Origin of the sequence: Burkholderia sp. Bp9143, from assembly GCF_003853645.1 — a bacterium.
Taxonomy (GTDB): domain Bacteria; phylum Pseudomonadota; class Gammaproteobacteria; order Burkholderiales; family Burkholderiaceae; genus Burkholderia.
In genome coordinates, this window is the sequence record NZ_QTPO01000035.1 from 1 (window position 1) to 56970 (window position 56970).

A 56970-nucleotide genomic window follows, 5' to 3' on the forward strand; every position below is an offset into this window, starting at 1 on the left:
AACCAGCCGGGCAAGGAAGCATGGCCGGTCGTCGGCGCGACGTTCGTGCTGCTGCACGCGAAGCAGGACAAGCCGGAACAAGGTGCGGAAACGCTGAAGTTCTTCGACTGGGCATTCCACAACGGCAACCAGGCCGCGACAGATCTGGACTACATCTCGCTTCCAGATTCAGTGGTGTCCGAGATCCACAAGCAATGGAAAGCAAAAATCAAGGATGCCTCCGGTAAGGCAATTGCAAACTGAGCGCACCGGGTGCGACGTGAGTCCGACCGCACTCGCCCCGTGACGAAGTAGAACGTCCCTTCGATTTGAGCCATGGGCGAAGAAATGCTTCACCGAGCCGATGTGTTCTTGAGAGGCTAGCGCAAATGCCTTGCCAAGCTTGCACGAGAATGTGCACGATCCCAGATCAGGTCGCACATGACGAACTGGTGGAGTTGCACAAGCCAAGAAAATTGCGACCACTAGGACGGCCAGCAATAGTGGTGCGACAGTATCGCTGCCGTCTGTGCGGTACGAACTGGCTGTCAGAGCGTGATCCCCAGCGACCCGGCGCCACTGACTGGCTCTGTCTCAATAAGGCGTCGAACATTCTCACCCCCGCCTCGACATCGCAGCCAGGTATAGGTGCGGTTGCATCCGGGCCATCCGGAGACGCTGTCGTCGGGAACACTGCATTGCCGTTGACTCCCGCTCACTGCGGTGGAGGCAATGCCATTTTTTATCGCGCTACAGCAAGTAACGCTTGATGTTCGCCAGCGCTCGAGAAACATACGCTTCCTTCTCCCCGACTGGCGCAACGTAGTGCAGCGCGCTCCGCGCGGCGTCCTCGCCTTCGATGCGCGCAATGATCCATGCGGCCAAATACTGCGAAGCAAAGCAGCCGCCCGCAGTCGCGACGTTACCTTGAGCGAAGAATGGCTGATCTACAACGTCGACGCCTGCCTCGATCACCCAAGGTTTGGTTGTGAGATCCGTGCAGGCCGGGATTTTGCCGAGGAAGCCGAGCTTCGCCAGAACCAACGTGCCCGAACATTGCGCACCGATAAGCTGCCGTGCAGGATCGAGCTTGAGCTGCTCCATCAGTGCCGCGTTGTTGACGACCTCCCGGGTTTGAATACCGCTCCCAATGATGACGGCATCTGCCTTGCAAGCGTCCGCCAAGGTTGACTGCGCCTGTACTGTCACACCATTCATCGAGGTAACGGAATGCTCCGGGCATGAAAGTGTGACCCGCCAGTTGGGCTTCTTGATTCGATTGAGCACGCCAAGTGCAATGAGGGAGTCGAGTTCGTTGAAGCCTTGGAAGGTCACGATCGCGATGTGCATGGGACACCCTATCTCAGGTCAGTCGAAGCATATTGCCAGAATGCCGTGACGATCGGCTCTGCTCTCCAGACAACTCACTGTTACTGCCAGCGCCCTCGTCCTAACGGCGAACTTCGGCTTCCAAACCACTGGCAAACTCCAACTGGCAAAGCAACTTTCCCCAGGTCACATGAGCACGAAACCCGCCGCAGCCCATAAAACTACGCCAAGATCCACGCCCGCCCTTCTGGGGTTCGGCCGTTAAACGTCGGCGTCGAAATCAATGACGATATCCCCGGTGTTCATTAGGATTGCACCGTCGACAAAGTCCAAGGCCTTACCCGCAAAAGTAGATATTGCATGCCAATAGCTGTACTCCCAGATCGATTTGGTGACCCCGTGACATGAACCATGCGCGCAAACAATGTAATGCAAATCCTGCACACAACCGTTCACGGCATCACCGCCTAGGTAGGCAGCGGCGCTCCAGAAGACGAAGAAATTGAAAATTGCGAGCACACCTGTGACATACAGTATCAACCAGGCGCGCTTCGACATTTCCTTGAATTTCACAGTCGTGAAGCGTCTTCCGACCGAGCACGGAAACTACGCCTGAGACAGTGCCCTCAGACAATCACACGCCAGATTGTCTGGCCGCAACGGTCGCTTCGGGGTTAGCACTACGTTATGGATTGTTCCCGTATCGCCATGCGCCGGGTCGGGGCACTGAAGCCGAGGCGGGGACATTGATCGCAGCCGATCCCGGTATCTGCAACCGGCCAAACGGCCAACTTCGCGCTTGCACATCGAAGCCACTGGTAAACTCGGGCAACTCAAGCAACAACTTCATGCCGGATCTATGACCACGCTGTCGCCCGAGGCCTTTGCTGGCCACACCCCGATGATGCAGCAGTACCTTCGCATCAAGGCCGATCACCCCGACACGCTCGTCTTCTACCGGATGGGCGACTTCTACGAGTTGTTCTTCGAGGATGCGGAGAAAGCGGCACGCCTGCTCGACCTGACCCTCACGCAGCGCGGCGCATCGGCCGGCACGCCGATCAAGATGGCCGGCGTCCCGCATCACGCGGTCGAACAGTATCTGGCGAAGCTCGTGAAGATGGGCGAATCGGTCGCGATCTGCGAGCAGATCGGCGACCCCGCGACGTCGAAGGGGCCGGTCGAGCGCAAGGTCGTGCGTGTCGTCACGCCCGGCACGCTGACCGATGCGGCACTGCTGTCCGACAAGAACGACGTCTACCTGCTCGCGATGTGCACGGGCCACAACAAGCGTGGCGTCGCGGTCAATATCGGCCTCGCGTGGCTGAACCTCGCGAGCGGCGCGCTGCGGCTCGCCGAAATCGAACCCGACCAGCTCGGCGCCGCACTCGAACGCATCCGCCCGGCCGAAATCCTGACGGCGGATGGCGCGACCGACGCCGTGCCCGCGGGCGCCGGCGCGATCAAGCGCGTGCCGGCTTGGCACTTCGACATCGCATCGGGCACGCAGCGCCTGTGCGACCAGCTCGACGTCGCGGGGCTCGACGGCTTCGGCGCGCATTCGCTGACGAGCGCATGCGGCGCGGCAGGCGCGCTGCTGCTGTACGCGGCGGCCACGCAGGGCCAGCAACTGCGTCACGTGCGCAGCCTGAAGGTCGAGAACGAAACCGAGTACATCGGGCTCGATCCGGCAACGCGCCGCAATCTCGAGCTGACCGAAACGCTGCGCGGCACCGAATCGCCGACGCTGTATTCGCTGCTCGACACCTGCTGCACGACGATGGGCAGCCGCCTGCTGCGTCACTGGCTGCATCACCCGCCGCGCGCGTCGGTCGCCGCGCAGTCGCGCCAGCAGGCGATCGGCGCACTGCTCGAGGCGCCCGCGAACGCGAGCCTCGACGCACTGCGCAGCGCGCTGCGCCAGATCGCCGACGTCGAACGGATCACCGGGCGTCTCGCGCTGCTGTCCGCGCGACCGCGCGACCTGTCGAGCCTGCGCGACACGTTCGCCGCGCTGCCGGCGCTGCGCGAGCGGATCAGCGCGATCGTCGCGAACGCGGATGCGCTCACGCGCGTCGACGCGGCGCTCGCGCCGCCCGCCGAATGCCTCGACCTGCTGACGAGCGCGATCGCCCCCGAGCCTGCCGCGATGGTGCGCGACGGCGGCGTGATCGCGCGCGGCTACGATGCGGAGCTCGACGAACTGCGTGACATCTCCGAGAACTGCGGGCAGTTCCTGATCGATCTCGAGGCGCGCGAGCGCACCCGCACGGGCATCGCGAACCTGCGCGTCGAATACAACAAGGTGCACGGCTTCTACATCGAGGTCACGCGCGGCCAGACCGACAAGGTGCCCGACGACTACCGCCGCCGCCAGACGCTGAAGAACGCCGAGCGCTACATCACGCCCGAACTGAAGACCTTCGAGGACAAGGCGCTGTCCGCGCAGGAACGCGCGCTGGCCCGCGAGCGCGCGCTGTACGACGGCGTGCTGCAGGCGCTGCTGCCGTTCATTCCCGAGTGTCAGCGTGTCGCGTCCGCGCTCGCGGAGCTCGACGTGCTCGCCGCGTTCGCCGAGCGCGCCCGCACGCTCGACTGGGTCGCCCCCGCCTTCACCGACGAGATCGGCATCGAGATCGAACAAGGTCGCCACCCGGTCGTCGAAGCGCAGGTCGAGCAGTTCATCGCGAACGACTGCCGGTTCGGCGCCGAGCGCAAGCTGCTGCTGATCACCGGTCCGAACATGGGCGGTAAGTCGACGTTCATGCGGCAGACGGCGCTGATCGCGCTGATGGCCTACGTCGGCAGCTACGTGCCCGCGAAGTCGGCCTGCTTCGGCCCGATCGACCGGATCTTCACGCGGATCGGCGCGGCCGACGACCTCGCCGGCGGCCGCTCGACCTTCATGGTCGAGATGACCGAAGCGGCAGCGATCCTCAACGACGCGACGCCGCAAAGCCTCGTGCTGATGGACGAAATCGGCCGCGGCACGTCGACGTTCGACGGCCTCGCGCTCGCGTGGGCCATCGCGCGTCATCTGCTCGCGCAAAACGGCTGCTACACGCTGTTCGCGACGCACTACTTCGAACTGACGCAGCTGCCGGCCGAATTCCCGCAAGCGGCGAACGTCCACCTGTCGGCCGTCGAGCACGGCCACGGCATCGTGTTCCTGCACGCGGTCAACGAAGGCCCGGCGAACCAGAGCTACGGGCTGCAGGTTGCGCAGCTCGCGGGCGTGCCGGCGCCGGTGATCCGCGCCGCGCGCAAGCATCTCGCGTATCTCGAACAGCAGTCGGCCACGCAGCACACGCCGCAGCTTGACCTGTTCAGCGCGCCGCCCGCCGCGGCCGACGAACTCGAATGCGCGGATGCGCCGGCGCCGGCCGACGTCCCGCATCCGGCACTCGAGAAGCTGCGCGAGATCGATCCCGACGATCTCAAGCCTCGCGACGCGCTCGACCTGCTGTACGAACTGCGCACGCTCGTCCGCTCGCACGATGCCGACGGGCACGCATAAACGCCTCCCGTCGGGCCGGCCGGCCCGTGCCGCCGCCGCTGCGCTGATCGCGGCGGTGCTCGCGCTGGCCCAGGCCGGCGCGCTCGCGGCGCCGCCCAAGCGTGCCGCGGCCCCCTACTCGTTCGCGATCGTGTCGGGCGTCATCGACGCGCCGGCCGACGAGCCGGCCGCGCAGCGGCTGTTCGAATCGATCGCACTCGAGCGCAATCTGGCCTTTGTCGTCTATGCAGGCGACATCAAGGGTGCGAAGGAAGCGTGCCGCGACTCGCTGTACACGCAGCGCGGCGCGATCCTGGACGCATCGCGCGTGCCGCTCGTGTTCATTCCCGGCCACGACGATTGGGTGACGTGCAACACGGCGGCCGGCGGCAGCTACGACCCGGTCGAACGTCTGGACTTCCTGCGGCAGACGCTATTGGCCGACGCGGCACTGCCCGACCCCGGCGCGCTGCAGATCACGCGCGAAAGTGAAGTCGCCCGGTTCCGGCCCTATCGTGAAAACGCGCGCTGGATGCATGACGACGTCGTCTACGTCGCGCTGAACGCACCGGCGCCGAACAACCACTATCTGACGGCCGGTGGCCGGAACGGCGAATTCGAGGATCGCATCATCGCGAACGGCTTCTGGATCGACCACGCGGCCGAATATGCGAAGCGGCGCGAAGCGCGCGCCATGGTGGTGATTTTCGAAGGCGATCCGCAGTTCGATCGCTATGAGCGTGCCGAACGCTTTGCGTGGTTGCGTTTCAACCGGCCGCGCGTCCGCGACGGCTTCCGTGAACTGAAACGAACGCTGGTGAAGGCGGCGGCGACATTCCGTGGCCCGATCCTGGTGATGCACACGAGCAGCGAGCCGCTTGCGAACGGCTTCCTGATCGATCGCCCGCTGCATGCGGACGACGGTGCGCTGGTCGGAAACGTGACCCGCGTCGCGATCGGACCGCGTCATCCGGCGAATCAGTGGGTGAAGGTCAACGTGTCGCCGGCACGGCGGACGATCTTCAACGTGAGCGTGCAGGACGTCCCGAAGAACCTTCCGATCCCGCCCGCCCTGCCGGTCGTGCCGCGCGACGCTGTCCCGCTGCCGCAGATGCCGGAGATTCCGGCCTTGCCGGCACTGCCCGACTCGTCGTCGGTCGCGCCGCCGCTACAGGGCGACGGCACGACGCCGGGCGGCGCCTCGTGGCCCGCGCCGCCCCCTGCCTCAGGGCCGGCGCCCGGCCTGCCTGCCAGTTCAGTGCAGGGTACGCCCTGACGGTGCGTCGCCGTCCTCGTCTTCGTCCTCGTCGACGATTTCGAGGCCTTCCGCGCCGTGCGCGTGCTCATGCTCGATCTCGTCCTCGGTCGCTTCGCGAACGTCCTTGACCGTGAGCGCGAAACGCAGCGCCATGCCCGCGAGCGGGTGGTTGCCGTCGAGCACGACCTTGTCTTCGGCGATGTCCGTGACCGTATAGATCAGCGAATCCACTTCCTCGTCGCCGTCCTCCGGCGTGCCTTCGAACTGCATGCCCACTTCGATCGGCTCCGGAAAACGATCGCGCGGCTCGATCTTCACGAGTTCGGGATCGTAGTCGCCGAACGCGTCCTGCGGCTCGAGCTGAATCTGCGCCTGGTAACCGGGCTCCTGACCGTCGAGCTGTTCCTCGATCTTGGGGAACGTGCCATCATAGCCGCCGTGCAGATAAACCATCGGCTCGTCGCTTTCCTCGATCAGATTGCCTTGCGCATCCGACAGTTTGTAAGTGACCGACACGACGGTGTTTTTTGCGATTTTCATCCAATTCTCCCAAATACAACTCTCATTATACGATGCGCAACCGGTCTCAAGCCGAACCGCGGGATGCCGCTGCCGCCCCGCTCGGCGCGCCGCCTTCCGATCTTCCCACGCCGCTGCTCGGCGGCCTCTCGCCGGCGCAATTCATGCGCCGCTACTGGCAGAAGAAGCCGCTGCTGATCCGCCAGGCGATTCCCGGCGTGAAGCCGCCGGTCACGCGCGACGCACTGTTCGAGCTGGCAGCCGACTATGACGCCGAAGCGCGACTGATCACTCATTTTCGTAACAAGTGGCAACTGGCGCACGGTCCGTTCGAGCCGGGTGCGCTGCCTGCCGTTTCGCGCAAGTCCTGGTCCTTGCTCGTGCAGGGGCTCGACCTGCACGTCGACGCGGCGCGCGCGTTGCTCGACCGTTTCCGCTTCATCCCGGACGCGCGCCTCGACGACCTGATGATTTCGTACGCGACGGACGGCGGCGGCGTCGGCCCGCACTTCGACTCGTACGACGTATTCCTGCTGCAGGTCGAAGGCCGGCGCCGCTGGCGCATCGGCGCGCAGAAGGACCTGTCGCTGCAACCGGACGTGCCGCTGAAGATCCTCGAGCATTTCGAGCCGAGCGACGAGTGGGTGCTGGAGCCGGGCGACATGCTGTACCTGCCGCCGCACATCGCGCACGACGGCGTGGCCGAAGGCGAATGCATGACCTGCTCGATCGGCTTCCGGGCACCGTCCGCCGGGGAGCTGGGCGCGCAATTCCTGTACTACCTCGCGGAACGCGGCGGCCTGCGCGACGAGCGCGGGGACGCGCTGTACCGCGACCCGAAGCAGCCGGCGGTCGACACCCCTGCGCAGCTGCCGCCGGCGATGGTCGAGCGCGTCGCCGAGATCGTCGATGCGATCCGCTGGCGCAAGCGCGACGTCGCCGAATTCCTCGGCTGCTACCTGAGCGAGCCCAAATCGAACGTGGTATTCGAGCCGCCGGCACGCCCGCTGTCCGAGGCCGCGTTCGTCACGCAGGCGTCGCGCCGGGGCGTGCATCTCGACAGACGCGCCGCATTGATGTATAACGCGCGCTCGTACTTCATTAATGGCGAGGAAGAACCGCTCGAGCAAGCCGGCGAATGGCTGCCCGAACTGGCCAATCTGCGTCACATGGAGGCGAAACGGTTTGTAACACTATCTCGGGTTCCCTCAATGACAGCCTTGCTGCACGAGTGGTATTGTGCGGGCTGGCTACGGGTCGGAAACCGGATTTAGTGGACCGCCCCGTATGCCCGTACAGATCAAATTCTGTATGGGAAAGACAACGTATTGACCCCGCATTTGTCGACGGTCGATAGGAAAGTGCATATAATTTCCGCCCAAGCCGTAGGGAAGATTCACGCTCTAGAAGTGCGTCTCCACCAGCGGCCCAGGTCGGTGTTGGAGCACATTACCGGTATTGTTTCGCGCTGTTGCTTACCTTTAACCATAAAAGGACGTGATCATGAAGAAATCCCTCCTCGTAGCTTCCCTGTTGGCTGCTGTTGCACTGGCTGCTTGCAACAAGAGCGCTGATCAAGCTGCTTCGTCGGCTGCTAGCGACGCATCGGCTGCTGCTTCGTCGGCTGCTTCGGCAGTTGCTGGTGCTGCGAGCGACGCTTCGGCTGCTGCTTCGTCGGCGACGGCTGCTGCGAGCGACGCAGCTGCTGCTGTGGCGTCGGCTGCTTCGGCAGCGACGGCTGCTCCGGCTTCGGGCGCAAGCCAGTAAGCCTCAGCATCAGCTGAAAAAAAACCGGCCCTTCGGGCCGGTTTTTTTACGTCTGTTGGTTTCGTGCATCGCGCCCGGCAGGCAAGCAGGCCAAGATGCCGTCCCGCCCCTTCCTGCGCCCCCTCTACACCCGCTCAACCGAGCGTCAGCCAGTCGAAGCCCCCGTCCTGCGTGGCCACGACCACTTCCTCCCCGTCCGTTCCCAGCACGCCGGCCAACGCCTGGCGGGCCAGCTCGGGCCGGTTGTTCTGCTGGCTCAGGTGCGCGGCGACCAGGTGCTGGAGGCGGCTGCGTTCGAGCGATGCGAGGATGCCGGCGGCGGCATCGTTGCTCAGGTGGCCGTGATTGCCGCCGATCCGCGCCTTCAGCGACTGCGGATAGCGGCTCCCGGCGAGCATCGCGGTATCGTGGTTGGATTCGAGCACCAGCGCGTCACAGCCGCTCAAGACGGTCGTGATGTGCGGCGTGGTCATCCCGACGTCGGTCAGCACGCCAAGCCGGCGGCAACCGTCCATGAAGACGAACTGGAGCGGTTCCCGCGCGTCGTGGGGCACCGTATAGGGCATCACGGCCAGATCGCGTATCGCGGCCGTCTCGTCGCCCCACAACACGTGGAGATCGACATCGGCCTCGTCCGCGCCCACCGCGCGCGCCGTGCCCCAGCTCATGTAGAGCGGCAGCGACCCGCGCCGCGCGAGCGTCAGCGCGCTGCCAACGTGGTCGCTGTGTTCGTGGGTGATGAGGATCGCATCGAGATCGTCGATGCCGAGATTCAGGCGGCCGAGACGGCGCTCGACCTCCTTCGCTGAAAAACCGCAGTCAAGCAGCACGCGGGTGGTCGTCGTCCCGCTCGAGACCTCGACGACCAGCGCGTTGCCTTCGCTGCCGCTACCGAGGCTGGCGAAGCGCACGCGCTCAGTTCAGCTGGGCGTGCAACAGCGAAATGATCCGCTGCGCGTCCGACGAGTTGTCGACCTGGCCGTTCGCGTCGACCACCGCGACCTGCGTGCCGCCATTGCCCTGCGCCCGCACGTTGACCAGGTACTCCTTGCCCGGCTTGGCCGCCGACGGGCCGCCGTAGAACAGCTTGCCGAACAGCCCGTCACGCTTGAGCTCTTCCATCGTGTTCGCGTAGCGGACCGTGTACAGGCCCTTCTCGCGGTCGCGATTGTCGACCGCGAAGTTGGTGCGGTCAAGCGCGAGACCGACGCGCAGCCAGGCGCGGTCGAACGATTCTGCCAGCTGCAGCGTCGCGGCGCCGCTGCTGGTGTCGCTGACCTGCGCCGGTGCCGTCGCGGGACGTGCATCGGTCAGCAGTTGCTTCGCCTGCGCGTCGCTCAGGCCGAACTTCTGCATCAGCTTCGACAGGAACACGGCCTCGAGCACCGGGTTGCGCGGACGCTCTTCCCAGCGCGACGACGTGCCGCCCTGCGGACCGACCATCATTTCCTCCATCGCGCTGTGCGTGATCGAGATGTCGGTGTTGCCGTTCGACGTGCGGTTCACGAGCGTGCGGAAACGGTCACGCGTGCCCGACGAGTATGCGAAGTCGATGACCTTGCCGATCGTGCGGCGGAACCAGTCGTCGGGAATGTTCGCGCGGTTCTCGGCCCAGTCGGTGGCCATGATGCCGGTCGACGGTGCGTCCGTCTTCAGCGAGAAGCCGTTTTCCTGCCAGAACTCCTTCAGGATCGGCCACAGCTGCTCGGGCGTGCGCCCGTCCACTACGAGCCAGCGGCGGTCGCCGTCGCGCTCGATGTGCATGCCGAGCGGATCCTGCGCGCTCGGGACGCCGTCGGTCGCGTTGCCGGCGGCCGTCGTCGCCCGCGGCGGCAGCGTGCCGAGACCGGCGTTGCTCGGCGGCGCGACGAACTGCTGGGTCGTCGGCACCGGCTTCAGGTCGCTCGGCACCGCGAGCGGCGGCGCCGAACCGGTGTTCTTGTAGTTGACCCGGTCGGGAGCCAGATAATCGTTCAGCGTATCGCAGCCGGCGAGCGCGCCCAGCGCCAGCGCCACCACCGAAACCTGGATGGCGCGAGAGGAAAAGGCGAAACGTTTCATGAAATCCTTCGTCTTGCTAGAACGCTCGTCAGGAGCGGCGCCGGACGGAGCCGGCCGGTGCGGGTTGATGAGGGGTCGAGCCGGCGGCCGCAGGACGCGGCCGCCTGTGCATCAGGCGAGGATGCCGGCCTCGACGAGGGCCGAACGTACGACATCGTGGCAGCGCTCGTCGAGCGGCGTAAGCGGCAGGCGGATGCCGCCCTGCATCTTGCCCATCGCCTGCAGCGCCCACTTCACCGGAATCGGGTTCGCCTCGATGAACAGGTTCTTGTGCAGCGACAGCAGCTTCATGTGCAGCTCGCGCGCCGTTGCGACGTCGCCGGCCAGCGCCGCGCGGCACAGGTCGCTCATCGCGCGCGGCGCGACGTTCGCCGTCACCGAGATGTTGCCGTGGCCGCCGAGCAGCATCAACGCGATCGCGGTCGGATCGTCACCGCTGTAGATCGCGAAATGCTTCGGTGCGGCCTTGATCAGGTGCGCGGCGCGATCGATGTTGCCGGTCGCTTCCTTCACGCCGATGATGCCCGGCACCTGCGCGAGGCGCAGCGTGGTTTCGTGCGCCATGTCCGCGACCGTGCGGCCCGGCACGTTGTACAGGATCACCGGCAGGTCGACCGCTTCGGCGATCGCCTTGAAGTGCCGGTACATCCCTTCCTGCGTGGGCTTGTTGTAGTAAGGCACGACCTGCAGCGTCGCGTCGGCGCCGACGGCCTTCGCGTGCTTCGTCAGTTCGATCGCCTCTGCGGTCGAATTGCCGCCTGCGCCCGCGATGATCGGGATGCGCTTCGCCGCATGCTCGACCGCCGTGCGGATCATCAGGATGTGCTCTTCGACGTTGAGCGTTGCCGACTCGCCGCTCGTGCCGACCACGACGAGTGCGTCGGTGCCTTCCGCGATGTGCCAGTCGATCAGTTTGCGAAACGCCGGCAGGTCGAGACTGCCGTCTTCGAGCATCGGGGTGACGATCGCGGGGATGCTGCCGCGGATTTGAATGCCGTCTTGGGTGCCGTTAGCCATGAAACGCGATTGATTGATGTACCGGTAAACGTTGAGATTGTAGCGGATTAGCCGGGCAGTTCGTAACGTGGAATTCCCGCCCCCGCCATCGGGGTCGCGCCCTCGCGTACCGCGCAGATGCGCTGCACGAACGCCTCGCGCGGCGCGGCGACGAATCCGTCCTCGTACGCGACCACCCGCAGGCGGCCGCGCACCGCGTCCAGCAGCTCGCCCGGAGCGAGCAGGAACGCGGGGTTGGACGGTTTGCCGACCGTTTCGTTTCCTTGCGCGAAGGTTTCGTAGATCAGCACGCCGCCCGGCGCCACCGCATCGAGCAGATGGGGCCAGAGCGGACGATGCAAATAATGGGTGACGATCACCGCCGCGAACGACGCACCGGCCGGCAGCGGCCAGGTCGCGCCCTCGAGATCGGCGTCGCGCGCGTCGACGCCCGGGATCGCGCGCAATGCGGCCAGCGCGGCCGGATCGCGGTCGAGCGCGACGACCGGATGCCCGTGCGACGCAAACCAGCGCGCATGGCGGCCGCCGCCCGCGGCGACGTCGAGCACCGCGCCGCCCGCCGGGACGAGCCGCGACCACCGGGCGACCCAGCGCGAAGGCTCGATCTGGGCGACGTGGCCGCCCGCGGCGGCAATGACAGGTTCGCGCATGCCGTCAGGTCAGGTGTATGACAGGCCCATCGCCTCGCGCACGTCGCGCATCGTCTCGACCGCGTGCTTGCGCGCCTTGTCGCAGCCGTCCGCGACGATCGCGCGCAGCAGCGACGGATCGTCCATGTACTTCTGCGCGCGCTCGAGCATCGGCTGCTGTTCGCGCAAGATCCCCTCGACGACCGGCTGCTTGCAGTCGAGGCAGCCGATGCCCGCCGAGCGGCAGCCGCTCTGCACCCACTGGTGCGTCGTTTCGTCCGTATAGACCTGGTGCAGCTGCCACACCGGGCACTTGTCGGGATCGCCCGGATCGGTGCGGCGCACGCGCGCCGGATCGGTCGGCATCGTGCGGACCTTCTTCGTGATCGTCTCGGCGTCCTCGCGCAGGCCGATCGTGTTGCCGTATGACTTCGACATCTTCTGGCCGTCGAGGCCCGGCATCCGGGACGCTTCGGTCAGGAGCGCCTGCGGCTCGACCAGGATGATCTTGCGTGCGCCTTCGAGATAGCCGAACAGGCGCTCGCGGTCGCTCATCGACAGGCTCTGCGATTCCTGCAGCATCGCGCGCGCCTGTTCGAGCGCCTCGTCGTCGCCCTCCTGCTGGTACGCATTGCGCAGCTCGTGATAGAGCTTCGCACGCTTGCCGCCGAGCTTCTTCGCGGCTTCGAGCGCCTTCTCCTCGAAGCCCGGCTCGCGGCCGTACAGGTAGTTGAAGCGGCGCGCGATCTCGCGCGTCATCTCGACGTGCGGCACCTGGTCTTCACCGACCGGCACGAGCGAGCCGCGATACAGCAGGATGTCGGCCGCCATCAGCACCGGGTAGCCGAGGAAGCCGTAGGTCGACAGGTCCTTGTCCTTCAGCTTCTCCATCTGCTCCTTGTAGGTCGGCACGCGCTCGAGCCAGCCGAGCGGCGTGCTCATGCCGAGCAACAGCGCGAGCTCCGCGTGCTCGGGCACCTTGCTCTGGATGAACAGCGTCGCCTGCGCCGGATCGATGCCGGACGCGAGCCAGTCGATCAGCACGTCCCACACGTTCTTCTCGATGACCTCGGGCGTTTCGTAGTGCGTCGTCAGCGCATGCCAGTCGACCACGCAGAAGAAGCACGGGTACTCGGACTGCAGCTTCACCCAGTTTTTCAGCACGCCGTGGTAGTGGCCGAGGTGCAACGACCCTGTGGGTCGCATGCCGGAGAAAATACGATCTGGGAACATGATTGTCGTTAGAAAAGCGAGGCGAAGGGAGACAGGATGGCGCTCAGCACGCCGGCCGCGGCGTTCACGAGCGGACGCAGCCAGAAATTCGTCAGCACGCCCGTCATGACCAGCATGAGGACGATGATGAAACCGTACGGCTCGATGCGCGACAACGCGATCGATTGCTTCGGCGGCAGCAGCGCCGCCAGGATGCGGCCGCCATCGAGCGGCGGCAGCGGAAACAGGTTCAGCACGCCGAGCACGAGGTTCGCGCTGACGCCCGCATAGGCCATCCGCGTGAAGAACGGCTCGTCGATGCCGGCGGCGGGCAGCACGATGGTCAGCACGCCCCAGATCAGTGCCTGCACGAAGTTGCAGGCCGGGCCCGCGAGCGACACCCACAGGCTGCCCCAGCGCGGATTGCGCAGGTTGCCGAACGATACCGGCACCGGTTTCGCATAGCCGAACAGGAACGCGCCGCCGGTCAGGAAATACATGGCGAGCGGGATCGCGATCGTGCCGAGCGGATCGATGTGGCGCATCGGGTTGAACGACACGCGCCCCATCATGTAGGCGGTGTTGTCGCCGAGCAGGCGCGCGGCATAGCCGTGCGCGGCCTCGTGCAGCGTGATCGCGAAGATCACGGGCAGCGCATAGACGGCGATGGTCTGTATCAGGGAAGCATCCATATCGCGTTATTGTAACAAGCGCACTCGCGCAAAAATGAACGGCGCTTACGCGGCCGAGAGTCCGAACGGTTCGAGCGCGCCGCGCCCCGCCCGCACGAGCTGCGGCTCGCCGCCCGTCAGGTCGATCACCGTCGACGGCTCGCGCGGACACGCGCCGCCGTCGATCACGAGATCGACCTGCTTCTCGAGGCGCGCGCGGATGTCGTCGGGATCGTTGAGCGGCTCGTCGTCCGGCGGCAGGATCAGCGTCGTGCCGAGCAGCGGCTGGCCCAGCGATTCGAGAAGCGCGAGCGTGATCGCGTGATCGGGCACGCGCAGCCCGATCGTCTTGCGCGACGGGTGCGACAGCCGGCGCGGCACTTCCTTGGTCGCCTGCAGGATGAACACATACGGGCCCGGCGTCACCGACTTGATCTGCCGGTACTGGCGGTTGTCCACCATCGCGAAGTTGGCCAGTTCCGACAGGTCGCGCACGAGCAGCGACAGGTGCTGCTTCTCGTCGAGGCCACGGATGCGGCGCACGCGCTCGACCGCGTCCTTGTCGTCGAGGTGGCACGCGAGCGCGTAGCTCGAATCGGTCGGCATCGCGATCACGCCGCCCTTGCTGACGATGTCCGCGGCCTGCTTGATCAGGCGCGGCTGCGGATTATCCGGATGAATCCTGAAGAACTGGGACATGGGGACACGTAAAGAGGGAGAAGTCGGATGCGCGCCTCGGCGGCAGCGCGAACGGCGAACGGCAAGCGGCGGCGGCGCGTCAGAGCCAGCGCTCCCAGACCGGTTTCAGGTCGGGCGGCAACGGCGGCAGGCTGCCGAGCTCGACGCGGCCCTCTCCCGGCGCATGGAAATCCGAACCGCGCGACACTTCGAAGCCGAAGCGGCGCGCGACGTCCGCGTATTCGCGGTATTGGTCGGGCGTGTGGCTGCCCGTGATGACCTCGATCGCGCGGCCGCCGAGATCGATGAATTCGCCGAAGAATGCGTCGAATTCGACCGGCGTATAGCGATAGCGGCCCGGATGCGCGACCACGGCCTCGCCGCCCGCCGCGCGAATCCATGCAACGGCGTCGGACAGCGTCGCCCAGAGGTGCGGGACGAACCCGGGCTTGCCGTCGCCGAGCAGGCGGTCGAACACGTCGGAAGTGGATGCGGCGTGGCCGTTCTCGACCAGGAAGCGCGCGAAGTGGGTGCGCGAGATCAGGTCGGGATTCGATACGTACTTCAGCGCGCCTTCGTACGCGCCGGGGATGCCGAGCGTCTCGAGCTGCGCGGCGATCGCCTGCGCACGGGCGGCACGGCCATGGCGCGTGCGGTAGAGGCCGTCGACGAGCGTCGGGTTCGACGGATCGATGTTGAGCCCGACGATGTGCACGGTGCGCGACGCCCACGTGACCGAGATCTCGACGCCGCTCAGGTAACGCATCCCGAGCGCCTCCGCCTCGCTGCGCGCCGCCGCCTGGCCGCCGATCTCGTCGTGGTCGGTCAGCGCCCACAGGGTCACGCCGCCGACATGGGCGCGGCGCGCGACGTCGGCAGGCGACAGCAACCCGTCGGAAACATTCGAATGGCAGTGGAGATCAGCGTTCATTGTCGGTATGGCAGGTGAAGCTTCATTCTACTGCAATGCGGCAATTGCGCCGCCCGCCTGCCCCGCCGCTGCCGCCACCCGCCTATGCGCAGAACGCCTCGATCAGCGCCGCGATCTGCTCCGGCTGGTCGTGATGGACCATGTGGCCGGCATCCTCGACGCGCTTTTCGCGCCAGTCGGGGAACGCGCCGAAGCGCGCCTTGAACTCCGGCAGCGGGATGTCGCCCGCGATGTAGGCGAGCGTCGGCGAATTGACGGCCTCGACGTGCAGCACCTTCGCGCGTACCTGCTTCCAGACCGCCATCACCTCGTCGAGCCGGTACAGTTGCGGGCCCGCCATCTTGTGCGCGGGGTCCGCCAGCAGGTGGTAGAGGCCGTCGTCGCCGCGCTTCGACCAGTGCGCGGCGAGGAACGCGGCGCGGCGCGGATCGAGCCGCGGATTGGTCTTGATCAGCCGGGCCGCCACGTCGTCGAGCGACGCATACGGACGCAGCACCGGCGGCTCGCGCAGCTCGTCGAGCCAACCACGCAGCCGGCGCGGCGCCTGCTCGGCCCGCGCGGGGGCGAGCCCGAACCCTTCGAGGTCGACCACGCGCCGCACCCGCTCCGGCCGCGCGCCCGCATACAGGCACACGACGTTCGCCCCCATGCTGTGTCCGACCAGGTTGACTTCGCCGGTCGGCGCATAGTGGTCGACGAGCGCATCGAGATCGCCCAGGTACTCGTGAAACCAGTAATGACCGCCGCCCTGCCGTGCGACCGGCCAGTCGGACAGGCCGAAACCGCGCGCATCCGGCGCGATCACCTGCCAGTCGCCCGCGAGCGCGTCGACGACGAACTGGAACGATGCCGCGACGTCCATCCAGCCGTGCAGCATGAACAGCGTCGGCGCATAGGGCCGGCCCCAGCGCCGCACATGCAGCTCGACGCCGCGCACCGTGACGAAATCGGAAACAGAACTCGAAGCATTCATTGCAGCCGCCAAAAAAAGAATGATCGTTCGATTATAGCGATGACGCTTCCGTTCCGGTGGCCGGCAGTCGAGTCAGTTCTCTAGCGACGGGGAGCCGATGGCACGCGGAACTGGCGCATCGGGCGCCGCAGAAATGGCGCCGAATGGTCGTGTGGCCGGCGGGCGACAGCTTTCGCCCGTCCGTCGGAAGCCGGCGGCGCACGGTCGCCCTAACCCGCCGTCTTGCCGTCCGCCGCGTCCTGCGCGGCGAGTTCGTCCAGCTCCGCCTGCTCGAATCCCGCGGTGCGGCGCGCGTCGAAATTGAACGGACCGCGCAGCCGCGGCGCATGGTACTGCTCGGCAAGCTCGCGGTAGGTGGGAACCGGATCGCGGCCGGTCGCGTCGCACAGGTGCCGGAACCAGCGGTTCCCGATCGCGACATGGCCGATCTCGTCACGCAGGATCACGTCGAGGATCGCCGCGGACGCGTCGTCGCCCGCCTGCACGAGCCGCGCGCGGATCGGCGGCGACGCGTCGAGCCCGCGCGCCTCGAGCGTGCGCGGCACGAGGGCCATCCGCGCGAGCACATCGGCCTTGGTCCGCTCGCACATCTCCCACAGCCCGTTGTGCGCGGGGAAATCGCCGTACGCATGCCCGAACCCGGCCAGCCGGTCGGACAACAGCGTGAAGTGATAGGCCTCCTCGGCCGCGACCTTCAGCCAGTCCGCATAGAACGCGTCCGGCATCCCGGCAAAGCGCCACACAGCGTCGAGCGCGAGGTTGATCGCGTTGAATTCGATATGCGCGAGCGCGTGCAGCAGCACCGCGCGCCCCGCGGGCGAGCGCATGCTGCGGCGCTCGAGCTGGCGCGGCTCGACGAGCGGCGGGCGCACCGGACGGCCGGGCAGGTCGACCGGTTCGTCCAGGTCGAGCGCCGGCGCGATCGCGGCCTGCCCGGCCAGCAGTGCATCGTACAGCGCGCGGACCTGCGCGGCCTTCGCGGCCGGCTCGGACACCCGCAGCGCGTCGAGCGCGGCGCGGCGCACGCAGCGCGGCGCCACGGTGAAAGAAGAAGGCTCCATGCTCATCAAACGGGGGCACCGCCCGCGCGCATCGCGGGAGCGCATGCACGCGACGGTTTACAATATGCGTTTGTGCCGTAACGCGATGCGCCCGGCACGCCAGACGCGCCATTCTACCGGCGCCCTTCATCGAAGAGACCAGGAGACTCCGTGACGATCTACAAACTGGGCGAGACGGCCCCGACGATCCACGAAAGCGTATTCGTCGCCGATACGGCGGCGATCATCGGCAAGGTCGTGCTCGAGGAAAACGCGAGCGTATGGTTCGGCGCGACGGTTCGCGGCGACAACGAGACGATCACGGTCGGCACCGGCAGCAATGTCCAGGAAGGCGCGGTCCTGCATACGGACCCCGGTTTTCCTCTGACGATTGCCGAAAACGTGACGATCGGGCACCAGGCGATGCTGCACGGATGCACGATCGGCGAAGGTTCGCTGATCGGGATTCAGGCGGTGGTCTTGAATGGAGTGGTCATCGGCCGCAACTGTCTGGTCGGAGCCGGCGCGGTCGTGACGGAAGGCAAGACGTTCCCGGATAACTCGCTGATTCTCGGCGCCCCGGCGAAAGTCGTGCGCGAGCTGTCGGCAGACGACATCGCGCAGCTGCGCGCAAATGCGAAGTCGTACGTCGAGCGGCGTGCGCATTTCAAGGAGCAACTCGTGCGGATCGGGTGATTCGCGCGGATTTCAAGGAAGAAGAGTGAGCGACCAGTTACAGAAATTCATGTTCAATTCGGCACCCGTGCGCGGCGAGATCGTGTCGCTGCGCAACACGTGGCAAGAGGTGCTTTCCCGCCGGGACTACCCTGCCCCGGTGCGCACGGTGCTCGGCGAGATGATGGCCGCGTGTGCGCTGCTGTCCGCGAACCTGAAATTTCACGGCACCCTGATCATGCAGATCTTCGGCGACGGGCCGGTCCAGATGCTGGTCGTCCAGTGCGGCTCGGACCTGTCGATGCGCGCCACGGCCAAGTTCGCCGGCGACGCGGCGCAGACGATCGGCGACGACACGCACTTCGCGTCGCTCGTCAACGCGAGCGGCCACGGCCGTTGCGTGATCACGCTCGACCCGGCCGAGAAGCTGCCGGGCCAACAGCCGTACCAGGGCATCGTGCCGCTGAACGGCGTCGACGGTCCGCTCGAATCGGTGTCGCAAGTGCTCGAACACTACATGCACCACTCGGAGCAGCTCGACACGCGGCTGTGGCTCGCGGCCGATCACGACCGCGCGGTCGGCATGCTGCTGCAGAAGCTGCCGGGCGACGGCGGCATCGTGCCGCGCAACGCCGAGACCGACACCGACACCTGGGAGCGCGTCTGCACGCTCGGCGGCACGCTGTCCGCGAAGGAACTGCTCGAGGTCGAACCGGAAGTCGTGTTCCGCCGGCTGTTCTGGCAGGAAAACGTGCAGCACTTCGACCCGGCCGGTACGCGTTTCCAGTGTTCGTGCTCGCGCGAGAAGGTCGGCGCGATGCTGCGGATGCTCGGCCGCGAAGAAGTCGACAGCGTGATCGTCGAGCGCGGTCACGTCGAGATTCACTGCGAGTTCTGCAACCAGCGCTACGAGTTCGATCCCGTCGACGTCGCGCAGCTGTTCGCCACCCCGGAACTCGCGACCGGCATCACGCCCGCGACCGACCAGCGTCACTGAGCCGCGCTGCGCCGCGCGTCCGTGCTCGCCATGCGAGTGCGGGCGCATAATGACGACGAGCGTCGCACGCACGGCTCACGCGCCGCAGGTCCCGCCTTCGGCGCAAACCGCTTTCCACTGTCGGCGCGCTGCTGGAGAAACACATGAATCGCCCGTTCCGCACCCTCGTCCTGACCAGTGTCGCAGCCGGCACGCTGACCCTCGCCGGCTGCGCGGTGCAGCCGCCTTCGTCGACGATCCTGAGCCGCCTGCCAGAACCGGGCGCATCGGGCGGCCAGCCGCCCGCACTGTCGAGTGCGGAGCGCAAACGCTACGACGAAATCGACCGGCAGGTGCTGCGCGAGCAGAACGATGCGATGGCGGCCGAGGCCGCCGCGCGCGCCTGGGCGTATTACGCGCCGCCGCCCATGACGGTCTACGGCAGCTATTACGGCGGTGGTTGGGGCAACCGGTGGGGCACCGGCATCGGCTATGGCTACGGTTACCCGGGCTGGTGGTGGTGACGCGTCATCGCGTCGACCGAGCCGATTGACGACTGGCAGGAAATAAAAAAGCGCGGCATTTCCCGCGCTTTTTCAATGGTTCGGACTCCCGCGCTCAGTGATGCGCGGTCTTGCCCCTCTCGCCGCCGTGATGCCGCGACGGCTTCGCGATCGATTGCGGGTTCGGTACGACACGCACGGGCGCCGCGGACACGGTGCCGCGCGTCGACGTGCTCGAAGGCGTGTTGTTCAGCGGCCCGGCCTGCGCATTCGGCGACACGAACTGCACGAATACTTCACCGTCCTTCACCATGCCCATCTCGTAGCGCGCGCGCTCCTCGATGGCCGCGGTACCGCCTTGCAGATCCTGCACTTCGCCCGCGATCCGTTCATTGCGCAGCTTCTCGTCCGCATTCTTCTGCAGCTGATCGCCGAGTTGCTGACGCAATTCGTGCACCCGCAACCAGCCGCCGTGTCCCCACCATAGGGGGTACTGAATGAGCGCCAGCAAGGCAATCAGGACGACAGTGACAAGCCGCATGTAAGAGACGCAGATATAAGAAGCGCCGCTCCGCGCGACATGCACAGAGCGGCGTCGAGATGACGAACCCGATAGTAGCGCGTTAGCGCAGGTTGTAGAAAGCCGATTTGCCCGGGTAGCTCGCGATATCGCCGAGATCTTCCTCGATGCGCAGCAGCTGGTTGTACTTCGAGATGCGGTCGCTGCGCGACAGCGAACCCGTCTTGATCTGACCGGCGTTCAGGCCGACCGCGATGTCCGCGATCGTCGAATCTTCCGTTTCGCCCGAGCGGTGCGAGATCACGGCCGTGTAGCCCGCGCGCTTCGCCATTTCGATTGCCGCGAACGTTTCGGTCAGCGTACCGATCTGGTTGATCTTGATGAGGATCGAGTTCGCGATGCCCTTCTCGATGCCTTCCTTCAGGATGCGCGTGTTCGTGACGAACAGGTCGTCGCCGACCAGCTGCACCTTCTTGCCGAGGCGCTCGGTCAGCAGCTTCCAGCCTTCCCAGTCGCCTTCGTGCATGCCGTCTTCGATCGACACGATCGGGAACTTGTCGGCGAGCGTCGCGAGGTAGTCGGTGAATTCGGCCGACGACAGTTGCAGGCCTTCGCCCGCGAGCTGGTACTTGCCGTCGTGGTAGAACTCGGATGCCGCGCAGTCGAGCGCGAGCAGCACGTCTTCGCCCGCACGGTAGCCGGCCTTCTCGATCGCCTGCAGGATCGTCGACAGGCACTCGTCGTTGCTGCCGAAGTTCGGCGCGAAGCCGCCTTCGTCGCCGACTGCCGTGCTCATGCCGCGGTCGCTCAGGATCTTCTTCAGTGCGTGGAACACTTCCGCGCCGCAACGCAGGGCTTCACGGAACGTCGGCTGGCTCACCGGGACGATCATGAATTCCTGGATGTCGAGGCTGTTGTTCGCGTGCGCGCCGCCGTTGACGATGTTCATCATCGGGACCGGCAGTTGCATCGCGCCCGAGCCGCCGAAGTAGCGGTACAGCGGCAGGCCGGCTTCTTCAGCCGCTGCCTTCGCGACGGCCATCGACACGGCCAGCATCGCGTTCGCGCCGAGGCGCGACTTGTTGTCGGTGCCGTCCAGCTCGAGCAGCGTCTTGTCGAGGAACGCCTGTTCCGACGCGTCGAGGCCCATGATGGCTTCGGAGATTTCGGTGTTGATGTGCTCGACAGCCTTCAGCACCCCCTTGCCGTTGTAGCGGCCGGCTTCGCCGTCGCGCAGTTCGATCGCTTCACGCGAGCCGGTGGACGCGCCCGACGGCACCGCCGCGCGGCCCATCGTGCCCGATTCGAGCAGCACGTCGCATTCGACGGTGGGGTTGCCGCGCGAATCCAGAATCTCGCGGCCGATGATATCTACGATTGCACTCATGGGTTTCCTCTGAGAATGACGATGGATTCTTCAAACTGCGACGGCATGCGTGCCGACACTGCTTACGCTACTGACGCGCGAAGCCGTCGCAAGGTTCATTCGATCTTTAGTTGAAATCGTTTTCCAGGAACGGATTGCGCTTCACCGCCTGGTCGAGCGTGACGAGGGTCTCCAGCAGCGCGCCCATCCGGTTCAGCGGCACCGCGTTCGGGCCGTCTGACTTCGCCTCGGCCGGATTCGGGTGCGTTTCCATGAACAGGCCTGCAACACCCGTCGCGACCGCGGCACGCGCGAGCACCGGCACGAATTCGCGCTGGCCGCCCGAGCTCGTGCCCTGCCCGCCCGGCAGCTGCACCGAGTGGGTCGCATCGAACACGACCGGCGCGCTCGTCTCGCGCATGATCGCGAGCGAACGCATGTCGGACACGAGGTTGTTGTAGCCGAACGAGACACCGCGCTCGCACGCCATGAAGCGGTCTTCCGACAGACCGGCTTCACGCGCCGCGTCGCGCGCCTTGTCGATCACGTTCTTCATGTCGTGCGGCGCGAGGAACTGGCCCTTCTTGATGTTGACGGGCTTGCCCGAGCGTGCGCACGCCTGGATGAAGTCGGTCTGGCGGCACAGGAACGCGGGCGTCTGCAGCACGTCGACGACCGACGCGACCTGCTCGATCTCTTCGATCGAATGCACGTCGGTCAGCACCGGCAGGCCGAGCTGGCGCTTCACCTCGGCAAGGATCCGCAGCCCCTCGTCCATTCCAAGGCCGCGAAACGACTTGCCCGAGCTGCGATTCGCCTTGTCGTAGGACGACTTGTAGATGAACGGAACGTTCAGCTTCTCGCAGATCTCCTTCAGGCGGCCCGCCGTGTCGATCGTCATTTGCTCCGATTCGACGACGCAGGTACCCGCGATCAGGAAGAAAGGCTGGTCGAGACCGACCTCGAAATCGCACAGCTTCATGCTTACACTCCGCGCGCTTGCTTGTTGGCGAGCGCGGCTTCGACGAACGACTTGAAGAGAGGATGACCGTCACGCGGCGTGGACGTGAATTCCGGGTGGAACTGGACGCCGACGAACCACGGGTGCATCGAGCGCGGCAGCTCCATCATTTCCGGAAGATCCTCGCTCGGGGTACGGGCGCTGATGATAAGGCCACCGGCTTCGAGCTGGGGCACGAAGCGGTTATTGACTTCATAACGGTGGCGATGGCGCTCGTTCACGTCCTTGCCATAGATCTCTTCAGCCATCGTGCCGGGCTTGATCGGGCAGCGTTGCGAGCCGAGGCGCATCGTGCCGCCGAGATCGGATTCCTCGGTACGCGTCTCGACCTTGCCTTCACGGTCGTACCACTCGGTGATCAGCGCGACCACGCGTTCCGGCGTTTCCGGATCGAATTCCGTGCTGTTCGCCTGCTTCAGGCCGACGACGTCGCGTGCGAATTCGATCACCGCGAGCTGCATGCCGAGACAGATGCCGAGGTACGGCACCTTCGACTCGCGTGCATAGCGGATCGCCGCGATCTTGCCTTCCGTGCCGCGACGGCCGAAACCGCCCGGCACCAGCACGGCGTCGAGATGCTTCAGGCTGTCGACACCGTTCGTCTCGATCTCTTCCGAGTCGATGTACTCGATGTTGACCTTGGTCGACGTGTGCAGCGATGCGTGGCGCAGCGCCTCGATCAGCGACTTGTACGACTCGGTCAGATCGACATACTTGCCGACCATGCCGATCGTCACTTCGTGCTTCGGATTTTCCAGCTTCTCGACGAGCTCCGACCACATGCTCAGGTCGGCGTCCTTCGGCGACAGCTTCAGTTCCTCGCAGATGATCCGGTCGAGGCCCTGGTCGTGCAGCATCTGCGGAATCTTGTAGATGCTGTCGGCGTCCCACACCGAGATCACGGCGTCTTCCGGCACGTTCGAGAACATCGAGATCTTCTTCGATTCGTCGTCCGGGATGCGGCGATCCGCACGGCACAGCAGCACATGCGGCAGGATGCCGATCTCGCGCAGCTTCTGCACGCTGTGCTGGGTCGGCTTCGTCTTCAGCTCGCCGGCCGTCGCGACGTACGGCACGAGCGTCAGGTGCACGAAGCACGCGCTGTTGCGGCCGAGGCGCAGGCTCATCTGGCGTGCGGCCTCGAGGAACGGCAGCGACTCGATGTCGCCGACCGTGCCGCCGATCTCGACGATCGCGACGTCCGGCTCGCCGCAGGTGGCCGATGCCGCCCCGCGCTCGATGAACGCCTGGATTTCGTTCGTGATGTGCGGAATCACCTGCACGGTCTTGCCGAGATAGTCGCCGCGGCGTTCCTTGCGGATCACCGATTCGTAGATCTGGCCGGTCGTGAAGTTGTTGGCCTTGCGCATCTTCGTGCTGATGAAGCGCTCATAGTGGCCGAGGTCGAGGTCGGTCTCCGCTCCGTCTTCCGTCACGAACACTTCGCCGTGCTGGAACGGGCTCATCGTGCCGGGGTCGACGTTGATGTAGGGATCGAGTTTGAGGAGGGTGACTTTCAGACCGCGCGATTCGAGGATCGCGGCGAGGGAGGCGGCGGCAATACCCTTGCCGAGGGAAGAAACTACGCCGCCGGTGACGAAAACATATTTGGTCATCGCTGGATGCTCGCGGGAAAAACGGATTATACCGTAAAGCCCGCCCTTCTCTCAGCAATTGGCGCGATGATCCCGCCCTTTCGCGCTGTGCCGCGCCAGCCGTGCGCGCCGGGGCGAACCGGCCCGGCGGGCGGTGCAGCCGCGCACGCCGGATGCGGCGCACCGGACCGGTGCGTCAGGCGCTTTTCGCGAGCGCCGCGCTGTCGCGCGGCACGCCGCCTTCCGCCGCTTTCAGCGAATTGAGCATCCGCTGCAATGCACGGGCCGTCTCGATCGGCCGCTCCATCGGGAACAGGTGGCTGCCCTCGAGCCATTCGATGCGCCCGCGCGCCGCGCGGCGCGTCGCATCAAGCCCGACCTGCCGCACTTCGCGCGAGCGCGTGCCGGCGAGAAAGCCGAGCGGCACCGGCGCGCCGTGCGCGAGCCGCGGGCCGAGCGTATGCGGCAATGTCCGGTAGATCAGGTATTCGACCTGCCGGTCGAATGCGAGCGCGCGTTCGCCGTCGGCGCCCGCCTGCGGAATGCCGTAGTCGATGTAGTCGGACAGCATCCGCTCGTCCCAGCGCGCGAACGCGGGTTTCTCGTGAAAGTGTCGCCAGACTTCGTCGCGGCTCACCCAGCGCGTGCGCCGGTTGCGCGTCGCGGCCGCCGGCGACAGCCGTTCGTCGAGCCCGGCCCACTGGCTCGCGCGCAGCGCGCCGGCGCGCCATCCCGCGATGATCGGCGAATCGATCATCACCACGCCGCGCACCCAGTGCGGTTTTTTCAGCGCGGCCATCAGCGACAGATAGCCGCCGAGCGAATGGCCGACGAGCCAGACCGGGCGCTCGTAGCGGCTGCCGATGTCGTCGAGCAGCTGCTCGACGAGATGCGGCCAGTCGCGCGTCACCGGGTAGCGACGGTCGTGACCGATGCGCTCGATGTAGCGCAGCTCGTAGTCGTCTGACAGCTCGGCGAAGATCGTCCGGTACGTCGAGGCCGGAAAACCGTTCGCATGCGAGAAGTGGAGGATGTCCTTCAAACGCCAATGTCTCCTTTGTCGACGGGAGTTAGTGCTTTAGCACTTACTCCGGCCCCATGCTTCGCGGTCGACCGGAGCTGGTGCTTCAGCACGTGGCCCGGTCGCTTCTATCCTGACGCGCGCCATCGCACCGATCACCGGTCCATCCAGTACCGTCGCTGCGCATCGCGATAACGCTCGAACGTGAAACCGCCGCCCGCCGGCGCGACGTCGAACCGCACGGCCCCGTCGCGATCGGTGCGCGGCAGCGGAATCCCGCGCGCGTCGTAGCGCGCGAGGACCGTCCGGTGCGGATGACCGAAGCGATTGCGATAGCCTACAGGAAATACCGCGACGCGCGGCCCGACCGAATCGAGGAAAGGCTCGACCGACGACGTGCGGCTGCCGTGATGCGGGACGACGAGGATCTGCGCGGCCAGTGCGTCGCGTGCGTCGGCCATTAGCCGGCGCTCGGCGCGTGCCTCGATGTCGCCCGTCAGCAGTGCCGACGTGCCGCCCGCGTCGATGCGCAGCACGCACGATTGTTCGTTCGACGGGCCCGCGCCCGCCACACGCGGCGGCCAGAGCATCGTGAAGACGACGCCGTCCCAGGTCCACCGCTGCCCGGCCGCACAACGCAGCCGGTCGGCGACGCCAGCCGCCTGCGCGTCGCGCCACAGCCGGTGCCGCGGCGCAATGCCGGCAAGCAGCTGGCGGACCTCGATGGCCGCATAGACGGCCGCCGCACCGCCCGCGTGATCGGCATCCGCATGACTGAGCACGAGTGAATCGACCGTCCGGATTCCGCGTGCACGCAACGACGGCCCAACGATCCGCGTACCGGCATGGGTCGACTCCGCCCCCGGCCCCGCATCGAACAGCAGCGTCCGGCGTGCGGTCTCCACCAGCACCGACGCGCCCTGCCCGACGTCGAGCACGGTCAGCCGGAAGCCGCCGGGCGGCGGCGCATCGGGCGCCGGTACGACCAGGGGCAGCCATGTCATCGGCGCGGCCCAGCGCAGCGGCCAGCCGCGCGGCATCAAGACCCACGCGACACCCACGCACGCAAGCGCCAGCACAGGCCAGTCCGGCATGCGCAGCCAGAACACGCCGGCCGGCCAGTCGGCGAGGTACCGAAGCAGCGCCATCATCGGTTCGAGCGCCGCATGCGCGAGCCGGAATGCATACGCGTCCAGCGGCGCGGGCAACCCGATACCGGCGAGCACGATCGGCGTCACGACGGCGCTGACCCACGGAATCGCGAACGCGTTGCCGAACGGGCCCGATACCGAGATCTGAGCGAACCACGCGGCCGTCAGCGGCGCGAGACCGATCGTCACCGCGTACTGCACGCGCGTCGCCTCCGCGATACGGCGCCCGGCACGGTTGCCCCAGGCGCACAGCAAGCGCCAGCGGTCGACCGTGGCGGTGCCATCCACCGCACTGTCGTCACCATCGTCGAATTCGCGCGCCGCGCGCCAGCCCGCGACCGCCATCAGGATCACGGCGACCGCACCGAACGACAGCCAGAACCCGGCCGACAGCACCGCCCAGGGATCGGCAAGCAGCACGCCGCCGAGCGCCGCACACAGCACGGCGGACGTCGGCACGCTGCGTCCGGCCAGATAGGCTGCCGCCCCGGCCGCGATCATCCACCACGCGCGCTGCGCCGGCACGTTGAAGCCGGCAAGCGCCGCATAGCCGGCGGCGGCCGTCAGCGCCGCCAGCGAAGCCACGTAGGGCACCGGCATCGCGAGCGCCGCGGCATGTCCGCGCCAGCGCAGACGCCGCCAGACCATCGACACGATCCCGCCCGCGATCGCGCCGACGAGCCCGACATGCAGGCCCGAGATCGCGACCAGATGACTCGTGCCCGTATTGCGCAGCACGCGCCAGTCGTCGTCGCCGATGCCGGATTGATCGCCGACCGCGAGCGCGGTCACGATGCCGCGATGGCGCGCGCCGCTGCCGAGCGCGTCGCCGATACCGGTACGCAGCGCGTCGCGCAGCCGATCGATCGACGCGCGCCATCCCGACGCCCGCGCTTCGAGCAGTTCCGCCCGCTCGGGCGCGACCACATAGCCGATCGCACGAATGCCCGCGGCGAGCCAAGCCGCCTCGCTGTCGCGCACGCCGGAATTCGCCTCGGCGTGCGGGCGCTTCAGGCGCACGACGAGACGCCAGCGCTGCGTGGCGCGCAAATCGGGCATCGTGTCGCGTGCGGCGGGCGCGCCGTACGTGCGCCACGACAACCGGATCACGGGAGGAAAACGGGCCAGCCCCGCATCGTTCGATTCGACGGCAAACAGCAGCCGCGCGCCGGTATCGTCGATCACCGGCAATCCGCTGATCACGCCCGTGACGACGATGTCGCGCCCTTCCCGCTCGACGGGCAGACTGTCACGCAGCCGCCATTCGGCGCGCGCGGCCGCATAGCCGAATCCGATCGCGCAGGCGGCGCTTGCGCAGAGCACCCACCGGAACGCGACGATCGCGCGGGTTCGACGGCGCCGCGCGCACCATGCGAGCAACGCGCCGCAACCGGCCAGCACGACCGCCCCGCCCACCCAGCCGCCCGCGCCCGGCAACGCCGCCTGCCGCTGCAGCACGACGACGCCAAGCGCGAACGCGATCCACCAAACGCGCATCGCGCCTCCTCGTCGACCTGGCGCCGCCGCTGTCGATACGGCGCCTTCCGGCAACGATTATGCGGACGAAAGTGCGAGGCGCGGCAGCGCGGCGAGCGCGTTAGCCGTTGTGGATAGGGACAGCGCGTGCGCGTCGATCCCGCGCAGTTCGGCGAGCACGCCGCCGATGCGCGGCACCTGGTCGGGTGCGTTGCGGGATCTGTACGCCCACTCGGGCGCGATGTCGGGCGCGTCCGTCTCGACGACGATCGCGTCGAGCGGCAACTGCGCGGCGAGCCGGCGGATCTGCAACGCGCGTCCGAACGTCACGTTGCCGCCGAAACCGAGATGCAGCCCCTGTGCGAGATACGCGTCGGCCTGCTGGAAACTGCCGTTGAACGCATGCGCGATGCCGCGCCGCACGCCGAAGCGGCGCAGCCCGGCCAGCACGCGATCCTGCGACTTGCGCACGTGGCACAGCACCGGCAGGTCGAATTCGCGCGCGAGCTTGAGCTGCCCCTGATAGAAGAATTGCTGCCGCGCTTCGTCGAGCCCCGGCACGAAGTAGTCGAGACCGATCTCGCCGATCGCGACGAAGCGCGGATCGTCGAGGCTCGCCTCGATCTCCATGCGCAGCCGGTCGAGATCCTCGTCGCGCGCGTGCGGCGTATACATCGGGTGGATGCCGAGCGCATAGACCGCGCCCGGCGTGCGCTGCGCCAGTTCGCGCACGGTCGTGAAATTGTCGCGCCCGACGCTCGGGATCACGATGCGCGACACGCCGGCCGCGCGCGCCGCCTGCGCGACCGCGTCGCGGTCGGCGTCGAATTCGGCGGCATCGAGATGGCAATGCGTATCGATCCACATGTCGGCTATCCTGCGCCCTCGCCGCAACGCCGGGACTCGCCCGGCGGCACGGTGGAGGCGTTCGTTCACACCGGCAGCGCCGGCTCCTCGTGCAGCACGCCGTCGCGCAGACGCATGATGCGGTCGCAGCGCGCGGCGAGCTCGGGATCGTGCGTGACGATCACGAAGCTCGTTTCGAGCGTCTCGGACAATTCGAGCATCAGGTTGAACACCGTGTCGGCCGTCGTGCCGTCGAGGTTGCCGGTCGGCTCGTCGGCGAGCACGCAGGCGGGCTTCGTCACCAGCGCGCGCGCGATCGCGACGCGCTGCCGCTCGCCGCCCGACAGCTCGCCCGGCCGGTGCTTCGCACGCGGACCGAGACCGACGCGCTCGAGCATCGCCTGTGCCTGCTCGCGCGCGTCCTCGGTCGTCATCCGGCGGATGCGCAGCGGCATCGCGACATTGTCGAGCGCGGTGAATTCCGGCAGCAGGTGATGGAACTGATAGACAAACCCGAGCGCGCGGTTGCGCAGCTCGTTGCGCTCGCGCTCGGCGAGCTGCGTAAACGGCTTGCCGAGCAGCGACACTTCGCCCGCGCTCGGTTCGTCGAGGCCGCCCAGCACGTGCAGCAGCGTGCTCTTGCCGGAGCCCGACGCGCCGACGACCGCCAGCTTCTCGCCGCGCCGCACCGTCAGCTCGGTGTTGTTGAGCACCTGCACGTTGAAGCCGCCCTGCACGAATGCCTTCGTGATCCCGCGCGCCTGAAGCACGTATTCCTGCATACCTGCCGAATCCTGTCTGATGGGTTGTCGTGAATCCGCGAATGCGGTCGCGCGGTCATTCATAGCGCAGCGCCTCCGCCGGCTTCACCTTCGCGCCTCGCCAGCTCGGATAGAGCGTCGCGACAGCCGACAGCACGAACGCGATCAGGCCGATCTTGATGACGTCGCCGGCGACGAGCTCGGACGGCAGCTCGCTGATGAAGTACACCGACGGCGGCAGGAACTGCACGCCGAACAGATGCTCGATCATCGGGATCAGCCACGGAATGCTCCATGCGATCAGGCAGCCGAGCGCGACGCCCGACGCGGTGCCGACGAAGCCGATCGTCACGCCCTGCACGACGAAGATCTTCATGATCGAGCCCGGCTGTGCGCCGAGCGTGCGCAGGATCGCGATGTCGGCCTGCTTGTTGGTCACCGTCATCACGAGCGACGACACGAGGTTGAACGCGGCGACCGCGATGATCAGCGTGAGAATGATGAACATCATCCGCTTCTCGATCTGCACGGCCGAGAACCAGGTCTTGTTCTGCTGGGTCCAGTCGCGAATGTACAGGCTGCCCGACAGCGTATGCGACAGCTCGACCGCGACCTGCGGCGCCTTCTGCATGTCGGTGAGCCGCAGCCTCACGCCGGTCGGCGCGGACATCCGGAACAGCGCCTCCGCGTCGCGGATATTGATCATCGCGAGCGTGCTGTCGTATTCGTAGTGACCCGATTCGAACACGCCGACCACCGTGAACTGCTTGAGCCGCGGCATCATCCCGGCCGGCGTGATCGTGCCTTCGGGTGCGACGAGCGTGACCTTGTCGCCGACCGTCACGCCGAGGTTGCCGGCAAGCGCATCGCCGAGCACGATGCCGAACTGGCTGGGCACGAGCGCGGCGAGCTGGCCCGCCTTCATGTCCTTGCCGATGTCCGACACCTGCGGTTCTAGCGACGGCTCGACGCCGCGCAGCATCACGCCGCTCACCGCGTCCTGGCGCGTGAGCAGCGCCTGCGCGTCGACGTACGGCGCCGCGCCGGTCACCGACGGATTGCGGCGCGCTTCCTGCGCGGTCAGTTGCCAGTCGGGCATCGAGCCGGTCGGCGAGAACACCTCGACGTGCGCGAGCACCGACAGCATGCGGTCGCGCACTTCCTTCTGGAAGCCGTTCATCACGGACAGCACGACGATCAGCGCCGCGACGCCGAGCGCGATCCCGAGCATCGACACGAGCGCGATGAAGGAAATGAAGCCGTTGCCGGTCGTGCGTTTGCCGGCGCGCGTGTAGCGCCAGCCGATCTGCCATTCGTACGGAAGTTTCAAGCGAATCCTTTCTACTGGTTACGGCGGGGATGGCGGCCCGCGCCCGGAGCCGTCCGGCGGCGGCCGGCGGCGGCCGGCCGCCCGGGCACGGTCGAAAAACGGTCGCCGGACGCAATCGGGCCGTCCACCGGCCCGATCACGCGCGCAGTTTGCCATACAATGCGCACCATCATGCACGACCGACGCCTCCATTTTCTCGTTCCGTTCGCGCTGCCGTCGGCGGCCGATGCGGCCTCGTCCCTGCACACGCTGGACAGCCCCGCGCTCGAAAAGTTGCTCGCCCGCGCAAGCCTCGTCGAGCGCGTGGCCGGCGAGGACTTCCAGCGCACGCTGCCGCACGAGCGCTGGCTGGCCCGCCAGTTCGGCGCGACCCAGGGCAACGCCGCGGACGAGGCGCCGCTCGCGCCCTACATGCTGCTGGCGGACGGCGGCGACCCCGGCGCGCACGCGTGGGCATGCGTCGAGCCCGTCCACGTCGAAATCGCACACGATCACCTGGTGCTCGTCGATCCGGCGGCCCTCGCGCTCGACGACGGCGACGCGGCCGCACTGCTCGCGGTCGCGCGGCCGCTGATCGAGGAACTCGGCGTACGGATCGAGGCGCCGAACCCGTCACGCTGGTACCTGTCGAGCGAACAGCTCGCCCGGCTCGCCGGCGCCGCCCCGCTGCGCGCGAGCGGCCGCAACATCGAGATCTGGCTGCCGCACGAGGCGCATACGGGCGAGCGCTCGCGGATGTGGATGAAACTGCAGAACGAAGTGCAGATGGCATGGTTCCAGCACCCGGTCAACGAGGCCCGCGAGGCGCGCGGCCTGCCGGCCGTCAATTCGATCTGGTTCCATGCGCAGGGCACGCTGAAGCCGGTCGGCAAGCCGTTCGCGCGTGTGCTCTCCGCGTCGCCCGCGGCCCTCGGTCTCGCGCGCGCCGCGCAAGCCGATGCCGGTGCGCCGCCGACCGCGTTCGGCACTCTGCCCGCCGCCGCCGGTGCGACGCTCGTCGAACTGCCGGCGCTGACCACCCCGTTCATCGAGCAGGACTGGGCACGCTGGCATGACGGACTTGCCGCACTCGAGCGCGATTGGTTCGCGCCCTCCCTCGCCGCGCTGCGGAACGGCGAGCTGGCCGGCGTCGAGTTCACGCTGTGCGGCGACACCAGCTCCGTGACGCTGCACGCGACGCGCGGCGACCTGCGCAAGTTCTGGCGCCGCCGCGCGCTGGCATCCCTGTTCGAATAACAAGCAGACCCCGTATGACCCGGATCGTTACCCGCCCCGTCGCGCCCGCCGACGCCGAAGCACTTGCGCGCCACGGCCTGCATCCCGTCCTCGCGCGCCTGTACGCGTCGCGCGGTGTGCAGTCCCCGACCGACATCGAGACGGCGCTCGCGCGCCTCGTCCCGCCCACCGAGCTGAAAGGCTGCGCCGACGCCGCGTCGCTGCTCGCCGACGCCATCGCCGACAACCGACGCCTGCTCGTCGTCGCCGACTACGACTGCGACGGCGCGACCGCGTGCGCGGTCGCGGTGCGCGGCCTGCGGATGTTCGGCGCGCGGATCGACTACCTGGTGCCGAACCGCTTCGAATACGGCTACGGGCTCACGCCCGAGATCGTCGAACTCGCGGCCGCACGCAAGCCCGACCTGCTGATCACCGTCGACAACGGCATCGCGAGCGTCGCGGGCGTCGAGGCCGCGAACGCACGCGGCATCGACGTGCTCGTGACCGACCACCACCTGCCCGGCGACGCGCTGCCCGCCGCACGCGCGATCGTCAATCCGAACCAGCCCGGCTGCGCGTTCCCGAGCAAGCACATCGCCGGCGTCGGCGTCATGTTCTACGTGCTGCTCGCGCTGCGCGCCGAGCTGCGCCGCCGCGGCGCATTCGCGAGCAAGGAGGCCGAACCGCGCCTCGACGGGCTGCTCGACCTCGTCGCGCTCGGCACTGTCGCCGACGTGGTGCGGCTCGACGGCAACAACCGCGTGCTCGTCGCGCAGGGGCTACAGCGCATCCGCAACGGTCGCATGCAGCCGGGCATCGCCGCGCTGTTTCGCGCCGCCGGGCGCGAGGCGCGCACCGCATCGGGCTTCGACCTCGGTTTCGGCCTCGGCCCGCGCCTGAACGCCGCCGGGCGGCTCTCCGACATGTCGCTCGGCATCGAGTGCCTGATCACCGACGACATCGGCCGCGCATGGGACCTCGCGCAGCAGCTCGACGTGATGAATCGCGAGCGCCGCGAGATCGAGGCCGGCATGCAGCAGCAGGCGCTCGCCGATCTCGCCGACGTCGATCCGGCCGACGCGTGCACGATCACGCTGTTCAACCCCGAATGGCACCAGGGCGTGATCGGCATCGTCGCCGGGCGGCTCAAGGAGAAATTCCACCGCCCGTCGTTCACGTTCGCGCACGCGGACGAAGCCGGCACGCGAGTCAAGGGTTCGGGCCGCTCGATTCCCGGCTTCCACCTGCGCGATGCGCTCGACCTCGTGTCGAAGCGCGAACCCGACCTGATCGTCGCGTTCGGCGGTCACGCGATGGCGGCCGGCCTCACGCTCGATACCGACAACGTGCCGCGCTTCGCGGCCGCGTTCGAGGCCGTCGCGCGCGAGTGGCTGTCCGACGACGCGCTCGCGCGCGTGATCGAGACCGACGGCGAACTCGAGGAAGCGTATTTCACGCCGCAGTTCGTCGGACTGCTCGACGAAGCCGTCTGGGGTCAGGGCTTTCCGGCCCCGCTTTTCTCCGGCGAATTCGACGTCGTGTCGCAGTCGCTCGTGAAAGAAAAGCACCTGAAGCTGCAACTGGCGCGCGGCCGCCAGCGCTTCAACGCGATCTGGTTCAACCACACCGAACCGCTGCCGGCGAGCGCGCTGATCGCGTACCGCCTCGTGGCCGACACGTGGAACGGCGTGACGCGCGTCCAGCTGATCGTCGAACACGCGGCCGGCTGAGCGCCGACCGCGCGACCGCCCGGCCCTTGGCCGCGCGCGAGCCGCATGCGCGCTGCGCCGAACGGGGCCGCGGCGCGCATGCAAGCACACTCCGCGTCACCGGGAAACCCCGCCGATCGGCTATAATTCCGCTTTTTTACGAAGCAAGAATAGCGAACGATCATGGAAGCGGAACGTCTCAACGCGATCGAAAGCTCCCTGCTCGACCTGCGCAACCGCGCGGGCGAGCTTCGGGGGTATCTTTGACTACGACGCCAAATCTGCGCGTCTGATCGAAGTCAACAAGGAACTCGAAGACCCGAACGTCTGGAACGATTCGAAGAACGCCCAGGCACTCGGCCGCGAGAAGAAGCTGCTCGAAGGCGTCGTCACGACGCTGACGGTGCTCGATAGCGACCTGCGCGATGCGCTCGACCTGTTCGAGCTGGCACGCGAGGAAGGCGACGAAGACACCCTCGTCGCATCGGAAGACGACGCGAAGCAGCTCGAAGCGCGCGTCGGCGACATCGAATTCCGCCGGATGTTCTCGAACCCGGCCGACCCGAACAACTGCTTCATCGACATCCAGGCCGGCGCCGGCGGCACCGAAGCGTGCGACTGGGCGTCGATGTTGCTGCGCCAGTACCTGCGCTACTGCGAACGCAAGGGCTTCAAGGCCGAAGTGCTCGAAGAGTCCGACGGCGATGTCGCCGGCATCAAGAACGCGACGGTCAAGGTCACGGGCGAATACGCATATGGCTTCCTGCGCACGGAAACGGGCATCCACCGCCTCGTGCGCAAGTCGCCGTTCGACTCGTCGGGCGGCCGCCACACATCGTTCTCGTCAGTGTTCGTGTATCCGGAAATCGACGACTCGATCGAAGTCGAGGTCAATCCGGCCGACCTGCGCATCGACACGTACCGCGCCTCGGGCGCGGGCGGCCAGCACATCAACAAGACCGACTCGGCCGTGCGGATCACGCACATGCCGACCGGCATCGTCGTGCAGTGCCAGAACGACCGCTCGCAGCACCGCAACCGAGCCGAAGCAATGGCGATGCTGAAGTCGCGCCTGTACGAAGCCGAGATGCGCAAGCGCCAGGCCGAGCAGGACAAGCTCGAATCGAGCAAGACCGATGTGGGCTGGGGCCACCAGATCCGTTCGTACGTGCTCGACCAGAGCCGCGTGAAGGACCTGCGCACGAACGTCGAAATGAGCAACACGCGAGCCGTCCTCGACGGCGATCTCGACGACTTCATCAGCGCGAGCCTCAAACAGGGCGTATAAGCGCCGCGGCGCGGCCCGTCCCGGCCGCGCCCCCTCGCCCTTCCCGTTTGCGTTGCCGCACCCACTCCGAATTCCGACCATCATGACCGAACCGACTCAAACGCAGCCCGCCGTCGCGGCGGACGAAAACCAGATCATCTCCGAACGCCGCGAGAAGCTGCGCGCCTTGCGCGAGCAAGGCATCGCCTATCCGAACGATTTCCGGCCGACGCATCACGCCGCCGATCTCCAGGCGACATTCGCCGACTCGGACAAGGCCGCGCTCGAAGCGAACCCGGTCGAGGTGTCGGTCGCCGGCCGCATGATGCTCAAGCGCGTGATGGGCAAGGCGAGCTTCGCGACGGTGCAGGACGGTTCGGGCCAGATCCAGTTCTTCGTGACGCCGAACGACGTCGGCACGGAAACCTACGACGCATTCAAGAAGTGGGATCTGGGCGACATCGTCGCCGCCCGCGGCGTGCTGTTCCGCACCAACAAGGGCGAGCTGTCGGTCCAGTGCAAGGAACTGCGCCTGCTGTCGAAGGCGCTGCGCCCGCTGCCGGACAAGTTCCACGGCCTCGCCGACCAGGAAATGCGCTATCGCCAGCGCTACGTCGACCTGATCGTCACGCCGGAAACGCGCGACACGTTCCGCGCGCGCACCAAGACCATCGCGTCGATCCGCAATTTCATGGACAACGCCGACTTCATGGAAGTCGAGACGCCGATGCTGCACCCGATCCCGGGCGGCGCCGCGGCCAAGCCGTTCGTCACGCATCACAACGCGCTCGACATGCAGATGTTCCTGCGCATCGCGCCGGAGCTGTACCTGAAGCGCCTGATCGTCGGCGGTTTCGAACGCGTGTTCGAGATCAACCGCAACTTCCGGAATGAAGGCGTGTCGCCGCGCCACAACCCGGAATTCACGATGATGGAGTTCTACGCCGCCTACACCGACTACCGCTGGCTGATGGACTTCACCGAGCAGCTGATCCGCCAGGCGGCGATCGATGCGCTCGGCACCGCGACGATCCAGTACCAGGGTCGCGAGCTCGACCTCGCGAAGCCGTTCCACCGCCTGACGATCACGCAGGCGATCCAGAAGTACGCGCCGCAGTACACCGACGGCCAGCTGTCGGACGACGCGTTCCTGCGCTCCGAACTGAAGCGCCTCGGCGTCGACGTGTCGCAGCCGGCCTTCCTGAACGCCGGCTTCGGCGCACTGCAGCTCGCGCTGTTCGAGGAAACCGCCGAATCGCAGCTGTGGGAGCCGACCTACATCATCGACTACCCGGTCGAAGTGTCGCCGCTCGCACGCGCCTCGGATACGGTGCCGGGCATCACCGAGCGTTTCGAGCTGTTCATGACCGGCCGCGAGATCGCGAACGGCTTCTCGGAGCTGAACGATCCGGAAGACCAGGCCGCGCGCTTCAAGAAGCAGGTCGAGCAGAAGGATGCCGGCGACGAGGAAGCCATGTTCTTCGACGCCGACTACATCCGCGCTCTCGAACACGGGATGCCGCCGACGGGCGGCTGCGGGATCGGCATCGACCGTCTCGTGATGCTGCTGACCGATAGCCCGACGATCCGCGACGTGCTGCTGTTCCCGCACCTGCGCCGCGAAGACTGACGGCCGTGCCCGCGTGTGCGCCGCGCCCCGCGGCGCGCACGCGCGTGCTTTGTAACCACGCGTAAATCCCGCCTGCCGGTGTCTGCCGGTTCTCGATCCCCCCCCGTTTTATCTCCTTGTCGCGACGGCCTTCTCCGGGTTTTCCCGGCAGCGACCGCCGGTTCCCCGCTGCAATTCGTTACACCTTGATACGGTGCGCCGCTCGCCCGTGGACGACACTCCTGTTGCGTCACCACGCATGACCACGGGACCAGAACGCGGCGCCGGAACGCCAAGTCTGCTCGCTCCCGAGCGTGGGATCCGGCCAGCGCCAACGTGCGAAACCGGGTCGACACCGGAGAAAAAAATGGACAACCAGAATCAAACCACGCCGCAAAAGCAACGCCTCCACCCGCTCATCGCGACCGCGGCAGGCGCCGTCATCGTCGCCAGCCTCGCCGCCACCGCCGCGATCACGGGTATCTTCCCGAAGGCCAGCAGCAACAACGCGCAGAACGGCCAGACCCAGGCCGCGCTGATCGCGTCGCAGCCGGCCGTCGATACGTCCGCGGCAGCCAGCGCCGCGCTCGCCGCACAAGCGCAGCAGCAGGCAGCCGAACAGGCCGCGCAGCAGAAGCTGGCGGCCGAGAAGGCGGCTGCAGCGCAAGCCGAACCGAAGCCCGCGCCGCGCCCGGCAGCCACGCACCACCGCCATACGCCGGCACCGCAACCGCCGCAATATGCGCAACAGCCGTCCGCGCCCGCGCAACCGGCCTATTGCCAGACCTGCGGCACGGTCGTCGCGATCACGCAGACGCGTACGCCGGGCCAGAGTTCGGGGATCGGCGCGGTTGGCGGCGCAGCGGCCGGCGGCCTGCTCGGCAACCAGTTCGGCCACGGCAACGGCCGCACCGCGATGACGATCATCGGCGCGCTCGGCGGCGGTCTCGCCGGCAACCAGGTCGAGAAGCAGGTGCGCGCGGAAACCGACTACGAGGTGCAGGTCCAGATGGAAAGCGGCGCGACGCGCACGTTCACGTATCACAACCCGCCGCCGTTCGGCCAGGGTCAGCGCGTGCGTGTGGAGAACGGCACGCTGGTCGGCTCGTAATGCGTCACGCATGACGCATCGCCGGGGCCGTTCGTCGACGGACGGCCCTCGCAGCGCGCCCGAAACGAAAAAGGCTCGTGAAGCATCACGAGCCTTTTCCTTTTGCGGGAGCAACACGGCGCGGGCGCCGGCGCGAACCTCAGTCTTCGTCGTCGAAGTCCGATTCGTCGATCCAGTGAGCCTGGATCGCTTCGAGAATCTTCTCGCCCGAGTGAGCCGGGTCGTCGGTGAAGCCGTCCAGTTCGATGACCCATTGGCGCAGGTCGACGAAATTGATCCGCTGCGGATCGACGTCCGGATGCTTGTCTGCCAGCGCGATGGCGATGTCGCGCGAATCGGTCCACTTCATGGCCTGCTCTCCCGTGTACGTGGCGAGTCCGCCCCGCCGATCCGTCAGTGATTTTCCTTCGCGTGGTTGATCGAGTACTTCGGAATCTCGACCACCAGGTCCGAATCTTCCTTCACGATCGCCTGGCACGACAGGCGCGACGTCGGCTCGAGGCCCCACGCCTTGTCCAGCAGGTCGTCTTCATCCTCGTCGGACGGCTCGAGATCGTTGAAGCCCTCGCGGATCACCACGTGGCAGGTCGTGCATGCGCACGACTTCTCGCATGCGTGCTCGATCTCGATCCCGTGGTCGAGCAGGTTGTCGCAAATACTCTTGCCGGGCGTCGCGTCGATCACTGCGCCGTCCGGGCACAGTTCGACGTGAGGCAGCACCACCAGTTGAGGCATGTCCGTTCCGTCAGTCAGGGTGCGGCGGCTGGCGCCGCACGGTTCAATATCGCGCGAGCCGTCGCCGGCCCGCGCGCAGGTCGTTCGTTCAGATCTCGTCGAGCCGTCGGCCCGACAGTGCGCGCTTGATGCTCTTGTCCATCCGGCGCGCCGCGAATTCGTCAGTGCCGTCGGCCAGCGTCTTGGTCGCGGCTTCGATCGCGTCCGTGTCGTCGCCCTGGGCGATCGTGCGCAGCGCCGCGACGAGCGCGTCGACCTGCGTGCGTTCGGCATCGTCGAGCAATTCGCCGTCGGCCGCCAGCGCCGCCTGCGTCGCCTCGATCATCCGCTCGGCCTCGACCTGCGCTTCGCGCAGCGCGCGTGCCCGCATGTCGATCTCGGCGGTCTTGAAGCTGTCCTCGAGCATCTTCGCGATGTCGTCATCGGCGAGGCCGTACGACGGTTTCACGACGACCGACGCCTCGACGCCCGAATGCTGCTCGCGCGCGAACACCGACAGCAGCCCGTCCGCATCGACCTGGTAGGTCACGCGGATGCGCGCCGCACCGGCCGTCATCGGCGGGATGCCGCGCAGCTCGAAGCGCGCGAGCGACCGGCAGTCGGCGACGAGCTCGCGCTCGCCCTGCACGACGTGGATCGCCATCGCGGTCTGGCCGTCCTTGAAGGTCGTGAATTCCTGCGCGCGTGCGATCGGAATCGTCGAATTGCGCGGAATGATCTTCTCGACGAGACCACCCATCGTTTCGACGCCGAGCGACAGCGGAATCACGTCGAGCAGCAGCCAGTCGTCGCCACTACCGCGATTGCCGGCGAGCAGATCGGCCTGGATCGCCGCGCCGAGCGCGACGACCTGGTCCGGATCGAGGTTAACGAGCGGCGGCTGGCCGAAATACTTCGCGACCGCCTCGCGGATCACCGGCATGCGCGTCGCGCCGCCGACGAGCACGACGCCCTTGATGTCGGCCGGGCTCACCTGCGCATCGCGCAGGGCCTTGCGGGTCGGCGTCAGCGTACGCTGCACGAGCGGCTCGACGAGCGCGGCGAACGTGTCGTGCGAGATCGTCTGCGCGAGGTGCGCACCGCTCGACAGCGTCACGTCGAGCGACGCCTGCGGCGCGGACGACAGCGCTTCCTTCAGCACGCGCACGCGATCGAGCAGCAAGCGCACGTCCTCGGGCGCGAGCGCCTTCGCATCGATGGCGGCCTGCGCGAGCACGTGGCCGAACAGCGCGTGGTCGAAATCGTCACCGCCGAGTGCGGAATCGCCGCCCGCGGCCAGCACTTCGAACACGCCCTTCGTCAGCTTCAGGATCGACAGGTCGAACGTGCCGCCGCCGAGGTCGTACACCGCGTAGAGGCCTTCGGCCGCGTTGTCGAGACCGTAGGCGATCGCGGCCGCGGTCGGTTCGTTCAGCAGGCGCAACACGTTGAGGCCCGCGAGACGCGCGGCATCCTTCGTCGCCTGGCGCTGCGCGTCGTCGAAGTACGCGGGCACCGTAATCACCGCGCCGACCAGGTCATCGCCGAGTGTGTCTTCCGCCCGGTAACGCAGCGTCGCGAGAATCTCGGCCGACACTTCGACCGGGCTCTTCACACCGTCGATCGTGCGAATCTGCACCATGCCCGGCGCGTCGACGAATTCGTACGGCGCGTTCGCCGCGCCTTCGACCTCGGCCTTGCCGCGGCCCATGAAGCGCTTGACCGACACGATCGTGTTGCGCGGATCGGTCGCGGCCTGCTCCTTCGCTTCGTGACCGATGCGGCGGCCGCCCTTCTCCAGATAACGGACCACCGACGGCAGCAGCGCGCGGCCAGTCTCGTCCGGCAGCACTTCGGGCACGCTGTTGCGCACGGCCGCGACGAGCGAGTTCGTCGTGCCGAGATCGATCCCGACAGCGAGTCGCCGCTGGTGCGGCGCCGGCGCCATGCCCGGTTCGGAAATTTGCAGTAAAGCCATCTTGGTTCGTTCGGGCGCTCGGCCCGTTTGCTGCGCGTGCCGCGAGGCACGCGGTTAAGTTTCGAGGCGCTCGATCTGCGCACTCACTTCCGACGCGACCCGTTCGATGAACATCAGCTGGCGCACGGCCTCGGCGGCGGCCTGGTCGGCCGCGCTGTCGAGCAACGTGCCGAGGCGCTCGAGGCGCACGCGCTTTTCGTCGCGCAGTTCGCCGAGCAGCTCATCGAGCGCATCGACGTTGCGGGCGGCCGCGGCATCCTCGATGCCTTCGCGCCACTCCATCTGCTGCATCAGGAACGCGGGTTCCATCGCGGTATTGTTTTCGGCACCGATGTCGACGCCGCGCAGCGACAGCAGATAAGTCGCACGCTTCAGCGGATCGCGCAGCGTGCGGTAGGCTTCGTTCGCACGGGTCGCCCATTGCATCGCGATGCGCTTTTGCGCGTCGCCGGCCGCCGCGAAGCGGTCGGGGTGCACCTGCGTCTGAACCGTGCGATATGCGCTGTCGAGCGCCGCCTCGTCGAGCGCGAATTGCGCCGGCAGGTGAAACAGATCGAAGTGGCTGTCTTTCAGCGAAACCATCGTCGCGTTCAATTCCGGTTCGTCGCGCGGCAAACGCCGCACATTAAAAAGGCGGCCCGTGCCGCCTCTTGCCCGCATCGCGCGGAAACCCGCGTCACACGCGGAACGATTCGCCGCAGCCGCACTCGTCCTTCACGTTCGGGTTGTTGAACTTGAACCCTTCGTTCAGACCTTCGCGCGCGAAGTCGAGCTCGGTGCCGTCGATGTACGCGAGGCTCTTCGGGTCGACGATGACCTTCACGCCATGGCTCTCGAACACCTGATCCTCGGGAGCCAGCTCGTCGACATACTCGAGCTTGTACGCGAGCCCGGAGCACCCGGTCGTGCGAACGCCAAGCCGCAGGCCCACACCCTTGCCGCGACGGACGAGGTATTTCTGGACGTGCTGTGCTGCTTTTTCGGTCAGTGTAATTGCCATGATGTCCTTGGCGCGGCGCGCCCGTAGAGCCCGCCGCGTTCCTTCACATGCCGCTCGATGCCGCTCAGGCCGCTGCCTGATCGCCTTCCTTGGTGTCGTGGCGCTTCTTGTAGTCGGCCACGGCTGCCTTGATCGCGTCTTCCGCGAGAATCGAGCAGTGAATCTTCACCGGCGGCAGGGCCAGCTCTTCGGCGATCTGCGTGTTCTTGATCGACAGCGCCTCGTCGAGGGTCTTGCCCTTCACCCATTCGGTCACGAGCGAGCTCGACGCGATCGCCGAACCGCAGCCGTACGTCTTGAACTTCGCGTCTTCGATCACGCCGTCCGCGCCGACGCGGATTTGCAGCTTCATCACGTCGCCGCAGGCCGGCGCGCCGACCATGCCCGTACCGACCGCGTCGTCGTCTTTCGCGAACGAACCGACGTTACGCGGGTTTTCGTAGTGATCCAGAACCTTGTTGCTGTATGACATGACTCAGACTCCTTGACTCGTTACGTCTGCGTGCGCAAATCCGCCCGCGAATGTATTCAATGCGGTGTTCAGTGTGCGGCCCATTCGATCGTCGACAGATCGATGCCTTCCTGGTGCATTTCCCAGAGCGGCGACAATTCGCGCAGCTTCGCGATCTTGCTGTTCAGCAGGTTGATCACGAAGTCGACGTCCTGCTCCGTCGTGAAGCGGCCGACCGTGAAGCGTATCGAGCTGTGCGCGAGTTCGTCGTTGCGGCCAAGTGCACGCAGCACGTACGACGGTTCCAGCGACGCCGACGTGCACGCCGAGCCCGATGACACCGCGACGTCCTTGATCGCCATGATCAGCGACTCGCCTTCGACGAAGTTGAAGCTGATGTTCAGGTTGTGCGGGACACGGTGCTCCATGTCGCCGTTCACGTACGTTTCCTCGATTTGCGACAGGCCGCGCAGCAGCTTGTCGCGCAGCATGCGGATGCGCTCGTTCTCGGTCGCCATTTCTTCACGCGCGATGCGGAACGCTTCGCCCATGCCGACGATCTGGTGCGTCGCCAGCGTGCCCGAACGCATTCCGCGCTCGTGGCCGCCGCCGTGCATCTGCGCTTCGATGCGCACGCGCGGCTTGCGGCGCACGTAGAGCGCGCCGATACCCTTCGGGCCGTAGGTCTTGTGCGCCGAGAACGACATCAGGTCGACCTTCAGCTTCGCGAGGTCGATCTCGACCTTGCCGGTCGACTGTGCGGCGTCGACGTGGAACACGATGCCCTTCTCGCGGCAGATCTCGCCGATCGTCTCGATGTCCTGGATCACGCCGATCTCGTTGTTCACGTGCATCACCGACACGAGGATCGTGTCCGGGCGCAGCGCGGCCTTGAACACATCGAGGTCGATCAGGCCGTCTTCCTTCACGTCGAGATAGGTGACTTCGAAGCCGTCGCGCTCGAGCTCGCGGCAGGTGTCGAGCACGGCCTTGTGCTCGGTCTTCACCGTGATGATGTGCTTGCCCTTGCCCTTGTAGAAGTTCGCGGCACCCTTGATCGCGAGGTTGTCCGATTCCGTTGCGCCGGACGTCCAGATGATCTCGCGCGGATCCGCGTTCACGAGTGCGGCCACCTGTTCGCGCGCTTCCTCGACCGCGCGCTCCGCATCCCAGCCGTACGCGTGGCTGCGCGATGCGGGGTTGCCGAACTGCTCGCGCAGGTACGGCACCATCTTGTCGACCACGCGCGGGTCGACCGGCGTCGTCGCGCTGTAATCCATGTAGATGGGCAGGTGGAGAGTCTCTTGGGTCATCTGTCGCTCCGGGTATTCTGTGCAGGGACTATGTGCGTTATGGGGTGTGCGGCGCGTTCGCGCTCACGAACTCGCGATGTTGAACACCGAATTGGGACCGAGCGGCATCGTGCGCACCGGTTCGGCCGGCGCCGCGGCGGGCTCCGGCGCACGCCGGTCGCGCAGCACCGCAGGCGCGCCCTCGCGTGCGCGCTGCTGATCGACGAGATCCTGCAACGACACCGAATCGAGGTATTCGACCATCTTCTGGTTCAGGGTCGACCACAGCTCGTGCGTCATGCAATGGCCGTCGGGCTGCTTCGAGCCGTCGCACGTGCCTTTGCCGCCGCACTGCGTGGCGTCGAGCGGTTCATCGACCGCGATGATGATGTCGGCGACGGTGACGTCCTGCGCGCGGCGCGCGAGGTTGTAGCCGCCGCCCGGGCCGCGCACGGATTCGACGATTTCATGCCTGCGCAGCTTGCCGAACAGCTGTTCGAGATACGAGAGCGAAATCCGCTGGCGCTGGCTGATGCCTGCAAGCGTCACCGGGCCCTGCTCCTGGCGCAGTGCCAAGTCAATCATCGCCGTGACGGCGAAACGGCCTTTGGTGGTGAGTCTCATGGTGTCTAGGGGACTGCAATCTTGACGATTTTGGTCAAGTATAAATATTTGACGATTTTAGTCAAGTATCCATGTCTGCGACAGGGTATTCGCAGACCGCTGAATACCCCGCCCCGATCAGCGAGCGGAGCCGCTCCGGAGCGTGTCCAGCAGGCCCGCACACGCGCGCTCGACCTGGTCGAGCACCTGTTCGAAGCCCTGCGCGCCGCCGAAATAAGGATCGGCCACTTCCGTCTCGGCCGCGCCCGGCGCGAATTCCATCAGGAGGCGCACCTTGTCGCGATGCTCGGGCGGACAGCGCCGGCGCAATTCCGCAAGATTGGCTTCGTCCATCGCCAGCAGCAGGTCGAACCGCTCGAAATCCGCCGCGCTCACTTGCCGCGCCCGCAGCGCCGACAGGTCGTAGCCGCGGATACGGGCCGCCGCCTGCGCGCGCGTGTCGGGCGCCTCGCCGACGTGCCAGTCGCCGGTACCCGCCGAATCGATCGCGATCCGGTCGGCCAGCCCGGCCGCGTCCACCTGATAGCGCATCACGCCTTCTGCCGTGGGCGAACGGCAGATATTGCCGAGACAGACGAAACAGATCGCAACGCGGGTCATCACACTATCGGAAAGCCGCGGCGAACCGCGTGGGAGAAGAACGCGCCATTATACAAAGGCGCCCGGAATCGCGCCGCCGCGCAAAGCGACGGCGCCATGCCTTACAGCGCCTTGGGTGCGGCGAGCACGACGTCGCCGGTTGCGGCCGGCAACGGTTTCGTCGCGTCGCCGACCAGCCCGAACGAAACCGCGCGCGCGAGTTCGGCCGATGCCTGATGAACGGCGATCGGGCCACGCGACGGCGCGTCGGCCATCGCGCGCAAATAAGCGACCGCGGCGAGCGGGACGACAATTGCCAGCGGCCAGTACATCGATATTGTCTTTTTCATGATGCGGCTCCTTGACCTCATGCCCCGAAATCCACTTTCGGGGACTACAGACAAGATTCTATAGCCCACACCTATCGAGATAAATACATGAATAGCGAACGCACTGTTGCCGCTCGATGAACAGTCGTCAGCCGAGATGGCTTTGCGATGCCGCGTACAGTTCGCGGAACGTGCGGCCGGTCGGCGTCGGCATGTCGCGGGTCTCCATCCAGCCGCCCATCATCGGCAGGCGCCGCAGCGTGCCGCCGTTGCCGCCCAGCCGCTCGAGGACCCGCACCGCGAGCTTGGTCGTCAGCGCGTAAAGCACCGGCCGGCGCGCGAAAAAGCCCCACGCGGCGAGCGCGGCGCGCTCGCGCCACGGCCGCAGGTGCCGCTCGACCTGTTTCTCGCGCAGCGTGCGCAGCAGGTGCGACAGCGGGATCCCGGCCGGGCACACGCTGTCGCATTCGCCGCACAGCGTCGCGGCCTGCGGCAAATCCAGCGCGCGGTCGATCCCGACGTAGCTCGGCGTCAGCACCGACCCCATCGGGCCGGGATAGACCCATCCGTACGCATGCCCGCCGACCTTCTGGTACACCGGGCAATGGTTCATGCACGCGCCGCAGCGGATGCAGCGCAGCATCGCCTGGAATTCGCCGCCGATCAGGCCCGTGCGGCCGCCGTCGACGAGCACCACGTAGTTGTGTTCCGGGCCGTCCTCGTCGCCGGGGCCGCGCGGCCCGGTGAGCAGCGAGAAGTAGTTCGAGGTCTTCTGCCCGGTCGCCGAACGCGGCAGCAAGCGCATCGCGGTCGCGAGATCCTCGAGCGTCGGCAGCACCTTCTCGATGCCCGTCACCGCGACGTGCACGCGCGGCATCACCGTGCACATCCCTTCGTTGCCCTCGTTCGTGACGACCGCGACCGACCCCGTCTCCGCGATCACGAAGTTGCCGCCCGTCACGCCCATGTCGGCCGACAGGAAATGCGGGCGCAGCACCTCGCGCGCTTCGCGCGTCATGTCGGGAATCTCGGTCAGCCGCTCGCGGTGGTGCGTGCGTGCGAACAGGTCGGCGATCTCGTCCTTGTCCTTGTGCACGACGGGCGCAATGATGTGGCTCGGCGGCTCGTTGTCGTTGATCTGCAGGATGTATTCGCCGAGATCCGTCTCGATCGATTGCACGCCCATCTCGGCAAGCACCTCGTTCAGGCGCATTTCCTCGGACACCATCGACTTCGTCTTGATGACCTTCTTCACGTCGTGGCGCCGCGCGATATCGGCGACGAGCCGCGCGGCGTCCGCGGTCGTTTCCGCGAACAGCACCGTCGTGCCGCGCCGCGTCGCCTCGCGCTCGAACGCCTCGAGCCACACGTCGAGGTTCTCCAGCGCACGGTTGCGACGCGCCTTCAGCGCGGCGCGCGTCGCCGGGAAGTCGATCGCGGTCATCGCCTCGGCGCGCGCGGACACGAACTTCGTCGACAGCTTCTTCAGGTTCTGCTGCAGGCGCTGGTCGGCCAGCTTCTGGCCGGCACGCGCCTTGAAATGCATCGATTGGACTTGCATCGCGGTATCGGGGAAAAGTAAGCGGAACCGGGCGTCAGACGTCGCCCGCCAGCACCTGCGCGACGTGCAGCACGCGCGTGTCGCGGTCGCCCGTGCGGCGCAACCGCCCTTCGATGTTCAGCATGCAGCCGAGATCGCCGAGCACGACGGCGCCCGCGCCGGACGCGCGCACATTCGCGCATTTCTCGTCCGCGATGGCCGCCGAAATGTCGCCGTACTTGACCGCGAACGTGCCGCCGAAGCCGCAGCAGTGCTCGCAGTCCTTCATCTCGGTGACGGCGACGCCGCGCTGCGCGAGCAGCGCGCGCGGCTGCCCCTTGACGCCGAGCTCGCGCAGGCCCGAGCATGAATCGTGATAGGTGACGGGCCCCGCGAATTCGCCGGGCGCGAGCGTCACCTTCGCGACGTTCGCGAGGAAATCGGTCAGTTCGTAGACTTTCTGCTGGAACCGCGCATAGCGCCCCATCAGCTCGGGATCGTCGCGGAACAGGTCGCCGTAGTGCGCGCGGATCATGCCGCCGCACGAGCCCGACGGCGCGACGACGTAGTCGAACTGCTCGAACTCGCGCAGCGTCTTTTCAGCGAGATCGCGCGCAAGCGCGCGGTCGCCCGAGTTGTAGGCCGGCTGGCCGCAGCAGGTTTGCGCGGGCGGCACGAACACCTCGTAGCCGGCGTCGCGAATCAGTTTCAGCGCGGAAAAACCGATTTCCGGACGCATCAGGTCGACCAGGCAGGTCACGAACAAACCGACTCGCATACGCGCTCCTTCGAGAAAACGGCTCTCATTATCCGCCGTTTGGCCGGCAAGACCAACGCCGGCGCGCGCGCAAGTGTGCACGACCGGAAACGAGGACTTCCTCGAACGGCGTTCGCTTTTTTCACGATACGAGATACAATCGACGCAACACCGCTTGACGCGTCAACCGATTCTCCCCCGACATGAGCCAACCCACCCCGGATTCCAAAACGTCGATCCAGGTGATCGAACGCATGATGCGGCTGCTGGACGCGCTCGCCGCGCACAGCGACCCTGTCAGCCTGAAGGAGCTTGCGCAGCGCACCGACCTCCATCCGTCGACCGCGCACCGTATCCTCAACGACATGGTGACCTGCCGCCTCGTCGATCGCTCCGATCCCGGCACCTACCGGCTCGGCATGCGGCTGCTCGAGCTCGGCAACCTCGTGAAGGCACGCCTGTCGGTACGTGACGCAGCCCTGATGCCGATGCGCGAGTTGCACCGCCTGACCGGCCAGACCGTGAACCTGTCGGTACGCCAGGGCGACGAAATCGTCTATATCGAACGCGCATATTCCGAGCGCTCGGGGATGCAGGTCGTCCGCGCGATCGGCGGCCGCGCGCCGCTGCACCTGACGTCAGTCGGCAAGCTGTTTCTCGCGGTCGACGAAACGTCGCGCGTGCGCGCCTATGCGACGCGCACCGGGCTGTCCGGCCATACGCAGAACAGCATTACCGACATCGCGAAGCTCGAGCGCGAGCTGACGCTCGTGCGCCAGCAATCGTGCGCGCGCGACAATGAGGAACTGGAGCTGGGCGTGCGCTGCATCGCGGCCGGCATCTACGACGACTCGGGCAAGCTCGTCGCGGGCCTGTCGCTGTCGGCGCCGGCCGACCGCCTGCAGGACGCGTGGCTCGGACAGTTGAGCCGCACCGCCCTGACCATCTCGGAATCGCTCGGCTACCGGCCCGCGCCCGCGAAGGACGCCGAAGGGTTGCAACGGCACGCATGAGCCGCGCCGCCCGCCACATGGCGGCCGGACGAAAAAAAGCCCCGCGATTGCGGGGCTTTTTCTTTGCGGCGATCGGCACGGCGGCGAACCGCCCTGGCGCGATCAGGTGCCGCCGTTCGCCGTGTTGGCGGCCGTCAGGCGCTCGCCGCCGCCGGCGTCGAGCCAGTTGCGCAGGCGTGCCGCGTCGGCGAAGCGCGAATACTTGCCGAACGAATCCAGCAGCACCATCACCATCGGCCGGCCGTGGATCGTCGCCTGCATCACGAGACATTCGCCCGCCTCGTTGATGAAGCCCGTCTTCTGCAGGCCGATGTCCCACGAGCCGTTGCCGCGGATCAGCGCGTTCGTGCTGTTATAGACCAGGTTGCGCTTGCCCGTATTGACGTCGTACGTACGGTCGGTCGAGAACTGGCGAATCATCGGGTACTGGTACGCTGCGTTGACCATCTTCACGAGGTCGCGCGCGCTCGACACGTTCGAGCTCGACAGGCCCGTCGAATTCTCGAAGTGGGTATCGTTCATGCCGAGCGACTTCGCCTTCGCGTTCATCGCGGCGATGAACGCCGGACGGCCGCCCGGGTAGTAACGCGACAGCGCGGCGGCCGCGCGGTTTTCCGACGCCATCAGCGCGATGTGCAGCATGTCCTCACGCGACAGCACCGAGCCGACCGACAGCCGCGAACCCGTGCCCTTCTCGTAGTCGCGGTCTTCGTCGGTGACTTCGAGCTGGTCGGTCATCGGCGACTTCGAGTCGAGCACAACCATCGCCGTCATCAGCTTCGAGATCGATGCGATCGGCACGACGGCGAGCGAATTCTTGTCGAAGAGGGGCTCGCCGGTGTTCTGGTCGACGACGTACGCGACGCTCGAGCGCAGCGCGAGCGCGTCCGGCGTGTCGTGCAGGCCGAATGCCTGGCCGACCGTCGGGCGACGCGGCTGGAACGCGACCTTGCGCACCGCGCCGCGGTGGCCGTGCACGTTCGACGCGAGCGTCGCGCGCTTGCGCGATGCCTTCGCGCGCGGCGCATCGGCCGACGCGACGTTGGCGGAATTCGCGGAGGCGGCCTTCACCGTCTTCTTCGTCGCGGAAGAAGTGGAAGCGGCTTTCTTGGCGGCCTGGTGGGTCTTCGCAGTGGCGGCAAAGGCGTCAGCGGGCGTGACGGACGCAGCGGTCGCCAGCAAGGCGACGGCGACCGACACAGCCGTGCCGAGCGTCATGCTCTGCAACAATCTGCGCGGTGAAAACGATTCGGCTTTCATTGGGGTCTGGACAAAGCGGGCGGGAGTTTCCGCAAGTGTAGTTAAAGCTTAAAAAAAGAGCAATATTAGGCACTTACCGATCGTCGTTAAACCGGAATGTAAGGGTCGACCAACCATGACTCGATCGACCTCTCCGCTCCCATCGAAAAAATTCATGGGACGCGCTGCCCGACAGTACCCGTCTCCCGATTACCACGCGGTTAATTGAGATAACGTCACTTCGGCGACAAATTAAAGCGGGGAAAGTACGTATCCGGCGATCGGTGTGCCAGCAGCACCGGTCTCGACCGCGGCGGCGGCACGTCGCCACGGCACGCGCATTGAAACGGCGCGCTTTTCGACAGGAACAGAAGCATAACGTTCCAGATGCCTGTCAGGTTTACCTGTGCATGATCGCGGTGCGCCGCGCCTTCCCCGGCCGAGTGCGCACCATGTGGGATCGCGTCTGAAACCGTTTCCGAACCCGCACGATAACTTGTTGTTTTATCGATAATTTGTCGCGATTGTGCAACGCACAAAAAATGCTTGACAAGCCTTTTTTCTGCCCTAAAATACGATTCATTGTTGCGTTGCACAAAGCACGCACATCCGAGATTCCCCAGCGTAGTGCCCTTTCCCCTGCGATCGACGTGATCGCTTTTCAGGAGCTTGACATGTCCTTGCTGACCCCCGAGCAAATCGCCGCCGCACAGAAAGCCAACCTCGAAAGCCTGTTCGGTCTGACGACCAAGGCGTTCGAAGGCGTCGAAAAGCTGATCGAACTCAACCTGCAGGTCGTGAAGTCGACGCTGACGGAGAGCCAGGAAAACGCGCAGCGCCTCCTGTCGGTGAAGGACGCACAGGAACTGATCGCACTGCAAGCGAGCCTGTCGCAGCCGGTCGCGGAAAAGGTGCTGTCGTACAGCCGTCACCTGTATGAAATCGCGTCGGCAACGCAAGCCGAGTTCGCGAAGGTTGCCGAAGCGCAGTTCGAAGAGCAGAACAAGAAGGTCCAGGCTCTCGTCGACAACGTCGCGAAGAACGCCCCGGCCGGTTCGGAAACGGCAGTCGCCGCGCTGAAGTCGGCACTGAACGCTGCGAACACCACGTACGAAACGGTCCAGAAGGCTGCGAAGCAAGCCGTCGAGATCGCCGAAACGAACTTCAACGCGGCTGCCGCTGTCGCGACGAAGGCTGCGACCGCTGCTGCATCGCGCCGTTCGAGCAAGCCGGCCGCGTAAGCGTCCCCTGCTCCTGAAAAAGCCGCGCAGTGCGCGGCTTTTTCGTTTTCGGCGCGGGAACATCCGTGCATCCGGTCGTCGTCGGTGCGTTGGCGCGACCCGGACAAAAGAAAACGCCGCCGTTCGGGTGTCCCGGACGGCGGCGTTTTTCATGGCCGGCGCGAGGCCGGCCGTGCCGATTGCGTTACTTCTTGCGTTGCGGCGGCAGGTCCGTACAGACGCCTTCGTACAGTTCGGCGGCCATGCCGACCGATTCGCCGAGCGTCGGGTGCGGATGGATCGTCTTGCCGATGTCTTCCGCGTCCGCGCCCATCTCGACGGCGAGACACACTTCGCTGATCAGGTCGCCCGCGTTCAGGCCGACGATGCCGCCGCCGATCACGCGATGGGTTTCCTCGTCGAAGATCAGCTTCGTGAAGCCTTCGTCGCGGCCGTTCGCGATCGCGCGGCCCGATGCGGCCCACGGGAACACGGCCTTGCCGTACTTGATGCCTTCGGCCTTGCACTGGTCTTCCGTCTTGCCGGCCCATGCCACTTCCGGATCGGTGTATGCCACCGACGGGATCTGCAGTGCGTCGAAGTACGCCTTCTCGCCGTGCGCGGCTTCCGCTGCGACATGGCCTTCATGCACGGCCTTGTGCGCGAGCATCGGTTGGCCGACGACGTCGCCGATCGCGAAGATGTGCGGGACGTTCGTGCGCATCTGCTTGTCGACGTCGATGAAGCCGCGATCCGTGACGGCGACGCCAGCCTTGTCGGCGCCGATCTTCTTGCCGTTCGGGCTGCGGCCCACCGCGACCAGCACGAGGTCGTAGCGCTGCGCTTCAGCCGGCGCCTTCTCGCCCTCGAACTTCACGTAGATGCCGTCCTCCTTCGCTTCCGCACCGACCGTCTTGGTCTTCAGCATCACGTTGCCGAAACGCTTCGCGTTGTACTTTTCCCAGACCTTCACGAGATCGCGGTCCGCGCCCATCATCAGGCCGTCCATCATTTCGACCACGTCGATCTCGGTGCCGAGCGTCGAATACACCGTCGCCATTTCGAGGCCGATGATGCCGCCGCCGATCACGAGCATGCGCTTGGGCAGCTGGCGCAGTTCGAGTGCGCCCGTCGAATCGACCACGCGCGGGTCTTCCGGCATGAATGGCAGCTTCACCGCCTGCGAGCCCGCGGCGATGATCGCCTGCTTGAACTTGACGACCTTCTTGCCGTTTTCGCCCTGCACTTCCATGTGATACGGATCGACGAACGCGCCGACGCCGGTGACCACCTCGACTTTGCGTGCCTTCGCCATGCCGGCGAGGCCCGTCGTCAGTTTCTTGACGACGCCGCCCTTGAAGTCGCGCAGCTTTTCGAGGTCGACTTCCGGCTTGCCGAACGAGATGCCGTGCGCCGCGAGCGCTTCCGCTTCCTCGACGACCAGTGCCGTGTGCAGCAGCGCCTTCGACGGGATGCAGCCGACGTTCAGGCATACGCCGCCGAGCGTCGAGTAGCGTTCGACCAGCACCGTCTTCATGCCGAGGTCGGCTGCGCGGAACGCGGCCGAGTAGCCGCCGGGGCCGGCGCCGAGCACGAGCATGTCGCACTCGATGTCGGCGGAGCCGCTGTAGCTGCCGGCTTGCGGCGCGGCTGCCGGAGCGACTGCGGCCGGTGCCGGTGCCGGCGCGGCGGCCGCGGGCTTCGCTACCTCAGGTGCTTTCGCGGGTGCGGCGGCGCCTGCCGCTGCTTCGACGATGGCGATGACCGTGCCTTGCGAAACTTTCTCGCCGGCCTTGACCTTGACTTCCTTGACGGTGCCGGCGACATCGCTGGGCACTTCCATGGAGGCTTTGTCCGATTCGAGCGTGATGAGCGTTTGCTCTTTTTCGATCACGTCGCCCGGCTTCACGTTGACTTCGATGACATCGACGCCGCTGAAATCGCCGATATCCGGAACCTTGACTTCGATGAGACTCATTACTGTCCCCTTCTTGATTAGCTGCAGACAGAGGGGGGAGAAACCCGCGAAAGAACCAGTTGCGACTACGGCCGGACAAGAGAACGCGAACCTGGGCAGGACCACCTTTGCCGTCCGCCCAAGGACGCGCCTTTCTTTTGGTTACTTTTCTTTGGAAGACAAAGAAAAGTAACCGCCGCCCCGCGCAGGGGCGACGCTAATAGACCGTTAGCAAAACAGGTTCACGGACAGAGCGTGGATAACAAACAAAAAAAACCACGCCCCCGCGAGCCACTCCCACGCTCATCAAAGAATGATGCGACGGAAATCGGCAAGCAACGCGCCGAGATACGCATTGAACCGCGCGGCTTCCGCGCCATCGATGACGCGATGGTCATACGACAGCGACAGCGGCAACGTGAGCCGAGGCACGAACTGCTTGCCGTCCCACACCGGCTTCATCTGGCCGCGCGACAACCCGAGGATTGCGACTTCCGGCGCGTTGATGATCGGCGTGAAGTTCGTACCGCCGATCCCGCCGAGCGACGAGATCGAGAAGCAACCGCCCTGCATCTGGTCCGGCTTCAGCTTGCCGTCGCGCGCGGCCTTCGACAGCTCGGCCATTTCCTTCGCGATATCGACGAGGCCCTTCTTGTCCGCATCGCGGATCACCGGCACGACGAGGCCGTTCGGCGTGTCCGCGGCGAAACCGACGTGGTAGTACTGCTTGAACACCAGGTTGTCGCCGTCGAGGCTTGCGTTGAAGGTCGGGAACTTCTTCAGCGCGGCAACGACCGCCTTGATCACGAACGCGAGCATCGTGAACTTCACGCCCGCCTTCTCGTGCTCCTTGTTCAGCTGCACGCGCAGCGCCTCGAGCTCGGTGATGTCCGCTTCGTCGTTGTTCGTGACGTGCGGGATCATCACCCAGTTGCGATGCAGGTTCGCGCCCGAGATCTTCTTGATGCGCGACAGCGGCTTCGCTTCGAACGGGCCGAACTTCGAGAAGTCGACCTTCGGCCACGGCAGCAGGTTCAGCTCGCCGCCGCCTGCCGGCGCGGCTGCCGCGGCCGGCGCTGCGCGCTGGCCCGTCATCACGCCCTTCACGAAACCGGTGACGTCTTCCTTCGTGATGCGGCCCTTCGGACCGGTACCCTGCACGCGTGCGACTTCGACGCCGAGTTCGCGTGCGAACTTGCGCACGGACGGCGATGCGTGGCTCGCGCGGTACTCGCCCGACGGTGCGGCGGCCGGTGCGGCTGCAGCCGGAGCAGCCTGCGCGGGTGCCGGTGCCGCGGCGGGTGCCGGCGCGGCAGCGGCCGGAGCCGGTGCGCTCGCCTGCGGTGCTGCGGCAGCCGGTGCGCCGGCGGCGTCGAGCAGCACGATCAGCGTGCCTTCCGATACCGAATCGCCCACCTTGACCTTGATTTCCTTCACGACGCCGGCGGCCGGGCTCGGCACGTCCATCGTCGCCTTGTCCGACTCGAGCGTGACGAGCGACTGCTCCTTCTCGACCGCGTCGCCGACCTTCACGCCGATCTCGATCACCGGGACATCTTTGTAGTCGCCGATGTCGGGCACCTTCACCTCGAGCGTGCCGCCCGATGCTGCCGGTGCGGCAGCCGGTGCCGCTGCAGCCGGTGCCGGCGCTGCCGCCGGAGCCGGGGCTGCCGCCGGCGCGGCCGCGCCGTTCACCTGCGCCGCGGCGGCGCCGTCGAGCAGGATGATCAGCGAGCCTTCCGACACGGAATCGCCCACCTTGATCTTCACTTCCTTGACCGTGCCGGCTGCTGGGCTCGGGACGTCCATCGTCGCCTTGTCCGACTCGAGCGTGACGAGCGACTGCTCGGGCTCGACCGTGTCACCCACCTTCACGAGCACCTCGATGACGGGCACGTCCTTGTAATCGCCGATATCCGGCACCTTCACTTCGATCGCTTGACTCATCTTTTTGTGTCTCCATGGCCGCGCGCGCCCCTCCCGGAAGCGGCGCGCGGCATCACACGGCGCGTGTGCGTTAAACGGTCATCGGGTTGGGCTTCGACGGATCGAGGTTGTACTTGGCGATCGCGTCCGCGACCACCTTGCGCTCGATCGTGCCTTCGTCGGCCAGCGCGTTCAGCGCAGCGACGGTGACCCAGTGACGGTCGACTTCGAAGAAGTGACGCAGCTTCTCGCGGGTGTCCGAACGACCGAAGCCGTCCGTGCCCAGCACGACGAAGCGGCGATCGATCTGACCACGGATCTGGTCGACCAGCGCGCGCACGTAGTCGGTCGATGCGATGACCGGGCCCTGCGTGTCCTTCAGGCACTTCTGCACGTGCGACAGGCGACGCTCCTCGGTCGGATGGAGCAGGTTCCAGCGCTCGACTTCGTGGCCTTCACGCGCGAGTTCGGTGAAGCTCGGCACGCTCCACAGGTCGGCCGCGACGCCCCAGTCGTTCTTCAGCAGGTCGGCGGCAGCGATCACTTCGTTGAAGATCGTGCCCGCGCCGAGCAGTTGCACGCGCGGTGCCTTCGCGTCGGCGTCGGCCTTCTTGAACGCGTACATGCCCTTGATGATGTCGGCCGCCACGTGCTCGCCCTGCGGAATCGCCGGGTGCTCGTAGTTCTCGTTCATCACCGTGATGTAGTAGTACACGTCTTCCTGGTCCTGCACCATGCGGCGCAGACCGTCCTGGATGACCACCGCGAGTTCATAGCCGAACGTCGGGTCGTAGCTCACGCAGTTCGGCACCGATGCCGCCCACAGGAGCGAGTGACCGTCTTCGTGCTGCAGGCCTTCGCCGTTCAGCGTCGTGCGGCCCGCGGTGCCGCCGAGCAGGAAGCCGCGCGAGCGCATGTCGCCCGCCGCCCATGCCAGGTCGCCGATCCGCTGGAAGCCGAACATCGAATAGAAGATGTAGAACGGCACCATGATCTCGCCGTGCGTCGAATACGACGTCGCCGCCGCGATCCAGTCGCACATGCCGCCCGCTTCGTTGATGCCTTCCTGCAGGATCTGGCCGGTTTCCGATTCCTTGTAGAACATCAGCTGGTCGGAATCTTCCGGCACGTACTTCTGGCCCTGCTGGTTCCAGATACCGATCTGGCGGAACAGGCCTTCCATGCCGAACGTGCGCGATTCGTCCGGGACGATCGGCACGACGCGCTTGCCGAGCGCCTTGTCCTTCAGCAGGATGTTCAGGATCCGCACGAACGCCATCGTCGTCGAGATCTCGCGGCCTTCGCCCGTGCCCTTCAGCAGCGGCTCGAATGCGTCGAGCGCCGGCACCGGCAGCGACGTCGCCTTCTCGCGGCGATGCGGCAGGTAGCCGCCGAGGTCCATGCGCTGCTTGCGCATGTATTCGAGTTCCTTCGAACCTTCCTCGAACTTCAGGTACGGCACGTCGGCGATCTGCTCGTCGGTGATCGGCAGGCGGAACTGGTCACGGAACTTCTTCAGTTGCTCGACCGGCAGCTTCTTCTGCTGGTGCGTGATGTTCATCGCCTGGCCCGACTCGCCCATCCCGTAGCCCTTGATGGTCTTCGCGAGGATGACGGTCGGCGCGCCCTTCGTATTGGTCGCCTCGTGGAATGCGGCGTAGATCTTGTGCGGATCGTGGCCGCCGCGGTTCAGCGCCCAGATGTCGTCGTCGGACCAGTCGGCAACCAGCGCCTTCAGTTCCGGCGTGTTGAAGAAGTGCTCGCGCACGAACGCGCCCGATTCCGACTTGTACGTCTGGTACTCGCCGTCGACGACGTCCATCATGCGGCGCATCAGCGCGCCCGACTTGTCGCGTGCGAACAGCGCATCCCAGCGGCTGCCCCAGATGACCTTGATCACGTTCCAGCCGGCACCGCGGAATTCCGATTCGAGTTCCTGGATGATCTTGCCGTTGCCGCGCACCGGGCCGTCGAGACGCTGCAGGTTGCAGTTGATCACGAACACGAGGTTGTCGAGCTTCTCGCGGCTCGCCATCCCGATCGCGCCGAGCGATTCCGGTTCATCGGTCTCGCCGTCGCCGAGGAATGCCCACACCTTGCGGCCTTCCGTCTTCGTGATGCCGCGCGCCTGCAGGTACTTCATGAAGCGCGCCTGGTAGATCGCCATGATCGGGCCGAGACCCATCGACACCGTCGGGAACTGCCAGAAGTCCGGCATCAGCCACGGGTGCGGGTACGACGAGATGCCCTTGCCGTCGACTTCCTGGCGGAAGCTGTCGAGCTGCTCTTCCGACAGGCGGCCGAGCAGGAACGCGCGCGAGTACACGCCCGGCGACGAGTGGCCCTGCACGAACACGAGATCGCCGCCGTGCTGGTCGGACGCCGCGTGCCAGAAGTGGTTGTAGCCGACGTCATAGAGCGTCGCGGCCGATGCGAACGACGCGATGTGGCCGCCGACGTTCGTGTCCTTGCCCGCACGCAGCACCATCGCCAGCGCGTTCCAGCGCGTGTACGAACGGATGCGGTGCTCGACGTCCTGGTCGCCCGGGATCTTCGCCTGGGCGGCAACCGGAATCGTGTTGATGTACGGGGTGTTGGCGGAGAACGGCAGGTGTTCGCCGTGCATGCGTGCGAAC

General features: G+C 66.4%; 53 protein-coding genes and 1 pseudogene (1 of these 54 only partly in view). 15 read left to right on the top strand and 39 right to left on the bottom strand.

What is annotated here, in order from left to right; translation table 11 throughout:
• A pseudogene (locus DIE23_RS24635) lies at positions 1 to 243 on the top strand (phosphate ABC transporter substrate-binding protein PstS); the annotation flags it as partial.
• Positions 244 to 729: 486 nt separating this feature from the next.
• Here DIE23_RS24635 and DIE23_RS24640 read toward each other — a convergent pair.
• Complete coding sequence (locus tag DIE23_RS24640; RefSeq protein WP_124614513.1) at positions 730 to 1329, bottom strand: DJ-1/PfpI family protein; 600 nt, start codon at positions 1327 to 1329, stop codon at positions 730 to 732.
• A gap of 240 nt (positions 1330 to 1569) precedes the next feature.
• Entirely contained in the window at positions 1570 to 1881 is a 312-nt protein-coding gene (locus DIE23_RS24645; protein WP_124614514.1) for a hypothetical protein, read from the bottom strand.
• Positions 1882 to 2167: 286 nt separating this feature from the next.
• On the opposite strand from DIE23_RS24645, the gene mutS reads away from it, so the two are divergent.
• Positions 2168 to 4825 (top strand): DNA mismatch repair protein MutS, encoded by a 2658-nt coding sequence (gene mutS / locus DIE23_RS24650; RefSeq protein ID WP_124614515.1) that lies wholly within the window; start codon positions 2168 to 2170, stop codon positions 4823 to 4825.
• Positions 4806 to 6080 (top strand): hypothetical protein, encoded by a 1275-nt coding sequence (locus DIE23_RS24655; RefSeq protein WP_124614516.1) that lies wholly within the window; start codon positions 4806 to 4808, stop codon positions 6078 to 6080. Before mutS ends, DIE23_RS24655 begins: the two co-directional genes overlap by 20 nt.
• On the opposite strand, the gene DIE23_RS24660 is transcribed toward DIE23_RS24655, so the two are convergent.
• Complete coding sequence (locus DIE23_RS24660; RefSeq protein ID WP_059817806.1) at positions 6060 to 6602, bottom strand: peptidylprolyl isomerase; 543 nt, start codon at positions 6600 to 6602, stop codon at positions 6060 to 6062. The genes DIE23_RS24655 and DIE23_RS24660 overlap by 21 nt on opposite strands.
• Before the next feature lie 32 nt (positions 6603 to 6634).
• Here DIE23_RS24660 and DIE23_RS24665 point away from each other — a divergent pair, with 32 nt between their 5' ends.
• Positions 6635 to 7855: a cupin domain-containing protein gene (locus tag DIE23_RS24665; protein WP_124614517.1), complete on the top strand. Its 1221-nt coding sequence runs from the start codon at positions 6635 to 6637 to the stop codon at positions 7853 to 7855.
• 54 nt (positions 7856 to 7909) lie between these two features.
• Positions 7910 to 8155, top strand: a complete 246-nt coding sequence (locus DIE23_RS40865) for a hypothetical protein (RefSeq protein ID WP_011657350.1) — start codon at positions 7910 to 7912, stop codon at positions 8153 to 8155.
• Positions 8156 to 8175: 20 nt separating this feature from the next.
• Here the strand turns inward: DIE23_RS40865 and DIE23_RS39680 are convergent, their stop codons facing one another.
• The 11 genes from DIE23_RS39680 to DIE23_RS24725 all read right to left on the bottom strand — a co-directional run bounded on the left by DIE23_RS39680 (position 8176) and on the right by DIE23_RS24725 (position 17587).
• Positions 8176 to 8358 (bottom strand): hypothetical protein, encoded by a 183-nt coding sequence (locus tag DIE23_RS39680; protein ID WP_162499716.1) that lies wholly within the window; start codon positions 8356 to 8358, stop codon positions 8176 to 8178.
• 124 nt (positions 8359 to 8482) lie between these two features.
• Positions 8483 to 9259, bottom strand: coding sequence for an MBL fold metallo-hydrolase (locus tag DIE23_RS24680; protein ID WP_124614518.1), 777 nt, complete (start codon positions 9257 to 9259; stop codon positions 8483 to 8485).
• A 4-nt stretch (positions 9260 to 9263) separates the two neighbouring features.
• Positions 9264 to 10409 carry an outer membrane protein assembly factor BamC gene (gene bamC, locus DIE23_RS24685; protein WP_124614519.1) on the bottom strand — a complete coding sequence of 382 codons (1146 nt, stop codon included), beginning with the start codon at positions 10407 to 10409 and terminating at the stop codon, positions 9264 to 9266.
• A 111-nt stretch (positions 10410 to 10520) separates the two neighbouring features.
• Entirely contained in the window at positions 10521 to 11426 is a 906-nt protein-coding gene (gene dapA, locus DIE23_RS24690) for a 4-hydroxy-tetrahydrodipicolinate synthase (RefSeq protein WP_124614520.1), read from the bottom strand.
• A gap of 47 nt (positions 11427 to 11473) precedes the next feature.
• A complete protein-coding gene (locus tag DIE23_RS24695) occupies positions 11474 to 12076 on the bottom strand; it encodes a bifunctional 2-polyprenyl-6-hydroxyphenol methylase/3-demethylubiquinol 3-O-methyltransferase UbiG (RefSeq protein WP_124614521.1) in 603 nt (200 codons plus the stop codon).
• A 9-nt stretch (positions 12077 to 12085) separates the two neighbouring features.
• Entirely contained in the window at positions 12086 to 13288 is a 1203-nt protein-coding gene (locus DIE23_RS24700; protein ID WP_059450434.1) for a tryptophan--tRNA ligase, read from the bottom strand.
• A gap of 8 nt (positions 13289 to 13296) precedes the next feature.
• Positions 13297 to 13959 carry a site-2 protease family protein gene (locus DIE23_RS24705; RefSeq protein WP_124614522.1) on the bottom strand — a complete coding sequence of 221 codons (663 nt, stop codon included), beginning with the start codon at positions 13957 to 13959 and terminating at the stop codon, positions 13297 to 13299.
• 45 nt (positions 13960 to 14004) lie between these two features.
• Positions 14005 to 14637 (bottom strand): L-threonylcarbamoyladenylate synthase, encoded by a 633-nt coding sequence (locus tag DIE23_RS24710; RefSeq protein ID WP_124614523.1) that lies wholly within the window; start codon positions 14635 to 14637, stop codon positions 14005 to 14007.
• 79 nt (positions 14638 to 14716) lie between these two features.
• Positions 14717 to 15547: a 3',5'-nucleoside bisphosphate phosphatase gene (locus tag DIE23_RS24715; RefSeq protein WP_124614524.1), complete on the bottom strand. Its 831-nt coding sequence runs from the start codon at positions 15545 to 15547 to the stop codon at positions 14717 to 14719.
• An 82-nt stretch (positions 15548 to 15629) separates the two neighbouring features.
• Positions 15630 to 16520: an alpha/beta fold hydrolase gene (locus tag DIE23_RS24720; RefSeq protein WP_124614525.1), complete on the bottom strand. Its 891-nt coding sequence runs from the start codon at positions 16518 to 16520 to the stop codon at positions 15630 to 15632.
• A 209-nt stretch (positions 16521 to 16729) separates the two neighbouring features.
• Positions 16730 to 17587, bottom strand: a complete 858-nt coding sequence (locus tag DIE23_RS24725; protein WP_124614526.1) for a ferritin-like domain-containing protein — start codon at positions 17585 to 17587, stop codon at positions 16730 to 16732.
• Positions 17588 to 17731: 144 nt separating this feature from the next.
• Between DIE23_RS24725 and DIE23_RS24730 the strand changes: the two genes are divergently transcribed.
• From DIE23_RS24730 to DIE23_RS24740, 3 genes are all read left to right on the top strand, one after another.
• The gene (locus DIE23_RS24730; protein ID WP_124614527.1) at positions 17732 to 18256 is read left to right on the top strand and encodes a gamma carbonic anhydrase family protein; all 525 of its coding nucleotides are present in this window, start codon (positions 17732 to 17734) and stop codon (positions 18254 to 18256) included.
• 25 nt (positions 18257 to 18281) lie between these two features.
• The gene (gene hslO / locus DIE23_RS24735) at positions 18282 to 19232 is read left to right on the top strand and encodes an Hsp33 family molecular chaperone HslO (protein WP_124614528.1); all 951 of its coding nucleotides are present in this window, start codon (positions 18282 to 18284) and stop codon (positions 19230 to 19232) included.
• Positions 19233 to 19375: 143 nt separating this feature from the next.
• Entirely contained in the window at positions 19376 to 19735 is a 360-nt protein-coding gene (locus DIE23_RS24740) for a hypothetical protein (RefSeq protein WP_124614529.1), read from the top strand.
• 94 nt (positions 19736 to 19829) lie between these two features.
• Here the strand turns inward: DIE23_RS24740 and ftsB are convergent, their stop codons facing one another.
• The 9 genes from ftsB to DIE23_RS24790 form a co-directional block, all read right to left on the bottom strand.
• Positions 19830 to 20255 (bottom strand): cell division protein FtsB, encoded by a 426-nt coding sequence (ftsB, locus tag DIE23_RS24745; protein ID WP_124614530.1) that lies wholly within the window; start codon positions 20253 to 20255, stop codon positions 19830 to 19832.
• A gap of 82 nt (positions 20256 to 20337) precedes the next feature.
• On the bottom strand, positions 20338 to 21621 hold the full coding sequence (eno, locus tag DIE23_RS24750) for a phosphopyruvate hydratase (RefSeq protein WP_009689673.1): 1284 nt from the start codon (positions 21619 to 21621) through the stop codon (positions 20338 to 20340).
• Between the two features lie 106 nt (positions 21622 to 21727).
• Entirely contained in the window at positions 21728 to 22582 is an 855-nt protein-coding gene (kdsA, locus tag DIE23_RS24755) for a 3-deoxy-8-phosphooctulonate synthase (protein WP_124614531.1), read from the bottom strand.
• 2 nt (positions 22583 to 22584) lie between these two features.
• The gene (locus tag DIE23_RS24760) at positions 22585 to 24237 is read right to left on the bottom strand and encodes a CTP synthase (protein WP_124614532.1); all 1653 of its coding nucleotides are present in this window, start codon (positions 24235 to 24237) and stop codon (positions 22585 to 22587) included.
• 175 nt (positions 24238 to 24412) lie between these two features.
• Positions 24413 to 25258, bottom strand: coding sequence for an alpha/beta fold hydrolase (locus DIE23_RS24765; RefSeq protein WP_124614533.1), 846 nt, complete (start codon positions 25256 to 25258; stop codon positions 24413 to 24415).
• Positions 25259 to 25392: 134 nt separating this feature from the next.
• Positions 25393 to 27885 (bottom strand): DNA internalization-related competence protein ComEC/Rec2, encoded by a 2493-nt coding sequence (locus tag DIE23_RS24775; protein ID WP_124614534.1) that lies wholly within the window; start codon positions 27883 to 27885, stop codon positions 25393 to 25395.
• Positions 27886 to 27942: 57 nt separating this feature from the next.
• Positions 27943 to 28731: a TatD family hydrolase gene (locus tag DIE23_RS24780; protein WP_124614535.1), complete on the bottom strand. Its 789-nt coding sequence runs from the start codon at positions 28729 to 28731 to the stop codon at positions 27943 to 27945.
• A 65-nt stretch (positions 28732 to 28796) separates the two neighbouring features.
• A complete protein-coding gene (gene lolD / locus DIE23_RS24785; RefSeq protein ID WP_392840290.1) occupies positions 28797 to 29555 on the bottom strand; it encodes a lipoprotein-releasing ABC transporter ATP-binding protein LolD in 759 nt (252 codons plus the stop codon).
• The gene (locus DIE23_RS24790) at positions 29548 to 30801 is read right to left on the bottom strand and encodes a lipoprotein-releasing ABC transporter permease subunit (protein ID WP_124614537.1); all 1254 of its coding nucleotides are present in this window, start codon (positions 30799 to 30801) and stop codon (positions 29548 to 29550) included. The genes lolD and DIE23_RS24790 overlap by 8 nt, the downstream gene beginning before the upstream one ends.
• A gap of 171 nt (positions 30802 to 30972) precedes the next feature.
• Between DIE23_RS24790 and DIE23_RS24795 the strand changes: the two genes are divergently transcribed.
• From DIE23_RS24795 to DIE23_RS24815, 5 genes are all read left to right on the top strand, one after another.
• Entirely contained in the window at positions 30973 to 32037 is a 1065-nt protein-coding gene (locus DIE23_RS24795; protein WP_124614538.1) for a regulator, read from the top strand.
• 14 nt (positions 32038 to 32051) lie between these two features.
• The gene (recJ, locus tag DIE23_RS24800) at positions 32052 to 33749 is read left to right on the top strand and encodes a single-stranded-DNA-specific exonuclease RecJ (RefSeq protein WP_124614539.1); all 1698 of its coding nucleotides are present in this window, start codon (positions 32052 to 32054) and stop codon (positions 33747 to 33749) included.
• 162 nt (positions 33750 to 33911) lie between these two features.
• Positions 33912 to 35016, top strand: a protein-coding gene (prfB, locus tag DIE23_RS24805) for a peptide chain release factor 2 (protein WP_124614540.1) whose coding sequence is annotated in 2 segments (ribosomal slippage) — positions 33912 to 33992 and positions 33994 to 35016 — 1104 coding nt in all. Because the reading frame shifts where the segments join, the coding sequence is not laid out codon by codon here.
• Positions 35017 to 35098: 82 nt separating this feature from the next.
• Positions 35099 to 36625, top strand: a complete 1527-nt coding sequence (gene lysS, locus DIE23_RS24810; protein ID WP_124614541.1) for a lysine--tRNA ligase — start codon at positions 35099 to 35101, stop codon at positions 36623 to 36625.
• 346 nt (positions 36626 to 36971) lie between these two features.
• Positions 36972 to 37715, top strand: coding sequence for a glycine zipper 2TM domain-containing protein (locus DIE23_RS24815; RefSeq protein WP_124614542.1), 744 nt, complete (start codon positions 36972 to 36974; stop codon positions 37713 to 37715).
• A gap of 139 nt (positions 37716 to 37854) precedes the next feature.
• Here DIE23_RS24815 and iscX read toward each other — a convergent pair whose 3' ends face one another.
• From iscX to DIE23_RS24875, 12 genes are all read right to left on the bottom strand, one after another.
• A complete protein-coding gene (gene iscX, locus DIE23_RS24820; protein WP_124614543.1) occupies positions 37855 to 38064 on the bottom strand; it encodes a Fe-S cluster assembly protein IscX in 210 nt (69 codons plus the stop codon).
• A 44-nt stretch (positions 38065 to 38108) separates the two neighbouring features.
• The gene (gene fdx, locus DIE23_RS24825) at positions 38109 to 38450 is read right to left on the bottom strand and encodes an ISC system 2Fe-2S type ferredoxin (protein ID WP_124614544.1); all 342 of its coding nucleotides are present in this window, start codon (positions 38448 to 38450) and stop codon (positions 38109 to 38111) included.
• A gap of 88 nt (positions 38451 to 38538) precedes the next feature.
• Complete coding sequence (gene hscA, locus DIE23_RS24830; protein ID WP_124614545.1) at positions 38539 to 40407, bottom strand: Fe-S protein assembly chaperone HscA; 1869 nt, start codon at positions 40405 to 40407, stop codon at positions 38539 to 38541.
• A gap of 54 nt (positions 40408 to 40461) precedes the next feature.
• Complete coding sequence (gene hscB, locus DIE23_RS24835) at positions 40462 to 40989, bottom strand: Fe-S protein assembly co-chaperone HscB (RefSeq protein ID WP_124614546.1); 528 nt, start codon at positions 40987 to 40989, stop codon at positions 40462 to 40464.
• A 94-nt stretch (positions 40990 to 41083) separates the two neighbouring features.
• Complete coding sequence (gene iscA, locus DIE23_RS24840) at positions 41084 to 41407, bottom strand: iron-sulfur cluster assembly protein IscA (protein ID WP_014896627.1); 324 nt, start codon at positions 41405 to 41407, stop codon at positions 41084 to 41086.
• A 64-nt stretch (positions 41408 to 41471) separates the two neighbouring features.
• Complete coding sequence (gene iscU, locus DIE23_RS24845; protein ID WP_009691729.1) at positions 41472 to 41879, bottom strand: Fe-S cluster assembly scaffold IscU; 408 nt, start codon at positions 41877 to 41879, stop codon at positions 41472 to 41474.
• Positions 41880 to 41947: 68 nt separating this feature from the next.
• On the bottom strand, positions 41948 to 43171 hold the full coding sequence (locus tag DIE23_RS24850) for an IscS subfamily cysteine desulfurase (protein ID WP_057925229.1): 1224 nt from the start codon (positions 43169 to 43171) through the stop codon (positions 41948 to 41950).
• Positions 43172 to 43234: 63 nt separating this feature from the next.
• A complete protein-coding gene (gene iscR, locus DIE23_RS24855) occupies positions 43235 to 43774 on the bottom strand; it encodes a Fe-S cluster assembly transcriptional regulator IscR (RefSeq protein WP_006760276.1) in 540 nt (179 codons plus the stop codon).
• 117 nt (positions 43775 to 43891) lie between these two features.
• Positions 43892 to 44374: a low molecular weight protein-tyrosine-phosphatase gene (locus DIE23_RS24860; RefSeq protein ID WP_124614547.1), complete on the bottom strand. Its 483-nt coding sequence runs from the start codon at positions 44372 to 44374 to the stop codon at positions 43892 to 43894.
• 101 nt (positions 44375 to 44475) lie between these two features.
• The gene (locus DIE23_RS24865) at positions 44476 to 44703 is read right to left on the bottom strand and encodes a hypothetical protein (protein WP_124614548.1); all 228 of its coding nucleotides are present in this window, start codon (positions 44701 to 44703) and stop codon (positions 44476 to 44478) included.
• Between the two features lie 127 nt (positions 44704 to 44830).
• On the bottom strand, positions 44831 to 46243 hold the full coding sequence (locus tag DIE23_RS24870; RefSeq protein ID WP_124614549.1) for a lactate utilization protein B: 1413 nt from the start codon (positions 46241 to 46243) through the stop codon (positions 44831 to 44833).
• A gap of 34 nt (positions 46244 to 46277) precedes the next feature.
• On the bottom strand, positions 46278 to 47000 hold the full coding sequence (locus tag DIE23_RS24875; protein ID WP_124614550.1) for a (Fe-S)-binding protein: 723 nt from the start codon (positions 46998 to 47000) through the stop codon (positions 46278 to 46280).
• A 182-nt stretch (positions 47001 to 47182) separates the two neighbouring features.
• Here DIE23_RS24875 and DIE23_RS24880 point away from each other — a divergent pair, with 182 nt between their 5' ends.
• Positions 47183 to 47992, top strand: a complete 810-nt coding sequence (locus DIE23_RS24880; protein ID WP_124614551.1) for an IclR family transcriptional regulator — start codon at positions 47183 to 47185, stop codon at positions 47990 to 47992.
• 102 nt (positions 47993 to 48094) lie between these two features.
• Here the strand turns inward: DIE23_RS24880 and pbpG are convergent, their stop codons facing one another.
• Positions 48095 to 49252 carry a D-alanyl-D-alanine endopeptidase gene (pbpG, locus tag DIE23_RS24885; RefSeq protein ID WP_124614552.1) on the bottom strand — a complete coding sequence of 386 codons (1158 nt, stop codon included), beginning with the start codon at positions 49250 to 49252 and terminating at the stop codon, positions 48095 to 48097.
• 653 nt (positions 49253 to 49905) lie between these two features.
• On the opposite strand from pbpG, the gene DIE23_RS24890 reads away from it, so the two are divergent.
• Entirely contained in the window at positions 49906 to 50472 is a 567-nt protein-coding gene (locus DIE23_RS24890; protein WP_124614553.1) for a phasin family protein, read from the top strand.
• 184 nt (positions 50473 to 50656) lie between these two features.
• Here the strand turns inward: DIE23_RS24890 and lpdA are convergent, their stop codons facing one another.
• From lpdA to aceE, 3 genes are all read right to left on the bottom strand, one after another.
• Positions 50657 to 52429 carry a dihydrolipoyl dehydrogenase gene (gene lpdA, locus DIE23_RS24895; RefSeq protein ID WP_124614554.1) on the bottom strand — a complete coding sequence of 591 codons (1773 nt, stop codon included), beginning with the start codon at positions 52427 to 52429 and terminating at the stop codon, positions 50657 to 50659.
• Positions 52430 to 52714: 285 nt separating this feature from the next.
• Positions 52715 to 54355, bottom strand: coding sequence for a dihydrolipoyllysine-residue acetyltransferase (gene aceF / locus DIE23_RS24905; RefSeq protein ID WP_124614555.1), 1641 nt, complete (start codon positions 54353 to 54355; stop codon positions 52715 to 52717).
• Between the two features lie 70 nt (positions 54356 to 54425).
• A protein-coding gene (gene aceE, locus DIE23_RS24910; RefSeq protein ID WP_124614556.1) for a pyruvate dehydrogenase (acetyl-transferring), homodimeric type crosses the window boundary here: on the bottom strand, positions 54426 to 56970 show its 3' portion. It continues 152 nt past the right edge of the window; the window shows 2545 of its 2697 coding nt (coding positions 153–2697); the start codon falls outside the window, past its right edge — the gene reads right to left on this strand; the stop codon is at positions 54426 to 54428.

Coding starts and splice junctions, on each gene's coding strand:
- DIE23_RS24640 (WP_124614513.1), bottom strand. CDS start 1,329: ATGCACATCGCGATCGTGACCTTCCAAGGCTTCAACGAACTCGACTCC.
- mutS (WP_124614515.1), top strand. CDS start 2,168: ATGACCACGCTGTCGCCCGAGGCCTTTGCTGGCCACACCCCGATGATG.
- DIE23_RS24655 (WP_124614516.1), top strand. CDS start 4,806: ATGCCGACGGGCACGCATAAACGCCTCCCGTCGGGCCGGCCGGCCCGT.
- DIE23_RS24660 (WP_059817806.1), bottom strand. CDS start 6,602: ATGAAAATCGCAAAAAACACCGTCGTGTCGGTCACTTACAAACTGTCG.
- DIE23_RS24665 (WP_124614517.1), top strand. CDS start 6,635: ATGCGCAACCGGTCTCAAGCCGAACCGCGGGATGCCGCTGCCGCCCCG.
- DIE23_RS39680 (WP_162499716.1), bottom strand. CDS start 8,358: ATGCTGAGGCTTACTGGCTTGCGCCCGAAGCCGGAGCAGCCGTCGCTG.
- bamC (WP_124614519.1), bottom strand. CDS start 10,409: ATGAAACGTTTCGCCTTTTCCTCTCGCGCCATCCAGGTTTCGGTGGTG.
- dapA (WP_124614520.1), bottom strand. CDS start 11,426: ATGGCTAACGGCACCCAAGACGGCATTCAAATCCGCGGCAGCATCCCC.
- DIE23_RS24695 (WP_124614521.1), bottom strand. CDS start 12,076: ATGCGCGAACCTGTCATTGCCGCCGCGGGCGGCCACGTCGCCCAGATC.
- DIE23_RS24700 (WP_059450434.1), bottom strand. CDS start 13,288: ATGTTCCCAGATCGTATTTTCTCCGGCATGCGACCCACAGGGTCGTTG.
- DIE23_RS24705 (WP_124614522.1), bottom strand. CDS start 13,959: ATGGATGCTTCCCTGATACAGACCATCGCCGTCTATGCGCTGCCCGTG.
- DIE23_RS24710 (WP_124614523.1), bottom strand. CDS start 14,637: ATGTCCCAGTTCTTCAGGATTCATCCGGATAATCCGCAGCCGCGCCTG.
- DIE23_RS24715 (WP_124614524.1), bottom strand. CDS start 15,547: ATGAACGCTGATCTCCACTGCCATTCGAATGTTTCCGACGGGTTGCTG.
- DIE23_RS24720 (WP_124614525.1), bottom strand. CDS start 16,520: ATGAATGCTTCGAGTTCTGTTTCCGATTTCGTCACGGTGCGCGGCGTC.
- DIE23_RS24725 (WP_124614526.1), bottom strand. CDS start 17,587: ATGAGCATGGAGCCTTCTTCTTTCACCGTGGCGCCGCGCTGCGTGCGC.
- DIE23_RS24740 (WP_124614529.1), top strand. CDS start 19,376: ATGAATCGCCCGTTCCGCACCCTCGTCCTGACCAGTGTCGCAGCCGGC.
- ftsB (WP_124614530.1), bottom strand. CDS start 20,255: ATGCGGCTTGTCACTGTCGTCCTGATTGCCTTGCTGGCGCTCATTCAG.
- eno (WP_009689673.1), bottom strand. CDS start 21,621: ATGAGTGCAATCGTAGATATCATCGGCCGCGAGATTCTGGATTCGCGC.
- kdsA (WP_124614531.1), bottom strand. CDS start 22,582: ATGAAGCTGTGCGATTTCGAGGTCGGTCTCGACCAGCCTTTCTTCCTG.
- DIE23_RS24760 (WP_124614532.1), bottom strand. CDS start 24,237: ATGACCAAATATGTTTTCGTCACCGGCGGCGTAGTTTCTTCCCTCGGC.
- DIE23_RS24775 (WP_124614534.1), bottom strand. CDS start 27,885: ATGCGCGTTTGGTGGATCGCGTTCGCGCTTGGCGTCGTCGTGCTGCAG.
- DIE23_RS24780 (WP_124614535.1), bottom strand. CDS start 28,731: ATGTGGATCGATACGCATTGCCATCTCGATGCCGCCGAATTCGACGCC.
- lolD (WP_392840290.1), bottom strand. CDS start 29,555: ATGAATGACCGCGCGACCGCATTCGCGGATTCACGACAACCCATCAGA.
- DIE23_RS24795 (WP_124614538.1), top strand. CDS start 30,973: ATGCACGACCGACGCCTCCATTTTCTCGTTCCGTTCGCGCTGCCGTCG.
- recJ (WP_124614539.1), top strand. CDS start 32,052: ATGACCCGGATCGTTACCCGCCCCGTCGCGCCCGCCGACGCCGAAGCA.
- lysS (WP_124614541.1), top strand. CDS start 35,099: ATGACCGAACCGACTCAAACGCAGCCCGCCGTCGCGGCGGACGAAAAC.
- DIE23_RS24815 (WP_124614542.1), top strand. CDS start 36,972: ATGGACAACCAGAATCAAACCACGCCGCAAAAGCAACGCCTCCACCCG.
- iscX (WP_124614543.1), bottom strand. CDS start 38,064: ATGAAGTGGACCGATTCGCGCGACATCGCCATCGCGCTGGCAGACAAG.
- fdx (WP_124614544.1), bottom strand. CDS start 38,450: ATGCCTCAACTGGTGGTGCTGCCTCACGTCGAACTGTGCCCGGACGGC.
- hscA (WP_124614545.1), bottom strand. CDS start 40,407: ATGGCTTTACTGCAAATTTCCGAACCGGGCATGGCGCCGGCGCCGCAC.
- hscB (WP_124614546.1), bottom strand. CDS start 40,989: ATGGTTTCGCTGAAAGACAGCCACTTCGATCTGTTTCACCTGCCGGCG.
- iscA (WP_014896627.1), bottom strand. CDS start 41,407: ATGGCAATTACACTGACCGAAAAAGCAGCACAGCACGTCCAGAAATAC.
- iscU (WP_009691729.1), bottom strand. CDS start 41,879: ATGTCATACAGCAACAAGGTTCTGGATCACTACGAAAACCCGCGTAAC.
- DIE23_RS24850 (WP_057925229.1), bottom strand. CDS start 43,171: ATGACCCAAGAGACTCTCCACCTGCCCATCTACATGGATTACAGCGCG.
- iscR (WP_006760276.1), bottom strand. CDS start 43,774: ATGAGACTCACCACCAAAGGCCGTTTCGCCGTCACGGCGATGATTGAC.
- DIE23_RS24860 (WP_124614547.1), bottom strand. CDS start 44,374: ATGACCCGCGTTGCGATCTGTTTCGTCTGTCTCGGCAATATCTGCCGT.
- DIE23_RS24865 (WP_124614548.1), bottom strand. CDS start 44,703: ATGAAAAAGACAATATCGATGTACTGGCCGCTGGCAATTGTCGTCCCG.
- DIE23_RS24870 (WP_124614549.1), bottom strand. CDS start 46,243: ATGCAAGTCCAATCGATGCATTTCAAGGCGCGTGCCGGCCAGAAGCTG.
- DIE23_RS24875 (WP_124614550.1), bottom strand. CDS start 47,000: ATGCGAGTCGGTTTGTTCGTGACCTGCCTGGTCGACCTGATGCGTCCG.
- DIE23_RS24880 (WP_124614551.1), top strand. CDS start 47,183: ATGAGCCAACCCACCCCGGATTCCAAAACGTCGATCCAGGTGATCGAA.
- pbpG (WP_124614552.1), bottom strand. CDS start 49,252: ATGAAAGCCGAATCGTTTTCACCGCGCAGATTGTTGCAGAGCATGACG.
- DIE23_RS24890 (WP_124614553.1), top strand. CDS start 49,906: ATGTCCTTGCTGACCCCCGAGCAAATCGCCGCCGCACAGAAAGCCAAC.
- lpdA (WP_124614554.1), bottom strand. CDS start 52,429: ATGAGTCTCATCGAAGTCAAGGTTCCGGATATCGGCGATTTCAGCGGC.
- aceF (WP_124614555.1), bottom strand. CDS start 54,355: ATGAGTCAAGCGATCGAAGTGAAGGTGCCGGATATCGGCGATTACAAG.